The sequence below is a fragment of the Thermococcus camini genome, from assembly GCF_904067545.1.
GTDB lineage: Archaea > Methanobacteriota_B > Thermococci > Thermococcales > Thermococcaceae > Thermococcus > Thermococcus camini.
The window spans coordinates 1,803,952-1,857,984 of the sequence record NZ_LR881183.1 but is presented as its reverse complement, the minus strand read 5'-3'; the positions used below and the strand labels follow the sequence as shown (position 1 = coordinate 1,857,984).

The following is a 54,033-nucleotide window of genomic DNA, read 5'->3' as shown; positions in this document are numbered from 1 at the left end:
TCGCTATGGCGGTGGTAACGCTCTTGGGGGCTATGCTCAGGAGGACCTCTTCGCTACCGCCCAGAAACTGTGCGATATAGAAGGCGCTCAGGATTGCAACCGTTCCGCCGACGGCTATTCCAAGCGTTATCTCCTTCGCGTAGGCCCTTATAGTCCCCCTGCCTTTGTAGACCGGAACCGCGAGGCTCACCACCGCCGGCCCGAGCAGGAACTTGAGTATGCCTGCGCTATCCATGTAGCTCCCGTAGGGGATTCCGAACCACTTGAGAATGGCAGCTATCGTGATTATGGAGAGGAGAACCGGGTTGGTATAGAATGCCCTTTTCCTGGAGTGGAGCTCCGAGAACAGGTAGAAGACAACGAGGGTGAGCGTTATTCCGAGCGGGTTCATTCCTCACCCCTCCTGAGGAACTCGACCGTCTTCGCCGTCACGACGAGCGTAACCAGGAAGCTCAGAACCAGGGCGACGAATATCGGTACCGCCTGGCTCTTTATCAGACCGAGGTATGTGACTATCCCGACGCCGGGAGGGATGAACATGACGCTCATGTTCCTGACGAACAGCTCTGCCTCGCCCTCCACCCACTCGGGTTTGATGAGGCCTGTGAGCAGTGCGCCCAGGAGGAAGAGCATGCCGAGCACGCTCCCCGGAATCGTCAGGTTGAGGGCATAGGTTGTAAACTCACCCAGCGCGTAGAAGCCGAATATTATCGTCAGTCCTCGGTAGGGCCTCATGCTCCGGTCTAGGGTGCCTCCATATAAAAGCATCCCGGGTGATGCGAAAGACCAATAAGCCCCTGCCGCGTAACACCAATGGTGATATCATGCTCATGAGGAACTACCGTTTTCCTGGTCGCTACGGCCCCGAGTGGGGCAGCGGGGGAATATTCGGGTTGCGGTACCACAACGGGACGCTTTACTTTACGCTGGCCTTCGAGGCCGAGGCACACTTCATAGACGTGAAGAGTGGTGATGAAAAGGTTTACGATTTCACCCTCCTTGGCGATGCTCCGACGAGCGGCGGGGACACCTACAACGCGGTCGAGGCGGTTGATGAGTTCATATACTTTGGCGGCTGGGTTCATGCCCCGGCCGTTTACAGGGAAGACAGGAGAATACTCTTCCGCAACAAGTACTCCCACGTCCACGTCTACGACACGGAGAACGATTCAATAAGGCTCCTCTGGAGGGACTCCATCCATCACGAGACCGACTGGGCCGGTGAGGTAAGCGATATACTCTACGACCCCTATGGCGACAGGCTGCTTTTGGCGAGGGAAGACGGGCATGCGAACCTCGGCGTCTACGCCCTGGACCGGAGAACCGGAAAGGCCGAACCTTTGATTCACGAGCCGACCCCCAAGGGAACCACGGTTCACGACGCTGCCTTTTTCGGCGTTGGAAACAACTTCACCGGCGGTCTGAGGGAGTTCAGGACCCTCGACCTGGTGGAGGGGAGATGGGAGACCTTCAAGCCCGGCGGAAGCGCTGACGGGCGGCCGTACATAAGGCCCGAACTCGGGGCCATGGCCTCGGCGTACAACAGGGCCTTCGCCTTCGTCAGGGGAGGGGTTCTGGCGGGGAATCCCCTCATGGGGGAGGAGTTCACTTTTTTCCGTCTCTTCGACTTCTACACCTTCTACGCCCCATTCAGGGTGAACGCGATTAACGTCGGTGGAGGAATACTAACGGCCTTCAACGCACACCACGACGCGGTTTACAGGCCGGGTTTCCGTGATGCCGGAATCGAGTGGAACGCTACCAACACCGTCGTCGGGCCGAGCGTTCTTCTCTACATCGCCCCGCCGATGGTCCGGATAGTCGGGGCATTCGGTGCCAGGGTGACGAGCATCGAGAAAGTGGGTGGGAAGCTCCTCGTTGCCACCAACACCGCCCCCAACACGGGCGCGACTGAGGCGACGCCCTTTGATACGGGGAGCAGGGATGTGGTGGTTCTTGACGAGAGGATAATTCAGGAGAGGCCGCCGGCGGTGAGCTTCTCCCTCCCGCTCGCGCTTCCGAGCGCCGCAAAGGGCCTTGGGGCGGGGACCTTCGGTGGAATCCCGCTGGACGGCTACTGCGAGCCTAGGATGGTTCTCTATCTGAGCAGTGATAACCGCCTTACCGTCTACGAGTACAACCTCTCGCTTCCAGCGGGGGAGGCCGTTGCAGAAACCTTCGATGTCAAGGCGGGCAAGAACATCCTTGAGCTGGACTCCTTCAGCGGAATCGTGGGCTTTGAGCTGGAGAAAGAGGACATGAAAGGAAAAGCAAGAATAGAGCTCCGCTGAACTTTTCTTTTTACGGTTCCATACTTCCCAGTATGTTGTTCCACGAGTAGCTGGATTCTATGAGCTCCCCGAGGGTGAGCCGGCGTATGGCCGTTACCTCTGGCTCGAACTCCCTCAGTCTGGACAGGAGTTCGTCCTTCGGGAGGGCCTCCTCGTCGAAGACCACGTAGCCGTTCCCGGTGTAGCCGTTGAGGAATGCCCTCCAGATTCTCTCGTCCTTCAGGAGCTCGTACTGCTTCGTTCTTGCTTCATCCGGTGCTATCTTCCTGAACTTGAAGTCGATCCTCAGGAGTTGCTTTCCGCTTGCCCCCTCCATCGCCATCACCTCACTCCGCCAGGCCGAAGTAGTCCTCGATGTCGATGTAGGTCTTCCTGTAAAGCTCGCTCTTTTTCATCTCCTCGACAAACTCCTTCGTTCTGATGTACTTGTCCTTCCGGTACTCCCAGTCTGGGTGCATGGCCTTCCACTCCTCCCAGGTGTAGCTGAACTGGGCCTGGACCTTGTCGCGGTAGAGCTCTGGAATCACGTTGAAGGTGCAGAAGGGCACCGTCCTGCCGTCCGGCATGGCGTAGTGGATGACGCAGCGCTCGACGCGCTCGACGTCGTAGTTGTACTCGTCCATGAAGTGCATCATTCCGAGGAAGAGGGCATTGGTGTGGAACTTGCCGAGGGCGTCGTAGTTGCCGTACATGAAGGCGTTCTTTATAAGGTCGAGCACCTTCACGCCTTTGGGCGCGTACCTGTCGTCATAGAAGCTCTTGAACTTCACGAATATCTCCGCCCCGAGCTTGAGTTTCCTGAGTCTGCCCATGGTTTTCCACTGCTCTATCTCATCAGCCTTCTCTTCAAGGTACTCGACGAAGCCCTCGACGTCGAGGAACCTGCTTATCGGGATGACCTTCTTGTTCTCGCGGTCGAGGAAGACGTAGGTTGCCGCGCCACAGCAGTAGTGGCTCGTCATGTAGTAGCGCGAGCCGGTGAAGGCCTCGAAGAACCTGGCTATGTGTCCTGCTATCGGAATCGGGTACCAGTCGTCCATCGCTATTGCACCGTTGGTCTGTTCCTCTATGCGCTCTATGGCGCCGGGAATGGTTATTCTAAACCTCTGGCGCTCCTTCCTCGGGACCCTTCCGACGAGGGAGATGGGCTGGAAGTTCACACCCCTGACGATGTCCAGGTGGTTGAGGGCGAAGTTTATCATGGCTCCGAGTTCGTGGTCGTTCACGTTCCTTATGGTCGTTGGAACCAGGACTATTCCCGGCCCTCCGGCCTTCCTGACGTTCTCGAAGATGAGGGGAACCTCCCAGTGGTTCTTCCAGTTGGTCTGGGGCGTCATTCCGTCGTAGCTCATGTAGAGGGTATTAACGCCAGCCTCGCGGATCTTCTTTACCAGCTCCGGCTCGAAGGCGAGCTTTATTCCGTCGGTGTTGAGCTGGACGTGGTCGTAACCTTCTTCCTTCGCGACTTTGATTATCTCTATGAGGTCCTCGCGGAGGGTCGGCTCTCCGCCGGTCAGCTGGACGGCATTGGCCCCAACAGGATACTGCTTCTTGGCGTTGCGGAGCATCATGCGTATCTGCTCGAGGGTCGGCTCGTATATCGGCTGGCCCTCCTTGGCGTAGAAGAAGCAGTTGCTTATCAGAATTCCATCCCCGGCAACGAACGCGTGCTCCTCGCTGTCAACTTCAAGGTCGTAGACGTAGCCGCTGTACTCTTCCGTCTCGATCGCTTCAACGGCATCCAGGAAGAAGTCCCCAACGCGGTCTATTCTCGCGGGCTTTCTCTTCCCCACGTCGCCAAGCCTCTCCCTGTGCCCTTCTCTGAGCTCAAGCAGCTCAAGGAGTTTCACCATGTCGGTACCGGCTATGTAGAGCTTGTGAAGGTCGTGGTTTGCCCCGCTCATTTTCTCCTTCTCAACAGTGTAGACCCTCGCGAAGACTCCAAGAGAAGCCAGGAGATACAGCATGTCCCTTATCAGTGCCCTTGAAACGCTTGCGTAGCCAACGCTGAGATGCCTCTCTCCCCTTACCACGTAGCCGTCGCCGTTGAAGAGCCCGCTCAGGAGGGCGACCTTCGCATCGAGCGGGAACCTCAGGAAGTCCCTTGGAAGCCTCTTGTTCTCGGCTCCCTCGGGAATACCAAGTGCATATTTGAAGACCAGCCTTAGGAGCCTGCTGCCGATTACTATCTGCTTCGCCTTGCCCTTCCACTCAAGGAAGCTGAAAGGTAGTCCGAGCTTCTTCAACAGGGCTACAATTTCCCTCTCCACGTCCTCGTGGCCAACGGTTATCCTGAGGTCCTTGTCGGTGTAGTGCCCGTCGGAGATGAAGTAGCCAATGAGCTTGGCGAACTCTGGGGTTACCTTGAGTTTCGAGGGGAGCTCATGGTCGGTGGCGTCCCTTCCGAGGCGGAAGTTTCCGGAGACGTTGAGCTCGTAGAAAGCTTTCAACGGCATTGAGTCCCTGCTCTTCCACTGGTAGATTTTGTCTCCGTACTTCTCCTTCAGCGGGCTTAAGTCCAGTTCACCGATTCCGCGCACGTATGTTTTCTCCTTCTCGTCCTCCGGCAGGTCTCTGAACGCTTCAAGAAGGTCAATCTCAAATTCCTCGCCTTCAGAACCGTTCCCAAAGTTCCAGAGGAGAACGAGCTCATCACCGGCTTTCAGCTCATCAGCCCTCTTTTTAACGAACTCCCCGTTTGAATAAACCAGAAACTTATGCTCCGGAGTCGTTCTGAGGACCCTTCCAGTGTGGGTTCTTATCCTGTAGACCTTACCCTCGTGCCTCCTCCTGAGGAACTTGGTAACCCTCGCCCACTCGGCCTTTCCATTTCTGAAGGTTATTACCTCAAGCCAGTCCGGCGTGCCGTATTCTCCGGAGAAGCCGTCTATTTCAACCCTGTGTTTGAATTCCACCAGCCTGGCCACGTCCTCCATTCTGGCAATCACGGGTTTCCCGTTTATCCTGAAGGGGACTTCCTCGTCCCTTGGAAGACAGTACCAGCAGCTTAAATTACAGCGGTTGGTGAGCACGATGTTGAGCAGGTTAGTGTGGGAGCGGTGTCTGGCACACATTCCACAGTCAAAGGGGCAGTTAACGCCGGTGTTCTCAACGTTTGTGCTCATAAGCTTGAAATCGTACTTCCACTTCTGGAAGCGGTAGTACTGCTCAATGCTCTCGTAATAGACGTCGGTTATCATTCCTTCGGGACAGCGTTTGGTTATCCAGACCTTCCCATCGTTCTCCCATACGAGGGCCGGAACAACTCTCCTCGTTTCGGGACAGAGGGAGTACGTCCTGTGCGGCAGGGGCCCTCCATAGGCCCTGCTTGCAATCTTGAGCATGCGCTCAAACTCTTCCTCATTTATCTCGGGGAATTCGATGATGTCTCTTATCCTGCGGGTTGATTCGGCGAACTCTTTTTCGCCGCTTGGAACTTCACCAACACTTTCAGCCATGGGTTTCACCCCTGTGTTTGACTTCGCCCTGTCTGCTTATTCATCCAATCCATGGGTATAAAAGCTTTTGCGTAAATATGCAAATTTTCCTGCATAGGTATGGGGCAGATGTGAGTATCGGCGGAACCGTTCGCTCCGAGAAAACCATTAAAAGCCTGCTGTACTATCCTTGGAGAGGTGGTAAAATGCCGGCGAGAGAGATGAGGATGGAGATGTTCCTGAGGGCCCTGCTAAAGCGGGACTTTTCCAGGGCCAAGGGGCACCTGGAGAAACTCCAGAAGATGGCTGGGAGTGACGAGTGGGGCAGGGGCTACGGCAAGGCCATAAACGGCTTCATGAGCGCCATAAAGGACAATGACCCCAACGCCCTCATAGTCCAGCTCATCGGTGAGCACGAGAGGGAGAAGGCGGAGAAGCTCCTCGAGCACTTCCAGGGGATCCTCGAGCACGAGTTCAGGGACGAGTACGAGAAAGGCTACTACACTGCCTGGGTCGAGTTCCTCAAAGCTTACCTCTCCCAGAAGACGCTCTCATGAGGTGCTCCCATGGGGAAGGAAGAACTCATGAGGAAGCTTGAAGAGCGCATAAGGAACTGCCAGAAATGTCCCCTCGGGAGGCTCAGAACCAACGCAGTTCCCGGCTCGGGAAGCTACGACGCTAAGGTGATGTTCATCGGGGAAGCGCCGGGCTACTGGGAAGACCAGAAGGGCCTACCCTTCGTCGGAAGGGCGGGAAAGGTACTCGACGAGCTCCTGGCCGAGATAGGTCTCACCAGGGAGGAGGTTTACATAACCAACATCGTCAAGTGCCGCCCGCCCGAGAACCGCGACCCGCTGGAGGATGAGATAAAGGCCTGCTCCCCCTACCTCGACAGGCAGATAGACATCATCAGGCCCAGGGTTATAGTTCCGCTCGGCAGGCACTCCATGAGGTACATCCTGGAGAAGTTCGGCTTTGAGCCAGAGCCCATAAGCAAGATACACGGAAAAACCTTCGAGGCCCACACCCTCTTCGGAAAGATAATCATAATGCCAATGTATCACCCGGCCGCCGCACTCTATCGGCCGCCCATAAAGGAGGAGCTCAGAAAGGACTTTCTTAGGCTCGGGGAGCTCATCGGTTCCTCACTATGAACCTTCCTTCACCTTTCAATTACTATTCCGAGTGAACGGGAAACATCTGGCTTTTTTAAGGCCTTTCCGGATTTCTGTGAAGCTTTTTCTAAGAAAGGTTTTTATGGGGGTGGTGCGCATTAATGTACTTGAAAGTATCTAATAATGCAGGGCAACAGGAATGTTCACTGAAATGGCCATACAATATCATGGATCTGCATGGCAGTTCAGCAGTATTTTCGAGGGACTGACGATATGCCAAAAATATTCCAGGAAAATTTATATATTGCCGATATTTATGGGTTTGAAACCCGTTGGAGGTGAAACCGTGTCGGACTTTGGAATACTGTCTCTGCTGCCACCGCTGGTGGCTATTATCTTGGCGATATGGACTAAGAGGGTTGTACTTGCTCTGTTTGCCGGTGTCTGGATTGGGGGCGTTATGGTATCGGGGGGAAACCCGATAACGGGAACCACCCAGACCCTTGAATGGGTGGTTGGCAGTGTCACCGATGACTGGAACGCCAGGATACTCATCTTCGACTTCCTGATTGGAGCCGGTGTCGGTTTGATATACAAGTCCGGAGGAGTTCATGCACTCGCAAAGGCGCTCTCAAAGAGGGTAAAGACGAGCAGGGGTGCCTCTGTCTTGGGATGGATTATGGGTGTCCTGGTGTTCTTCGACGATTACACAAACACGATAATAGTCGGCAACACCATGAGGCCAATAACCGACAGGACCCGCGTTTCCCGTGAGATGCTGGCGTACATAGACGACTCAACGGCCGCTCCGGTGGCGGGTCTGGCTCTTATTTCAACGTGGATCGGCTACGAGCTGGCGATGATAGGAAAGGGCTTTGATGGGTTTGGGGTGACGTATAACTCCTACGATGCTTGGATTTCGAGCGTCCCCTTCAGGTTCTACTCGATACTCGCGATTCTCCTGGTTCTGATAGTGGCCTATACCCACAGGCACTACGGCCCGATGCTTCACGCCGAGTACCGTGCCAGGACCGAGGGCAAAGTTCTCCGCGATGGCGCCAAGCCGCTCATGACGACGGAGGTCGATCTCGGAATGCCCAAGGAAGGCGGCAACCTCTGGGATTTCGTGATACCCATCCTAGTGCTAGTCTTCGTCTCGATGATCGGCCTCTGGTACACTGGGGCGGCGAACCTTGAAGCCTACAGCCAGGACCTCGGGTGGTGGACTGAGCTGGATAACCCCTTTGGCGTGAACTTCCTCAACTACAGCTTTATCGAGTCCTTCCGTGAGGCCGACGCCGCAACGGCGCTCCTTTGGGGAAGCTTTACAATGGTTCTCGTCGCCAGCATAATGCTCCTCGGCAGGAAGAAGATGAGCATCGAGGAGTGGGAGGACACTGTCGTCAGGGGAATGAAGCAGATGCTCTTCGCCAACACCATCCTTGTCCTCGCATGGAGCCTCGGTAACGCCGCAGATGCAGTTGGGACGGGCACGTACATAATAGACCTCGCCACCGGTTCCGGCGCCAACCTCGGTCCCTGGATGCCGCTCATAATGTTCCTCGCGGCGATGTTCGTTGCATTCACGACCGGAACCAGCTGGGGAACCTTCGCCATAATGGTTCCGCTCGGCGTTCAGCTCAGCCTTGCCTTTACCAACGGGCATGTAAACGAGATAGTCTTCGCCACCATTGGAGCAACCTTCACCGGCTCGATATTCGGCGACCACTGCTCACCGATCAGCGATACAACAATCATGAGCTCGATGTTCTCCGGAAGTGATCACATAGACCACGTGACAACGCAGATACCCTACGCGGTGACTGTGGCATCGATAGGCGCAGTTCTCTACATCCTCTTTGGACTCGGCGTCAGGAGCTGGGTGGTACTCCTGCCCGCTGGAATAGTGCTCCTCGTTGGGGCATGGTACGTCCTTAGCGAGTGGTACGGCAAAAGGTACGGCATACCGCACGGCAAGGTGCCAATCTACGTGGTTGAAGAGTGAGCTTTCCCCTTTCCTTTTCTCGCCACTTTTAAAAGGCAAAGGTTTGACCCTCTTCTTGGAGGTGAGAGGTTGCTCGTTAGAACCTTCGTTCCAGCCCACATAACGGCATTCTTCGTTCCGGTCTTTCACGATGACCCGCTCAAGGCCGGCTCCCTCGGGGCCGGGATAAACCTCGATAAAGGAACCAACGTCTTCGCGAGCATAGAAACCGGCACGCTTGAGAGGCACATCCACATAGCCTTCAACGGCGAACCTGTTGGGAAGAAGAGGGCAATCATAAGCTACTCCGTCGCGGATGAGCTGGTTCCAAATGATTTCGTGGGTGAGGTTGAAATCTGGCAGTACTTCGACTTCCCGAACGGTTACGGCTTCGGCAACAGCGCGGGAGGAGCTTTGGGAACTGCCTTGGCGTTGAGCTACACCTTCGGGGGGACGTGGCTTAAGGCTGCTCAGACAGCGCACAGACACGAGGTACTCAACAGGGGCGGTCTCGGGGACGTTGTGGGCCAGCTGGCCGGCGGGATAGAGGTTCGCGTTAAACCCGGCGGTCCGGGAATAGGTGTGGTGGACAATCTCTTCTTTGAGGATTACCGCGTTCTCGTCGTTCCGCTCGGAAGGCTCTCCACTAGGGAGGTGCTCGATGGGGATGTCGTTAAAGCGATAGAGGTTGAAGGAAAGCTCGCCCTTGAGAAGCTCCTCAGGAGCCCAAGTCCGGAAAGGATGATGCTCTTGGCGAGGGAATTCGCCGAAAAGACGGGCCTCCTGAGCGGCGAGCTCCTTGAGCTGGCGGAGGAACTGGACAAAGTTATCTCCACTCCCAGCTCCATGATAATGCTCGGAAGGGGTCTCTTTGCTCTTCTACGCAAAGATGAAGTGGAGAATGCTATAGGTGTAGTTTCCGACCTCAACCTGCCCTACGACGTGGCCAAAATCCACGAAGGAAAGCCAAAGGTTGGAAGGTGGATTGGCTAAACCCTTTTATCTCCCTATCCCTAACTCCATTCAGGTGGTGGAGATGAAATACACCGAACTCGCTGACCTTTACAAGAGACTTGAAAAAACGACCCTCAAGACCTTAAAGACCAGGTTCGTCGCCGACTTCCTCAAGAGAACCCCAGATGATCTCCTGGAGATAGTCCCCTACCTCATTCTCGGAAAGGTCTTCCCCGACTGGGACGAGAGGGAACTCGGCGTCGGTGAGAAGCTTCTCATAAAGGCCGTCTCCATGGCTACCGGCGTTCCCGAGCGGGAGATAGAGAACTCGGTGAGGGACACCGGCGATTTGGGAGAGAGCGTTGCCTTAGCTTTGAAGAAGAAAAAACAGAAGAGCTTCTTCTCCCAGCCGCTGACGATTAAGAGGGTTTACGACACCTTTGTAAAGATTGCTGAAGCCCAGGGTCAGGGGAGCCAGGACAGGAAGCTGAAGTATCTCGCGAATCTCTTCATGGACGCCCAACCCGAGGAGGGCAAGTATCTGGCAAGAACGGTTCTTGGAACGATGAGAACCGGCGTTGCGGAAGGGCTCATGAGAGACGCTATATCCGAGGCGTTTAAGGTTAAGCCCGAGCTCGTTGAGCGGGCCTACATGCTCACGAGCGACTTCGGCTACGTCGCGAGGGTGGCCAGGCTCGAGGGCAACGAGGGCCTCTCAAAGGTCAGAATCCAGGTGGGCAAGCCCATAAGGCCGATGCTTGCCCAGAACGCGGCCAACGTGAAGGAGGCTTTGGTGGAGATGGGCGGAAAGGCCGCTTTTGAAATAAAGTACGATGGGGCACGCGTCCAGGTTCACAAGGACGGCGATAGGGTCGTTATCTATTCGAGAAGGCTGGAGAACGTGACGAAGTCCATTCCTGAAGTTGTGGACGCCATAAGAGAAAGCGTAAAGGCCGAAAAGGCCATCGTGGAGGGCGAGCTCGTTGCCGTGGGTGAGGGCGGGAAGCCCAGGCCCTTCCAGTACGTTCTTAGGCGCTTCAGGAGAAAGTACAACATCGAGGAGATGATAGAGAAAATCCCTCTGGAGCTGAACCTCTTTGATATACTCTACGTTGACGGTGATGGGCTGATAGATACACCCTTCTCCGAGCGCAGGAAGAAGCTGGAGGAGATAATTTCCCCGGGGGAGCGGATAAGGCTGGCTGAACAGCTGGTAACCACCAGCGCCGACGAGGCGGAGGAATTCTATAAGAAAGCCCTTGAGCTCGGCCACGAGGGTCTGATGGCGAAGCGCCTGGATTCGGTTTACGAGCCCGGGAACAGGGGCAAGAAGTGGCTGAAAATAAAACCCACGATGGAGGACCTTGATTTGGTCATCATAGGTGCCGAATGGGGTGAAGGCAGGCGCGCACACCTCCTCGGCTCCTTCCTGGTTGCTGCCTTTGATCCGCACAGCGGCGAGTTCGTCCCGGTCGGAAAGGTTGGGAGCGGCTTCACCGACGAGGACTTGGCAGAGTTCACCAAGATGCTCAAGCCCCTGATAGTCAGAGAAGAAGGAAAGCTCGTCGAGATAGAGCCAAAGGTCGTTATCCAGGTTACCTACCAGGAGATACAGAAGAGTCCGAAGTACGAGAGCGGCTTTGCCCTCCGCTTCCCGCGCTACGTGGCCTTGAGGGAAGACAAGAGTCCCGAGGAGGCTGACACTATCGAGCGCATAGCCCAGCTCTACGAGTTCCAGGAGAGATTTAAGGCGAAGCGCTGATTTCCTCGGTTTCTCCGGCGTCTTCCCGTATTTTTTCCGTCTCTTCATCCTTCCCTGGAACCAGTTTTCCGGCCAGTTCGGCGGCTTTATTTGCCATGAGCGGTGTCACGAGAAGGAAGCCCGTTGAGAGTCCAGCTAAATACGCCACAACGGTCCCGGAGTAGCCGTCCACCATGGCCAGGGAGGGAAGGTCGTAGAGGGCATGCCCTATCATCGAGAAGGCCAGCCCCGTGAAGCGCTTCCATCCCCTCTCGCCGAGCAGGAAGCCGACCGAGATGGCCGCCCATATGGTGTGCAGTCCCATAAGCACTATTCTAACGGCCACTAGGTATGGTTCTTGGTTCAGGGCGAAGATTCCCGCGGTGTACATTATCCCCTCTATAACCCCGAGAAAGAGGCCCGCACCTATGACGAGCTTCCACTTCTCCCATTCCGGCGAGCGCTCGAAGAACTTCAGGGGCAGGAGCTTCACAGACTCCTCAATTATTCCGGCAGCAAAGGCCAGCGCAACCCACGTCTTGAGGAACAGGAGGGGCGCCTCAAGGACGGAGGCTATGACGAGGCCAAGAATACCGAGGGCGAATCCCTGAACCTTCCAGCCGCTCTCCGGGAAAGAGCGCCACCTCTGGAGGGTGTACTTGACTGCCAGCAGAACGGAGAGACCGCCGACTACGGTTATGATACCAAAGTAGTATCCGATGACCTTCTCCGGCGTGAGCATGGTATTTTCTCCACCATTCTTCCTTATTAACGTTGGCCCCAACTTTTTTAAATTCGATGTGGATTTTTCTCTAGAACTGTCAAGAAATTTACACGAGGGTGTCCAAAATGGAGGATATGAAAGGCCAACTCATCGACATGTTCTTCTCCGAGGGAGCCATACTCTTCGGCCGCTTCGTTCTCACCTCCGGAAAAGAGAGCGACTACTACATCAACGTCAAGAAGCTCTCCACCAACCCGAGGGCACTGAGGATAATCGCGAGGCTGATGGCAGAGAGGACTAAAGCGTTTGGCATCGAGTTCGACAGGATTGCTGGCCCGGAGCTTGGAGCGGTGCCGATAGCGACGGCCCTGTCCCTGGAAACCGGAAAGCCCCTCGTCATAGTCCGCAAGAAGCCCAAGGAACACGGCACGGGAAGCCAGATCGAGGGAGAGGTGAAGTCCGGCGAGAGGATACTCCTCGTCGAGGATGTGACGACCACAGGGGGAAGCGTTCTGCGCGCGGCCAAGATTCTGGAGAAGGCTGGGGCGGAGATAGCAGCTATAAGCGTGGTGGTTGACAGGGAGGAAGGGGCCGGTGAGAGAATAGGGGAGGAGTACCGGTTTATGCCCCTGGTCACGGTTTCAGAGCTTTTTGCCCGCAGGGACTCTGCCGGAGTGAAGGAATGAAAGTATCGCCCCGTAGAGCCTGTGTAGCATACCCTCCTTTTTCTCCCTTCCGAATATCCACTCTTTCAGGATGTCGCCGCTCTCGGCTATCGCCCGCGATGCCTTGGTGTGGGGCGCGTAGTCTATAACCGGCCGACCCATGTTCGTTGCCTCCGGAACTCTGTGATCGAAAGGTATGACGCCGACCACGGGCACGTCCACACTGTACTCGAGGAAGTCGATTATATCGTCCACGCTCTGGGATGATTCCCGCACCTTGTTGAGTATCACGCCAACCTTGAGGCCGTACGCGTCCCCCAGCGATTTAAGCTTCACGACCTCGTTTTCGATCATCCTGTGGACGGAGTGTATCGGGCAGCGCTCTATCTCCACTATGATGAGCTGGTACTGGGCGAGCCGGAAGGTGGATATCGTATCGAAGGGTATGCCGACCGGGGAGTCTATTATCGTGATGTTATACTTGGACTGTATCTCCCTCACTATCTCCCTCAGTCTTTTCTGATCCAGGTTGATGACGTCGTAGAGCTTTGAACTGCCCGGGAGTATGTCAACGCCCGTTCTGGGGTCGTGGTACACCGCCTGAACAACCCTCATGTTCGGATTCTTCAGAAGGGTGTGGATGTTGTACTGGGGGTTGTATATCCCGAAGTGAAAGGCGAGCTTTGGAAGGTACAGGTCACCGTCCACGACGAGCGAGCGGTAGCCCCTCCGTGAGAAGTACGTACTCAGGTTTGCGCTCATCGTTGTTTTTCCCGCACCCCCCCTCCCTGTGATCACTATGGATACCATTGACCTGCCTCCTGTTGCATTAATTCTACAAAAGATAAATTATTGAAAGGGGCTCAGATGTAGTCCCCTATTGTTTTGGCGCGAACCATTATGGCGGCCTTGTCTTGGCCGTAGAAGACCTCAACGAGACCGTCGGATTCCAGCTCCTTCACGGCCCTGAAGACCGCGGGTGCGGGTGTCTCGAGTTCGGCGCTCAGGCTCTGGAGGGCGACCGCCCTCTTTTTTGTGGCGAGTATTCTATACACAGCATCCTTACGCCTGCCGAACATTCGGTGGCACCGTTACTAGTTACGTTAACGAACTAAATAAACCTTCCGTGAGCATGGTTGGCAGGTGTCCAAGGGCAGGTTTATAAAGCGTATCGGGGAGGGAGGAGTATGCGGGGAATCGTTGAGAGGCTCGATCATGATGGACTGGGCGTTGTACGTGTGGGGAAGAGGGAAATCCACGTTCCTTTCACAGCACCCGGCGACGTTGTTGAAGTGAGAAAATGGCGGAAGAAAAAGAGAACCCTGATTGCCACCGATTTTGAGGTCGTGGAACCTTCCGCCCATAGAGTGGAGCCGGTGTGTCCCAGCTTTGGGGTCTGCGGCGGGTGTCTTCTTCAGCACATCCCCTACGAGAGGCAGGTTGAGTTCAAGGCGGAGAAGCTCTCGGCCCTTCTTGGTATGGACGTCGAAGTTATTCCATCACCCATGATTTACGGTCACAGAAACCGCATCGATGTTGTCATTTCGACAAATGGGATTGGGTTCAGGAGGCGCGGTACCTGGTGGGACGCGGTTGACATCGGGTGGTGCCCCGTCTTCGGCGAATCCAGCGGAAGGGTTCTCAGATCCTTGAGGGAGTTTATAGAGGACTTTAAGCCGAGTCTGTACGAGATACGGAAGAACGAAGGCTTTTTGCGCTACATCGTCATCCGTGAGGGCAAGTTCACGGGTGAACTGATGGTGAACCTCGTTACCTCGGAGGGCAGTCTTCCTGAGTCCTTTCCCGACTATTTTGACTATGCGGACTCGGTGTACTGGAGTGTGAACAGGACCCCGAGCGACGTCTCCTATGGAGAGATAGAGCGCTTCTGGGGAAGCGAGTTCATACGGGAGCGTCTTGACGACGTTACCTATCTGATCCATCCAAACAGCTTCTTCCAGACGAACAGCTATGCCGCTGTAACGCTGGTTAGGAAGGTGGCCGAACTGGTCGACGGTGGGAAAGTCCTCGATCTCTACTCCGGTGTGGGAACCTTTGGCATCTATCTTGGCAAAAGGGGATTCTCCGTTGAGGGAATTGAGGTAAATCCCTTTGCGGTGGAGATGGCGAACAGAAACGCCGAGCTCAACGGCGTTGATGCCGCGTTCAGGGTTGGGCAGGATAAGGATGTCGAAAATCTTTCTGAATACGATACTGTAATAGTTGATCCGCCAAGGGCGGGATTGCATCCCAAACTGATAAGGAAAATCTTAAAAGACAAACCGCAAAGCATCGTCTACGTCTCCTGCAATCCAAAGACCCTTGTTCAGGACCTTGAGGCACTGGGAGAGCAGTACGCGGTCGAAAGCGCCACCGGCATTGACATGTTCCCGCACACGCCCCACGTGGAGACGGTTGTCAAACTTAAACTTGGGGTTTAATTTTAGAACCCCTGGGTTCAAAAACTTAATATACTTGGTCTGCATAGAGGTAAATAGAGGTGATGAAAATGCTTGACGAGAGAGATAACATCATAATCGAGATGCTCACCAAGGACGCCCGCACTCCGTTCACGGAGATAGCGAAGGTCCTGGGCATAAGTGAGACCGCCGTAAGGAAGCGTGTAAAGGCCCTGGAGGAGGCGGGGGTTATAAAGCAGTACACCGTCGTGGTGGATCCATCGAAGCTCGGCTACAACCTCGTCAGCCTCACGGGCGTTGACACGCTGCCGGAGAAGATATTCGACGTTGCGAGCAAGCTCAAGGAGTTCGATTTCGTGAGGGAGGTGTACCTGACCAGTGGTGACCACATGATAATGGCCGAGGTCTGGGCCAGGGATGGGGAGGACCTCTCCGACATAATCTCCAACAAGATAGGCAGGCTTGATGGCGTCACCAAGGTCTGCCCTGCGATAATCCTGGAGAAGCTGAAGTGAGGCACGCCACCGGCGTGCATTCCTCTGATTTTTGCGAGTTTTTGCCGGGATTCGGTCGAAAAAGTGAGAGTTCTTAATTAGAAACAACTCAGAAATGGCTTTGGGGAGAATCGCCAATTGGTCAAAAACTCTTTTGGGGCCGTCGTCCCTTAAAAACTGGCACTTCGAAAGGAATCACAAACTTTGATGAAACTTTTCGTCAGAAAAGTTTCAATGGTGGGGGCACGGGGATTTGAACCCCGGTCCGCGGGTTTCTCCGGGTCAGAGCTCCAAAGGCTCATCCCCAAATCAGCAAACCCGCAAGTCCTCATACCTCTGGAGCCCGCGATGATGGACCAGGCTACACCATGCCCCCGTCCAGCTTAAGCTTAGCGGGAAGAGGTTTATAAACTTTGCTCCCGGAAGTTTTATTAACTTTGGCTTACAAAAATATTCTGGTGATTACCGTGGAGGAGCCAGTGGTTATTGGAAAGGACAAGTTCAAGATAAGCGACGACGAGACCGCCAGGAGGGAGCTCCGCATAGTCAAGGTCAGTGACGACGTTATTCAGGTTCAGGAAGAGGTGCACGGCATCATAGCCCTCGTCGGGGCGAGCTCCAGTGTCAACATCAAGAAAGAGGAACTCAGGAACCTTATCAATGTAGCCAGGGAGGAGTTTGGCTGGACGGACATCTGCGAGTGAGGTCCCTCTCGTTCTTACTCCTGCACCCTTAGACTTCCCGAATTTTGACTCCTTTTTGTGTATCATCGACGGTGATATTAACGTTTTATAAGCATAAAAGTGGTTAAAGCTATCGGTGGTTGCCAATGGCAGTTGGAGAAAAGATAACCCTCAGCGTGATCAAGGCCGACATCGGCGGCTGGCCGGGGCACTCGAGGGTGCACCCTCAGCTCGTCGAGACGGCCGAGGAAGTTCTCTCAAAGGCCGTCGAGGACGGAACCATCATTGACTTCTACGTCGCCACCTGCGGAGATGACCTTCAGCTCATCATAACCCACAGGAAGGGTGTTGACAGCTCCGAGATACACGGCCTGGCCTGGAAGGCCTTCGAGGAGGCCACCAAGGTTGCCAAGGAGCTCGGCCTCTACGGTGCCGGCCAGGACCTCCTCAAGGACGCCTTCAGTGGCAACATAAGGGGCATGGGTCCCGGAATAGCCGAGATGGAGATAACCCTCAGGAAGAGCGAGCCCGTTGTCACGTTCCACATGGACAAGACCGAGCCGGGAGCATTCAACCTGCCGATATTCAGAATGTTCGCGGACCCGTTCAATACAGCTGGCCTCGTCATCGACCCGAACATGCACATGGGCTTCCGCTTTGAGGTCTGGGACATAAAGGAGCACAAGCGCGTGATCCTTAACACTCCTGAGGAGCTCTACGACCTCCTCGCCCTCATCGGCGCCAAGAGCAGGTACGTCATCAAGCGCGTTTTCCCGAAGGAGGGGCACAAGATACCCAAGGACGAGCCGGTCGCTGTTGTGAGCACCGAGAAGCTCTTTGAGATAGCCGGCGAGTACATAGGGAAGGACGACCCCGTCGCGATAGTCCGCGCCCAGAGCGGACTGCCGGCCCTTGGTGAGGTTCTCGAGCCCTTTGCCTTCCCGCACCTTGTCAGCGGATGGATGAGGGGTTCCCACAACGGCCCGGTCATGCCGGTCCCGATGCACCAGGCCAACCCGACGAGGTTCGACGGCCCGCCGCGCGTCGTCGCCCTCGGCTGGCAGATAAGCCCAGAAGGGAAGCTCGTCGGTCCGGTTGATCTCTTCGACGACCCGGCCTTCGACGGCGCCAGGCAGAAGGCTCTGGAGATAGCAGAGTACATGCGCAGGCACGGCCCGTTCGAGCCCCACAGGCTCCCGATGGAGGACATGGAGTACACCACCCTCCCGGGCGTCCTCAAGAGGCTCGAGGAGAGGTTCGAGAAGATCGAGTGATCCCTTCCTTTTTCTCCATTGGTCTCTGCAGCTGCCCTCAGCCGTCCCGATTGCTAAAGGTTTTTATAACCTCCCGCCCAACTTTTTTGATAGGCCCATCGGAAGCCTTAAATATTCTTCAGCCCAAAACTAACACTCGGAGTGATACACAGGGGTGGGAGTCATGAAGTTCACAGTTCTCAGGCTCAATCTGGACGAGAAGAAGGTGGAGAGTGAGGAGCTGGAGAGGGACGGGATATATGGGGTCATAGACTATGGCATAGAGGTTCACGAGAACCTCGAAACCTACGGGGTTGAGCCATACGACCCGAAGAACGTCGTGGTTATGGGGATGGGGCCCTTCTCGGGCTCGACCCTGCCCGGAGCACACAGGCTCATGTTCTTCTTCCGTTCCCCCCTCTACGGAACCCTGTTCCCCTCCGCCATGGGCGGAGCGGCTTACGCCTTCAAGAACGTGGGTATTGATTTCGTGACCTTCGAGGGCAAAGCCGAGAAGCCCGTCGTTGTTCTCCTCTACAACGATGGAGAGAGCGTGAGGGTTGAGCTCCACGAGATCGAGCTTGAGAAGGTCATCGAGATATGGAGGGGCTACAAGGATGAGGAAGGAGTCTATGCCCTCACTCAGTACCTCATCGATACCTTTGGCGATAAGTTCGACTTCGAGTACCGCATAGCCGTTGTAGGGCCCGCCGCTCTAAACACCAACTACGGCGCGATATTCTCCCAGGCGCTCAGGAAGGGAGAACGCTTGGTTGGCAGTGAGGACTGGGCCGCTCGCGGGGGCTCTGGAAGCGTTTTGCTTAGAGCCCACAACGTCGTCGGAATAATCTTCGGCGGGAAGCCGAGGAAGAGAACCTTCCCGGGAGAGGACATCGGCAACTTCAGAACGGCCAAGGGCATAGTTGAAGGCGTCCACAAGAAGCCCTACAACGAGATTATAAGTGAGAAGACCACCAAGTACCGCTTCAACCCCAAGCTCAACACTGGCGGAACCTTCGGCGGCAACTACCCGGCCGAAGGCGACTTCGTTCCGGTACTCAACTGGCAGATGCCATACATCGAAAAGGAAGAGCGCATAAAAATCCACGAGAACATAATGAAGCACTACTGGGGGCCCTTCAACGAAGAAGCCATAAAGCCGAAGAACTGGACGACGTGTGGCGAGCCGTGCCCGGTGGTCTGTAAGAAGTACCGCCGCGGCCACCACGTTGAGTACGAACCCTACGAGGCCAACGGTCCGCTCAGCGGAAGCATCTCCCTAAGGGCAAGCGACATAAGCGTCCACGCGGCAGATGCGATGGGCTTCGACGCCATAGAGTTCGGTGGAACTGCCGCATGGGTGTTGGAGTTAATCCACCGCGGTCTGCTCAAGCCGGAGGAGGTGGGCATAAGCGGAAAGCCGGAGTTCACCAAAGAGGCCCTTCTTGAGAGACCGGTGGAGGCGAGCGAGGTCAATGCCAAGCTCGTGGCTGAATTAGCCCACCGCGTTGCCTTCGCCGAGAACGAAATAGCAAAGATAATCGGCCTCGGAAAGAGGAAGGCCAGCGTTATCCTCGACGAGAGGTTCAAGGACAGGCTGAAGTACGGCGAGAGCTTCAAGGACTACGGCGTCTTCGTTCCGCTCGGCGAGAACGGAGAGATGACGCCGACGATGTACTGGGCGATAGGCAACTACATACCGCTCCCGATTCAGGGTCGCTACTGGACCTTCTACCAGTTCGGCGTCTTCCTTGAGCCGGAGGAGCTGGCGAGCAAGATAATAGCGAGCGCCCTCTGGGAGTTCTGGTACGACAACGTCGGCTGGTGCAGATTTCATAGAGGCTGGATGAAGCCAGTCCTTAAGGCCCTCTTCATGGACGCCTACGGCGAGAACGTTGACATGGAGGAACACGCCAAGAAGCAGATTAAGAGGCTCATAGAGTACGCCAAGAAAGCAGGCTACACCCCGGCGTTCTGGGACAGCATGCGCGTCATAGACCTTGTTTCAGCGGGAAGCGAGGAGTTCGGAAACGAGCGCTGGGCCGAGAAGTTCAGAATCGACAAGGTCGGCACCGCCAAGGAGTATCTTGAGAGGGTTCTTGACGCATACAGCGAGGCTCTCGGTGTGGACTGGAGGCTCTGAGTTTTCATTTTTCTATCTATTTGCGGGAAGAACGATTGTCGGTTTTCTACCCTATGACTGGCTCAAATCTAAAAATGTAAAAATGCGGCTGGCTAATGATAACCAAGAAACCTGAGTGTATCGAGCGCTAAAAACGTTGGTATCGACCCTCCCTGCTCGGGGTGCTCGCAGGGGGCGTAGGAGAAGAAGCCATAGGGACACTTCCTCAGCTCAAGCGCCTTTACTATCTCTTCTTTCCCGTCAATCTTGGCCCCCATTGAACTTAGAGCCAGCAAAGCGTACCTAGTTATTGGTAGGGACCACCACAATGCGCCGTTTCTGCTGGATTTGATGAACTCCACTGTCTTTTCGTCCCTGTATTCGTACCCAAGCTCATTGAGGATCAGGACAGAGTAAAGAGTTATTTCAAGCCGGTTAATTTTTATCTTTGATATTTTGCTACCAAATCCACCATCGCTATCCCTAAGTCCCAAAACGAAGGAGGTCACGTTTTCCTTCCATTGTTCATCGATCTCAATGCCCAGTTCCCTGCTCGTTACGAGGAGATAGTATATATCCTTCAGCAGGTGGTGGTTTTGATAAACCTCCGAGAGGTTCATGTTGGCGATGAAGCTTTTCAGACGGGGTTCTACTCTCGTTTTAAGATCACTGTTGGACACACCAAGCTTCTTTAGTGCCCTGTATTCAACCCATATCAGGCTCGGTTTACTCTCCCGTGAGATTTCGGTGAGCAGGTAGTTCCTGACTGCCGTCTCACTGGGCACCGTTGAATTCAAAAGCTTAAGGGTCATCACGGAGAAGGCAGTGCCCACGGGATTCGGCACAATGTAGTTCGGGATGCCTATGAAACCCCCCAGGGGCCCTTCAAGGGACCGCAGGTAGCTTACAGTGTCTTCTCCGACTTCTCCCCCCGCATAGGTTATCGTCTCCACCGCCCAGTGGGTGGTGTCGATGTATCCCTTTTTGGCACCCCTCGTGTCGGAGTATGAGCCATCAGGGCACTTGTATTTCTGAATACTCGTTAGTATTTTTCTCCTCAGCGTTTCGTTTTTGATGTGCTCCTCCCGCATGAATCTCGCCATGGTTTTGAGGTCGAAGAAACCAAGGTTCTCTATTCTACGGGATGCCTCATCAAACACGGCCCTCGCGGTGTCATACATCACGGTGTAGTTAGGTATTTCATAGGAGGAATATCCCGACTCCAGAAGAAGCCCCCTGAGCTGAAGGAAGTCCCACAGGAAGTCCAGTGAGTGCTCCGGCCTCAGCTCGAGCCAGAGGGACATGGAAACGTTCTTCGCCAGGGTGGAGTTAAGCAGAATGAGAGTTTTTGCATGCAGAAATGTGTAATTTGACCTCTCCATGTCCTCAATGATGAAGTTTTCGAAGGCCCCCCTGTTTCTGGGGCTTATATTGAACTCTTTAAAGAGTGCTAACAGGTAATAGGCGTCAAGAACCGAAGGATAATTCCGACCGCTGTAAAAATTCTCCTCTTCTTCTCTCAGGAACTCCATGGTTTTTTCGGGATGTGCTGGACTCAGGTTCAGAAGGGCCAGCGTCATCACGCCGTGATATGTATGGTACAGGCTTGGGAGTATTGTAAAAGAGACGTCACCGTTCCAGCCACCTGTAACCGGATCCTGGACGAGGTAAAGGCGCCTTACCGTCCAGTTTGTCCATGAGGGAGTTGTTATATTGAGTGCAGTGGCGTTTTCAGTGTGCGTTTTCGTTATTGAGATGACGGCCGTGATGCTCAATAAAATCAAAAGGGTAGCTAGGATTTTTTCCCTCATCGTCCCACCTCAAAACGCGGATGAATCAATTGCCACGTACGTGCTCGCGGAGAGGCTTTCGTTTTTGCGATATATAATTCACTGACCTTTATAAGCTTTTCATTTACTATGAGTAAACTTTCTTCGTTTTTTTCTGGTACAATTTTTTTCGGAGTTAAGGTTTTCCAGTAGGATCGACGAAAATACGCCTGAGTAAAGGACTTGCATAGCCATGCAATAGGTAAACCCTTATATTCTCCCCTTCCCTCAGGTTTTCAGGTGAGAGAAATGAGGGCAGTTGTAATAGGCTCCGGAATCGGCGGCCTTCTGACGGCCTCGTTCCTGGCCAAAAACGGCTACCAAGTTACCGTCATTGAAAAAGCCCCCTACACTGGCGGTCGCTTCACCAATCTAAACTACAGGGGCTTCGGCCTCTCTACTGGAGCGTTCCACATGCTTCCCCACGGTGAGGACGGGCCTTTAGCGCACCTCCTTAAGCTCCTTGAGGCAAACGTCCAAATAGTGAACTCGAATCCAAAGGGCATGATTTTCTACAACGGGAGAACCTTCCACTACCGCGATGGCTGGAAGTACCTGAGCTTCACCGAAAAAGCCAGGGCAATGAAGCTCCTGGCAGATATAAAGAGGAACAAACTGCCGAAGGGAGAAGAGGCCGAGATGAGCGGGAGAGAATGGATAAGGGAAAGGATAGGCGACAACGAGTTCGTTGACCTCTTCATCAAGAGCTTCCTCGGCTGGGCCGACAGCGTCCTGGACGTTCCTGCTGGTGAGCTGGCGAGGGAGATAAAGGCGGCCCTGAAGTGGGGTGGGCCGGGCTTGGTTAAGGGCGGCTGTAAGTCTATCCCCGACGCGTTGAGCTCAATAATCCTCAGTAACGGTGGAAGGATAATTACGAAGAAGAGGGCCGTCGAAATCGACCCTGAGGCAAGGAGGGTCATCACCTCCGACGGCGACGAGCTTCAGTACGACGTTCTCATCTCCAACATCGGAATAAAAGAAACCATCGAGCTGATCGGCCGGGACAACTTCGACCGCGAGTACCTCAAGCGCGTTGATTCACTGAAGCCGAGCGAGGGCATAAAGTACAACGTGGCACTGAAGGGTGGATCGAGGATTGGCAACACCGTCGTTTTCACCCTCGATACTGAGAGGGTAAACGGCTACAACGAGCCCTCCTCACTGAGCCCGGAGCTTGCTAAGGAAGGCTACACCCTGATAATGCTCCACCACGCTTTGCAGGGCAGGAACGTCAAGGCAGAGCAGAGGAAGGGCATCGAGGACATTTACAGAATCTTCCCGAACCTCGATGAAGAGGGCGAAATCCTTCTCATCCAGACCTACCTCGACGGGAACCCGGTGAACAGGGTCGCGAGCGGTCAAGTGATTGAGGACTTCCCAATCGAGGACGTCTACATCGTCGGCGATGCGTACAAGCCACCCGGAGGGATAGAGGTTGAAGGCATCGCCCTCGGCGTCATGAGGACGCTCGAGAGGCTTGGGCTGGGAAGCTTCTCCGAGTGGTATCTCTGAGGAGAGCCGCCCTTTTGGGGCCTGCTATTCTTTACCTTTGCCAACTTATTTCCCGGCCTTTCGAACCTTTTTCCAGTGAACAGGGCTGGCTCCTAACGAACGTTTTTATCCTCCCCCGCGTATCTATCCATCCCGGAGGTGAGGGTTATGAAGAGGGTTGTAATAGCTTTGGGCGGTAACGCAATCCTTCAGCGAGGTCAAAAGGGAACCTACGAGGAGCAGATGGCCAACGTCATGAAGACGGCCAGGCAGATAGTGGATATAATCCTAGACGGTGACTACGAGGTTGTAATCACCCACGGAAACGGCCCCCAGGTCGGTGCTTTACTCCTCCACATGGACGCCGGTCAGGCTACTCACGGCATTCCTGCCCAGCCGATGGACGTGGCTGGAGCAATGACTCAGGGCCAGATAGGTTACATGATCCAGCAGGCGATAAGGAACGAGCTGAAGAGACGCGGAATGGACAGGCCGGTGGCGACGATAGTCACCCAGACCATAGTTGACAAGGACGATCCGGCCTTCCAGCACCCCAGCAAGCCGGTTGGACCCTTCTACGACGAGGAGACGGCAAAAAAGCTCGCGAAGGAGAAGGGCTGGACCGTGATAGAGGACTCCGGCAGGGGTTGGAGGAGGGTCGTGCCGAGCCCCGATCCAAAGGGTCACGTTGAAGCTGAAATCATCCAGGACCTCGTTGAGAAGGGCTTCATCGTTATAGCCAGCGGGGGCGGTGGAGTCCCCGTTATCGAGGAGAACGGTCAGCTCAGGGGCGTCGAAGCGGTTATAGACAAGGATCTGGCCGGGGAGAGGCTGGCGGAGGAAGTAAACGCGGACATATTTATGATTCTGACCGATGTGAACGGCGCGGCGGTGAACTTCGGCAAACCCGATGAGCGCTGGTTAGGTAAGGTCACCGTCGAGGAGCTGAAGAAGTACTATGAGGAAGGGCACTTCAAGAAAGGAAGCATGGGACCGAAGGTTTTGGCGGTTATAAGGTTCGTCGAGTGGGGTGGGGAGAGAGCCGTAATAGCTTCCCTCGACAGGGCCGTCGAGGCCCTCGAAGGAAAGACCGGAACGCAGGTCATAAAGGGCTGAACCAAATTCTATAAATATCTCCTCTCCCTCCTTTCTTCGGTGATAACATGGGAGAGGCCGCTACCGGATTCTTCGGCTCACTGCTGTGGTGGCTGTTCTTCATGTACATCCTGCTGTGGCCCCAGATGCAGTACAGGAGCCTTCAGATGGCCAGGGCGAGACTTCTCAAGAGGCTCTCGGAGAAGAGGGGCTCAACCGTCATAACGATGATTCACAGGCAGGAGAGTATAGGCCTCTTTGGAATTCCCTTCTACAAGTTCATAAGCGTCGAGGACAGCGAGGAGGTCCTCCGGGCAATAAGAATGGCTCCCAAGGACAGGCCGATAGACCTGATAATCCACACCCCCGGAGGCCTCGTACTTGCCGCGACGCAGATAGCGAAGGCACTTCACGACCACCCTGCTGAAACGCGCGTCATAGTCCCCCACTACGCCATGAGCGGCGGAACACTGATAGCACTCGCGGCAGACAAGATAATAATGGACCCGCATGCGGTTTTGGGGCCGGTTGACCCGCAGCTCGGCCAGTATCCCGGGCCGAGCATAGTGAGAGCCGTCGAGAGGAAGGGAGTTGACAGGGTGGACGACCAGACCCTCATCCTGGCCGACGTTGCGGAGAAGGCCATAATGCAAGTCCGCGACTTCGTTTACACCCTGCTGAAGGACCGCTACGGCGAGGAGAAGGCCCGGGAGCTTGCCCGGGTGCTCACCGAGGGCAGATGGACGCACGACTACCCGATAACCTATGAGCAGGCCGGGGGGCTGGGCCTTCACGTCAGCACGGACGTTCCGGAGGAGGTTTACGCCCTGATGGAGCTCTACAAGCAGCCAATGAAGCAGAGGGGCACGGTGGAGTTCATGCCGTACACGCAGGGGGGCGAGGTCGGCAAGTGAGGTCTTTTCCCTTTTGTGTTTCCATTTTTCTCCGGTTGAGGGAATTTTGGCCAAAAAGTTTTTATTTGCTCATTCCTTTTTGAGTCCAGAAATGTTTGAGCAGGTCAGCTGTTCTAAAAAGGGAGAGGGGTAAGAGCGATGCAGACGAAAGTGGACCCAGAGGAGATTAAGAGGATCAAGAGGGAGATAGAGGCCCTTGAAAAGGAGAGAAACGAGATAAGGGCCAAACTGGATGAGCTTGAAAAGGAGCTTCAAATCTGGATCCAGAAGAGGGACGAGAAGAACAACGAGGTCAAGGGGCTCCGCCAGAAGGGCAGGGAGTACAAGGCCAAGCGCGATGAAATCAACGCGCAGATACAGGAGCTGAAGAAGAACCGTGAGGAGATAAACGCGAAGCTTGACCTCCTCTATCAGGAAATACTCGAGTACCGCACCAAGAGGGACGAGTACAACCAGCTCCGCAGGCTCAAGATGCCGCCGGCGAAGATCCAGGAGAGGATAGAGAAGCTCGAATGGGAGCTCCAGACCAACCCGAACATCACGCCCGACAGGGAGAAGCAGATCGTGGACCAGATACAGGTTCTCGCCACCGAACTTGAGATACTCCAGCAGGCCGAGCGCTTCCACAAGAAGCTTGTCGAGTCCAGGAAGAAGGTCGATCAGCTCAAGAAGGCCAGGAGGAACATCAGCCTCGAGATACAGAAGCTCGCCAACCAGAGCCAGCAGTTCCACGAGCAGATGATAGCGGCGTTCAACCAGGCGGACGAGGTCAAAAAGGAGGCAGACGAGTACCACGCCAAGGTCGTCGAGCTCCGCGACAGGATCAGGGAAGTCAGGAAGGAGCTCCGCAGCATCGAGAGGAAGATAAGGGAGTATGACGAGAAGCACAAGGAGCTCATCGCCTACAGGCTCGTTGCCAGGATGCACGCCAAGAAGGACGCCAGCTTCGAGAAGGCCGTCGAGGCCCTTGAGAAGTTCAAGAAGGGCGAGAAGCTCACCCTCGACGAGCTGCTCCTCCTCCAGAGGTACAACCTTGTCTGAGGCCTGGCTATGGAAGTCATCAGGCATGAGGGGCCAGGAAGGCTGGGTCTCGTCAGGACAGGGGAGCGCTCATTCAAGACCCCGGCACTGGCAGGGGTAGATTTCACGCTCTCCCCGTTTAACTCCTTCTTCCATCCCCAGGGGCCGGGGGAGTACGATTTCAACCTCGCCCCCGCGATACCCCTCGGCTTCTACACGCCGGACGAGGTTATAGAGAAAGCTTTGGGAAGGCTCTGGAGCGTGAACTACGAGGGCTTCAACGCCTTCTACCTGCCGGCTTTGAGAAGGACCTCCTACCTGGGCGAGTTCTTCAAGATAATCGAGCGCTACAGCTTCGATGCCGTCTATCTGGGCAACTCAAAGATTCTGGTGAGGGAGTACCGCTACTTCGTGAAGATAATCAGGGAGCTGCGCGAGAGGTTCCCCAACGTTATGATAATCGCCGATCTGGAACCGTTCTTCTATCCGCTGGCTGTTTACCTCGGCGTCGATGCCTTCGACACCCGTTCTCTCAAGCTCTACGACTTTGAGGGGAAGGGCTTCACCGGGTACAGTCCGTTCCTCTGGAAAGAAGGGCCGAACTCCATGGATTTCGCGGAGGAGACCGTGTTCCTGGTCAGAAAAGCCCTCAAGGAGGGTAAACTCCGCTACCTCGTCGAGAACTTCTTCAGCACCCAGTACCACGCGGGAATACTCCGCATAGCCGATTTGGAGCATCCCAACTACCTCGAGAAATACACGCCGATCCAGAGGGAGACGGTCTACTTCATCAGCGACGCCTCGATTAGAAGGCCGGAAGTTAGGAGATGGCATTCAAGAGTTGCCGAGCGCTTCGTTCCGCCGAAGAACACCGAACTGGTTCTCCTCTTCCCCTGCTCTGCCAAGAAACCCTACTCCTTCTCCCGCTCGCACACACTCTACCGGAGGGCCGTCAAAGAAGCTTTAGGCTCTGGAATAGCCAAGGTTCACGAACTGATTCTGACTTCTCCCTTCGGTGTCGTTCCGCGGGAATGGGAATGGCTGGCAAAGTACGACATAGTCGTCACCGGTCACTGGAACGAGGAGGAGATTAAACCGGCGGCCGAACTTCTGGCGAAAACCCTTGAAAAGTACCCGAAGGACGTTCCGATAATAGCGCACCTGGATGAAGCCTACGTGGAGATAGCCAAGATGGCCGCTGAAATGACAGGCAGGGAGATAATCTTCACCCGTGTTGAGAACGGGACCACGAGCAAGGAGAGTCTCAGGTCACTAACTGAAACCCTCGGGGAGTTCGAGCTTGAGGGAACCAAGGAAGACAGGACGTACCGCTACTTCGAGGGCATAAGGAAGGTCTTCGACTTCTACTTCGGCGTTGGTGCCGGAGAGGCGGTTCTGCCGGACGGCGGGAATGTCAAGGGCTCCAAGATGCTCCGCCTCTTCATTGACAACCAGCAGACCGGAACCTTCAAGGACGGCGTGATAAGCGTCACACCCTATGGAATGCAGAGGATATACGATGCCCTCGAGGCCTACTGGGTGAAGGTGGACTTCGAGCTCCGCGGCGACGTCTTCGCGGTCGGCGTTGACGAGGCCGATCCGGCAATAAGGCCGGACGACATAGTGGGCATAGTAAGGGACGGAAAGGTAACGGGCGTCGGAAAGGCGGTTTTGGCTGGAGAGGAGATGGTTAGAGCCAGGAAGGGTGTTGCGGTTAAGGTCAGGAAGAGGGCCTAAGTATGAGGAGGGTTCTTGGCCTTCTCCTGTTTCTCCACGTTCTTCTCCTTTCTCTGCCGCCGGGCTCTGCGGACTACCTTGGGGCGGAAAGCCTGGACTTTTACGTCGTCGCTACCTACGGGGACGCGGCGGTGCTGTCGCTTGAATACACCACCTACTCGCCCTCAATGAGCGGCGCACTCGTGCCATCTGCCTGCTGCGTTCACTACAACTTCTACATAAACTCCAGCGGGGCGTATTTCATTGGCAAATCCTGGGAGGTTCCGATGGTTTACCAGTACCGGGGGTTCTACTACCTGTTCGTGGCCTCGATGGACGGCTCGGTCAGGGTTTACCGCATGGGGCTGGACTGCTTTGAGCCGGTCACCGCGGTGAAGTCGAACACCGGTGGGGAGCCTAACTTCGCCGTTGCGGTCCCTTACCTCGTGGTCCAGACCGGGGAGAACGAGCTGGTCGCGGTCAACGTCGCCAGGAACGTTACCGCCGGGGTTCTCGACCTGGGGGAGGCCGAGAGCGGCACCTACTTCAAGGGGGTAACCGTTGTTAAGGGGGAGCACGGCGTTATGCTGACAGGGGATTCCCCCGAAGGGACACCCCGGGCGGTGAACGTTAGCGTGTCCGGGGATGGGCTTGTGATTCCGGGGACGGACATCGAACTGCCCATGAACGCTGTGGCTGCGCACCTGTGGGCCGCAGAGGAGGCGGGATATCTCCAGGCGTACGAACTCGAGAACGCGGTTCTCCTGGTGCCCCCCCAGCATCATGCACTACTTTGCCCCGGACTCCAACTCAAGCGGGGAGCTTCTGGAGTTTGGAAACGAGAGCGTTGGGATCCGGGGGATTTCCAGCCTCTTCGTCCTCTGCTACGACGGTGGTCTGAAGGCCTTTCCCCTGGGGGAGCCCGTGGGGAGCGAATTCAGGGTAACCTCTGAAAACGTGACCCCCACTGGATGCAGCGTACCGCGGGCATACGCCCTCGAATTCTGGGCGGCGGTCGTTCTCCTGGCTCTCATAGGGTTCACCTGGTTCTTCATGGTTCGGCGGTGAGAAAACGCTAAAAAGCGACACCTCCCTTCTTAGACCATGCCGAAGCACTTCCGCAAAGGCGTCAAGAGAGAGCACCACTTCCTGAAGGGCCTTGAGAAGCCCTTGGAGATGATAGCCGCGATACCTGGGGTCAAAAAGGTAATCCCCGGAAGGATATACGCGAGCGATTCAAGGGGCTTCGAGATAAAGGTCTCAAGGGAAACCAAGACTGGCCTTAAGCTCGTTGCCAAGAGCGACGGGAGCGTTCAGGACGTCTTTCTGGTGGTGGACAAAGAGGACAGGAAGAGGGTTTGGGAAGAGATAGAAAAGAAGATGAGGGGTGGGAAAGGCTAAATCTCCTCAATTTTCGGAACCACCTCTTCTGGGGTTCCCGTCATCACAACCTTTCCTGCGGCTATCACGACGATTCTGTCAGCGAACTCAACCAGCGGGCGCCAGATGTGGGAAACCACTACCATGTTGGTTCCCTTTTGGGCCTGCTCTCCGATTACCTTTGCCACTTCCATTATTCCCTCCAGGTCAAGGTTTGCCAGGGGTTCGTCAAGGAGCACCAGCTCCGGCTTTCCGAGGAATGCCTGGGTCAGGCTGATCCTCTTGAGCATTCCAGCAGAGTACTCTCCCATCTTTCTGTCGAGGTAATTCATAGCCGAGAAAAGCTCCGCCGCCTTGAGGACTTCGTCTTTATCCAATCTCTTGACCTCCGCTATGTAACCGAGCCATTCCCTGGCCGTCCTGTGCCTCGGAAGAGCCGGCGGGTCGAAGGAGACGCCTATCCTTTTCCTCAGCCCGTCGTTGCTCCATGGGTTTTCCCCGAGAACCTTGATTTCCCCTTTGCTTGGCCTGTAGAGGCCGGCGCAGAGGTTCAGGAAGGTGCTCTTTCCTCCGCCGTTGGGACCGAGTATAAGCGTTAGTCCTCCGTCTATTTCAAGATTCACCGAATCCAGAGCCACGAGCTTTCCAAACCTCTTCGTGAGGTTTCTCGCGGTTATCATTTCTTCCTCCCCTCCACCAGCAGGATTGCCGCCAGAAGCAGGGCGCTTACTCCACCCAGGCCGTACCTGATGTTGAGCACCGTTACCGAGGGATACCTGTTTATGACCCTGACCGCCATCGTCACCGGTGTCATGGTCTGAACCGAGAAGTAGTAGGGGCCGGAATGCTCCAGCATAACCCTGCCCCTGAAGCTTCCGCTCACGTTCCTCTCAAGGACTGCCCTTCCGCTTTCCGGATCGAAGACCCTGACGGCGTATTCGGTTCCCTCGTCGGCGCTGGAGCTCAGCATGACCATTCCAGAGGAGGGCACGATGATTCCCTGCCCCATGAGAACGACCTCGGAAATCGGCTGGGTCAGCGCGTTCTTCTCTATCGGGAACACCAGGATCGTCATGATGACCATCGACAGCAGTACCGCCTTTAGGAGCCTCATGAGACGTCCCTCCACTCGCTGACTATGAGGGCTACGCCAAGCATTACCACGGGAAGGAGAAGTCCTATATAGAACGAACTGTCAATGAACGCCGCTATCCGATCGAGAGGATAAAACTGGGTGGTGTATGCCTTGAAGAACGCGTCATCAATAGCGGAGGGTGGAAGGCTCCTCAGTTTGAGCACGAGGGGGACGTAGAGGAGTGTGATGCTCCCGAGGAGGGAAGCGAAGGTGTTTGGTGAGAGCATCGCCACCAGGGCTGAGAGGGATACCACGTAGAGCACCATCATCGCCCAGTAGAGGAGATAGCCCGCTAAAAAGCCCTCTCCAAAGAGTGCCCTACTCATCAGCCCGGGAACGTCCCCGTGGATGTAGATGAAGGCAAGGAACGCCGGCAGGATTGAGGCGAGGAAGAGCAGCATCATGGCGGAGAGTGCCTTAGAGAGTACCACCGAGTGGTTCCTTACGGGCAGGCTGTAGACGCTCTTGGCAACCCTGGTGTCCCTGTCATATCTTAGCATCAGCGAGACCAGCAACGCTCCGGTGAGGGCGAATATCGTGTACTCCTCGATCCCCAGCCTTGGCAGGGTGAGGCCAATGTTCTTGGCCGATTCAGAGACTATTACGCTGTCAGGCCCGGCTATCATGAACACAGTATCGTTTCTCGTCAGGCCGGAGAAGAAGGTGATGCCGAGCATGATGAAGCCAAAGATGAAGACGATGAGGTTGTATGGGTCTTCAAGCTCCCACTTTATCTGTGCCCGCATTGCCTCACCTCCTCACTTTCAGGATCAGATAGACGACCGCAACAACTCCGGCCAGGGTAGCCAGCTTGATCCACAGGGGATGGTTTTCCTTCTCTTCACGGCTTGGAACGTTATCGGTGGAGGGCAACGAGTGGGTTTGGTTTTTACCGAGAACGTCGTTCTCGTCGGTCTCTGTCATCTCCCCAGATTTTATGTCGTCCGGTCCACTCGAAGGCGGCGAGATGACGATTTTCGGATCCTCATCTGCTGGCTTTTTCTCCAGGCTTATCTCAACGGTCTTTGACTCGTTCGGGGCCAGGATTACCTCCATGCTCTTAGTGAGGTATCCGGGAGCCTTCACGGTGAGATTGTAGCGCCCGGGGCTGAGGGTGAGGTTTCTTGCCACGACCTCCTTACTGTTCAAGAGCACCGTCGCGTTGCCTGGATAGGTCACGACCGTGAGGGTTGCGCTGGCCGGGGAGAGCTTCAGGAAGACGCTTGAGCTCTCGACCAGAACCACGGATTCTTTAGCCGAGAGGTTGTCCTTCGAGGCTATGACCGTGTAGTTCCCGGGTGGAAGGAACAGCGTGGCGGGAGTGACGGCGAAGGCCCTTAGAACCCCATCGGTAACCACTATGGAAGCGTTGCCCGGCTCTGAATCTACCTCGAGGGGAATTGCTCCCACAACCTTCCTTTCCACCGTCAGCGCGGACTTCACCTTTTCCATGTCCACGTTGATGTGGTGAGTCTCATTGGGAACAACCCTGACGACGCTTTCGATGAGATAGTGGTTCTCCGCTATCCCAACGACGTGGGTGTCGAGCCTGTGAATTACCGGAATCCGTATCGTTCCGTAGTAACCGATGGCGGTGGCGTTGTGGACATCGTGGGGGATTGCGGGAACGTAGAGGCCCAGAGGGGTGTAGAAGATGTACCTATTGTGGCCCCCGGTGATGTAGAACGTTAGGCCTTCCGGAACCGAGGTTATCTCCAGCCGCGCCCAGGGGACGATGTAGGTGGCGTTTCTAACGCTTTCCTGATGCTCACTTCCCCCGGGGTACACTTCAACATGGAAAATACAGGGTTTCCCGTCATCGTCTCCGATGTGCATGAAGGTTCCATTGAGGGTTATGTACACCCCGTCCTTTCCCCGTACTGCGAGGCCCATTGGGTAGGGGTTCGATATGTCGAGATACCCGAAGCTGCTTCCGCATCCCCCGGGAAATGCAAAGGGGTCAAAAGGCGGGTTGAGCTTCTCCCGGCTGTAGTTGGCGCTCTCGTTGAAGATTGCCCTTATCGACACGATTCCCTCCCCTGAAACGGCATCTTCAATCTCCTCGGGGTTCACACGAATGATGGTGGCGGTTTCAGCTACCACCGAAACCTGGGCAACCACCGTGACGTTTCCGGTTATCCTGACGGTGTAGTTTCCTGGAGGGAGCGCCAGACCTACGGGAGTAGCGTAAGAGCCTACCCCTACTATCTCAGCCACCAGGCCACTGGGTGCCTCAACGAACAGATAGCCTGGCCTTTCAGTGGGCCCTCCTGCCGAATGCGCAGGGGGAACGAGCAGACCGGCCACCAAAAATGCCAGAAAAATGACCTTCCATCTCACCGCTTCCACCTCCTTTCCGTCCACAAAGCTGTCATAGCGAGAACAACGAGCGAGAGGACGAAGAAGTACTTAACCGGCGTCGAAGGTGAACGTCCGCTTCCATAGTCTGGGAGTTTGACGTTGGTGTCGTAGAGGTTGAACCCCTGAGCATACCACTCCTTATCTGCCTTTCCCTCATCGATGAGCTTGTACAATTTCCTGGAGTTCACCCTGTCAAGGGCAATTACTTTAACGATGCCCAGACTAACAAGCTCAGGAGTGATATCACAGAGTCCGGTCGTTATTAAAATGCCGGTATCTATGTCATAAACTAACTGAGTTACAATATCAAAGCTTCCTCCTGTTTGTCGATTGTACACAAGATACAGTCCCCTGCCCTCAACGTAGAGGTACGGTGGCATGAAATCTTTGTAGTGTGTGTGGAGTACCCTGTTCTCCATCCATGTATATGAGACGTTCTTTATCGTTATCCTGTCCGAGATGAGGCCATACTTCTTTAGAAAGGCTGGAACAACGATATAGTCATCCTCTTTTGGCAAATGGAGTGGATTCACAAAAAACATGGGGCTGCCAATTGGTGTACCATCTTCTTCATAGTAAAGCATCTCTGTTAGGTTAAGAAGGAGTGTTTTCTTCAAGCTTAATCTGGGAATGATAATTCCCTGTTTAGCACTCACATTATTTAACTCAAGCTCGATCTGAACATACGCAGTATCGCTGGTCGTATTCACGATCTTAATGGTTAGATACATGTCCCCAGAAACCAGGAGGGTCACGGTTGAACTATTGTCCAAATCCTCGATAATGCTCTTGGGGATACCCTGAGGGGGAAGTAACCTAGGCCATACCTCAATAACATTTACCTCTCCTTTTTTTGGATTCGTTGGCATCATCATTGTGTACACCAAATACGTTCCATCTCTGAACCACGAGGGCGTCTTTGGCTTTTCGATGCTTTGTGCTCCTGAGAAGGGTGAAACAACCAGAAAAAGAATTAGAAAAAACAAAACTGCTCTTCTCACGCTGTTTCCCTCCGAAATCATCCGAAATAATTAGGAATGTCTGCAAAGGCAGTTTCTATCGAGCCATATCGGGTGTATGTAACGTAGGCATACGATCTTTTTGAGTCTATCTTAAGCCCCTTGCTTATCACTTCGACTCCCTTTGCTGTGGCTGTTCCGTAAACTGTGTCGGTGAGAACCATCTTGAACTGGCCGTTGCATACGAGGACTTGCCCGTGTATGCCGGCCCAGACCCATTCATTGTCGCTCCACTGCCTAACGTCGCTGTTGTGGTCCCATGGCGTCCAACAGCTTTGGGTGGAAACGCTACCTGCCGCATTCACGAGGCTTACAAGCAGTCCTCCAACCAGGAGAACTCCGAGCAGTATCCTACGCTTCATGGTAGCACCTCCATAGGGAGCATTAGTAATGACGCATCGGGCCTTATAAGTCTTACTGTGTTGGAGAGTTTTTAATATTTCATAGAGCATTCAAATTTATCTGTTGTTTTGCAATAGTAACTTGGCTCTCTGTATTGTTTGAGTTATGATGAGGAATGTTAAGGATAACAGGAAGAAGTACCTCATTCCCGTTCTTGGGGCGGCTGTGGAGGAAGTTTCAGGGAACTCGATGTTAGTATCGTAAAGATTGAAGCCGGGTTCCCACCACTCCCTATCCGCTTTGCCCTCATTGAAAAGTTCCTTCATTCTTCTGCAGGCAAGGTAGTCGTAACTGTCTCCGTTTATAATTCCAATTGTAAGCAACTCTGGAGAAAGCCCCATCAGTGGAGTCGTAAGCATAACTCCCGTATCTGAATCATAAACCCTACTTGAAGCAACTGAGACCCATATCCCACCTTCCCCTCGTGACCATATCAGAGGCACTTCGTTGCTCCCGACAAGGATGTATGGCGGATTAAAATCCCCATAGTGCGTGTGGAGAATCTTTTTGTCCATCCAGGTGAACGATAGGTTGTTCACTTTTAAGTCAGAGGTCGTGAAGTTGAACCTCCTAAGGGTACTCAAACGAACGAGCAGAGTTCCTTTGTCCGGCAATTTGGCAGGATCCACAAAGAAAGCAGGCGTTCCCAAAGCCATGCCGTTTTGGTGGTACATCATGTCAGTCAGGTTGAGGTGTATCGTCCTTGAAAGGACTAGCCTGTTGAGGGGTTTGTGGAAGTTGACCAGCACTTTGTTCATCTCTAAAGTAACTCTGATTGAGGCAGTATCGTTGGACATATCAACGATTTCAAAGGTTAAGAAGACGTCCCCTTTCACCACAAGGGTTATGAAGGAGTCAGTATCTATTTCCTCCACAGCGGACATGCTCTCATAAGCGTCTTTCGGGAGAAGTTCCGGCCATACTTGAAACGCATTCCATTCACGCTCGTCGTGATTTTCCGGCATCAGAAGGGCGTATTTAACGTAGGTTCCCTCCTTGAACCAATAAGGGAGAGAGTAAGCTGGAGGCATTGTCATTGAGAGTGTCAAGAGTGTCAGGACAATGGCGGCGGTTTTCCTCATCTCCTTCTCCACCTCCAGTTAAGGAAAGCGGTGAGGACTAGGAGTGCAAGTGAAGTCGCGAAGAAATGCCTCATTCCCGTGCTCGGAGTTTTTGATGACGATGTTTCCGGGAATTTAACGTTAGTATCATAGAGGTTGAAGCCCTGTGCCCACCACTCCCTGTCGTCCTTACCTTTCTCTATGAGCCTCTCCAGCTTCCGTGAGTTCACTCGATCCAGGGGAGACGAGTCGATAACCCCCAAGCTGACGAGTTCCGGAGCGGCATCGCAGAACAGCGTCGTTATTAAAATTCCCGTGTCGATATCGTAGATCATTTGGGTTATGGTTTCCACTCTGCTTCCGGTATTCAGGTCGTAGACTAGGTACTTGCTTCTTCCCTCGATGTAGATGTAAGGCGGCAGAAAGTCCCTGTAATGAGTGTGAAGGGTTTTGTCCTCCATCCAGGCGAATGAAACATTTGTTACAACAATATTATCTCCCCGGAGGTGGTATTTTTTCATAAATGCCTGTGAGAGAAGGTGTTCCCCTTTCATTGGAGGATTGGTAAGGTCTATGAAGAACATGGGTGATCCGATTGGGGTGCCGTCTTCTTCATAGTAAGTCGTGTCGCTCAGATTAAGGATAAGGATTTTTGACAGAATCAGACGGGGAAGGATTTCTTCGGGGCTCGCGCTCACGTTGTTCATCTCCAGGGTAACCTTCACGAGGGCGGTTTTATTGGTGACGTCAAGAATCTCAAAAGTCAGGTACGAGTCGCCCCGCACTAACAGGGGCACTATGGAGTTGTTATCCATTTTAACCAAGCCTGAAGTTCCCTCGTATGCCTCTTTTATTTTAGCGTACGCATCTTTCGGGAGAAGTGGTGGCCATACTGGAAATACGTTCACTTCGTGCTTACCTGGGTGTTCCGGCATTTTTACAGCGTATTTGATGTAGGTTCCCTCCTTGAACCAGTATGGCACCCTTGAAGCCTGTGACAACTGGGTGAATGGTGTAGACACCAAGAAAAAAACAATAAAAAAGGTGAGGTATTTTTTCAAGTCTTCTCCCTCCAGCTTTTGCTGCATTTATCCAAAGTAATTAGGAATGTCTGCAAATGCTTCGTCGATCATTCCGTTCCTTATGTACTTCACTCTAGCATAGGAAATGCGCGGGTCTCTAATGACTTCCCTTTTAATTACTTCCACACCTTTTGCTGTGGCTGTTCCGTAAACTGTGTCTGTGAGGACCTTCTGGAACTTTCCATCACACACGAGTACTTGTCCGTGAATGCCGGCCCAGACCCATTCATTGTCGCTCCACTGCCTAACGTCGCTGTTGTGGTCCCATGGCGTCCAACAGCTTTGGGTGGAAACGCTACCTGCCGCATTCACGAGGCCGATCAACAGTCCTCCAACGAGGAGGACTCCGAGCAGTATCCTACGCTTCATGGTAGCACCTCCATGGGAGGCATTAGTAATGACGCGTCGGGCCTTATAAGTCTTACTGTGTTGGAGAGTTTTTAATATCCTGTGGCTTATTTGAATTTATCTGTTGTTTTGCAATAGTAACTTGGCCTGCGTCATTGAGTAGGTTATAATGAGGCACGTTAAGGATAACAGGAAGAAGTACCTCATTCCCGTTCTTGGGGCGGCTGTGGAGGAAGTTTCAGGGAACTCGATGTTAGTATCGTAAAGATTAAATCCAGGATTCCATAGCTCGTACTTTGTACCCTTTTTTTCCAGTTTGTCCATATTTTCTGCGGCTAGGTAATCGTAGCTGTCCCCATTTATGACCCCTAGGGCTAGTAGCTCTGGGCTTACGTCGGAATATGCCGTTATTAGCACGCCTGTATCAAAATCATAAACGTAGTACGTTCCTATGGTAGCCGAGTAATATCCTCCGTCTATCTCCCAGTTGAAGGGTACCACAGAGCTTGAAACATAGATATACGGTGGTTGGAACACACGATAATACGTGTGGAGCCTGGAGTTTTCTCCCCACTGATACGAGATGTTCCCAACGACGAGGTTCTTTGTTATTGCTCCCAGTTCCTTGACGGGCTTCATATTGACCATCAGAGAGCCCTTCTTGGGAGGGTGTATAGGGTCAATGAAGAAGATAGGTCTTCCCAGTGTTATATTGTTCTTTGTCTTGTATTCCATTGTCATTGTATCGAGAACAAGAGTCCGGGAAATGTTTAACTGAGGGATATGATGCCTGTTATTTACCCATACGTCGTTAAGCTGAAGCGTAATGTTTACAAGCGCAATGTTGTTCCTCACGTCTGATATATTAAGCGTTATGAAAACATCCCCCCTCACGAATAAAGATATAAGCTTTTCCCTGTTTGTCTCTTCCAGGTGTTCATTAATGGCCTCGCGCGCGTCCTTAGGTAGCCATGGGAGATAAACCTCGAATATATTGATCTCATTTTTTTCTCTGCCTGTTGGTGCCAGTAGAGCATATTTAACATAAGTACCATTTTGGACAATGTTTAGTGATAGCACCACTTGAGGAGATTCTAAAAAAATAAGGAAGATAATAACAAAGAAAAATCTGCGTCTCATTTTGTTACCTCCAATAGTTCGGAATGGACGCAATGGCGGTCTTGCTTTGGCTCTCGGAATATCTTTTGTAAGTCACCTTTGCGTATGCAACACTGGGTGTGGCTTTAATTTCCCTGTGGTACCATTCCATTCCTTTTGCTGTGGCTGTTCCGTAAACTGTGTCTGTGAGAACCATCTTGAACTGGCCGTTGCATACGAGTACTTGTCCGTGAATGCTGGCCCAGACCCACTCGTCCTGACTCCATTCTCTAACGTCGCTGTTGTGGTCCCATGGCGTCCAACAGCTTTGGGTTGAAATACTACCTGCGGCATTCACGAGGCCGATCAACAGTCCTCCAAGGAGGAGGACTCCGAGCAGTATCCTACGCTTCATGGTAGCACCTCCATGGGAGGTGTTAGTAATGACGCGTCGGGTCTTATAAGTCTTACGTTTTAAGGTTGTGTTTTAACACACTGGATTTGATAGGTCTAAAAACAGTTAACGCCTGTCGTATGAAGATAAACCTCTAGCTGGGTAATGTGCCGTCCCGGGGTGTCCCTGTAGAAACCCAACGGATCCGAAAGGATTTGGGGGATTCGACTTAAAGCTCCCCCTTCCCCTCAAAAAACTCTATTAGCTCCTCGTCGCTTATCTCATCGTCAGCCTCGGTGTATCCAAGCTCCCTCTTCTGGAGTTCTATGAGCCCCGGCGTGAGGAGGAGCTTTCCGTTCAGCTTTGGCACCGCGTAGTGGAGCGTTATCTCGCTGAACTCGTCGAGCTTTATCGTCGGGTTCAGCTCGTACTCTATCTCCTCAAGTCTCTTCCCCTCCGTTATCAGCTTCGCAACTATCGCCGAGCCGTCTATGGAGAACTGCACGCTCCCGATGTGCCTGGCCTTGGCCCCCTCGATTTTGGACGTGATGAACTTCTTGGTCTTGCCCGTGAACTCGAAGTCGCCGAGGATTCCCCCGACGACGATTATGCTGTCCTCCTCAATGTCCTCAGGTTTAAGCTCCTCCTCAGCGAAGGGGTCGAGGATTATGAGCTTCGACCTGTCGAAGGGGAACTCGGTAACGCTCTGGCTCAAAACGCTCCCCAGCTTCGCGAGTTCTTCCCTCTCGTGCGGCTCCACATTGGTGAATATCAGCTTTTCTCCCCACCACTCGCTCGTGTGTCTGTACTCGAGCAGAACCCAATCGCGCAGTTCCTCCAGGTGTTCTATGAGCAGGTACGGCATGAGCATCACCACGCCAGCTTTTGGCGAGAACCTTAAAAGCCTGCCGACCCACGAAACCGGTCAGTTAGAGTTTTAACAGGAAAGGTCAACCTTGGAGTATGGGCTTCAGGGAGAAGTACGCGAGGCTCGGAGAGCGCTACAACGCCCTGGAAAAACCGCTGGACAGGTTTTTCTGTCCGCTCAGAAAAAAGGCGGCAAGCTTTGCCCGCGGAAGGGTCCTCGAAATCGGCGTTGGCGTTGGAAAGATGCTTCCCTACTATCCCAAGGACATCGAACTCCACGCGGTGGATGCAGTCCCGGAGATGGTAGAGATAGCCAGAAGGAGGGCCGATGAACTGGGTCTAAACGCAAGGTTCTACGTCATGGACGCCGAGAGGCTCGAATTTCCAGGTAAAAGCTTCGATACAGTGGTGAGTTCCTTCGTCTTCTGTACGGTTTCAAATCCTGAGAAGGCCATGAGAGAAATCCACCGCGTCCTAAAGCCCGGCAGGAGGGCGATTTTCCTTGAGCACACGAGGAGCGACTGCCGGCTCTTGAACTGGCTGTTTCTCAAGCCCCTCGACGTTCTCCTCGGCCTTTTGCTGGATGACAACACGCTGAGGGAAACGCACCTTTTGGCCAGAAACTACTTCAAAATCGAGCACGAGGAGAGCCACTACCGGGGAATAATCAGACTCCTGGTGGGCAGAAAGGTGTGAGCAACGTCTGCGAGAAGAAGATGGTGCGGTGGCCGGGATTTGAACCCGGGTTACCGGCTTGGGAGGCCGGTGTCCTGGACCAGGCTAGACTACCACCGCCCTGGCCCGCTATAATTAAGCCGTTCTCCATTTAAAAGCTTTATTGTTCCCTTCCGAGGATTATGCCGCCCACTATCATCGCCAGCCCCGTCACCGTTGCGGGGGCTATGCTCTCCCCAACGAAGAGGGAGATGAAGAACAGGCTGAGAAACGGCACCAGGTAGGCAAGATTGGATGCGAATGCCATATCCCCCTCAACGGCCCGGTACCAGAGGAGGAAGGTAACTCCCATCTCGAACAGGCCGACGTAGACTGCTCCGGCGAGCCCTTCCAGGGGAGGCACTGAGAAGTTGCCGGTTGCAGCCACAACGATGGAGATGTAAAGGAATCCAAAAAGGAAGTTCCAGAACATCTTTTCGATGAGTGGCCTATCATCGCGCAGGTTGAGGAGCCAGTAGCTCGCCCAGACCACCGCGCTTCCAAGGCCGAGGGCCACTCCCAGAGAGTCTGTGAAGTTCAGGTCGGCAACGTTTCCTTTCGTGGCCACCGCCAAAGCCCCGAGGAATCCGAGGAACAGGCCGAGCACAGTTCTCGCACCGGGTCTTTTTCCGAGGAGTGGAATCGAGAGAAGGAGGAGCATCAGCGGCCAGGTGTAGTTGAGCGCCTGCGCCTCCTGGGCGGGTAAGCGGTCGTAGGCCGAGAAGAGCACGGTGTAGTAAATGAGGGGGTTTATCAGCCCGAGGTAGGCCGAGCGGAGGTTTTCCCTTCTGGGGGCGAATTCCCTCGCGTAGATGACTCCAAAGAGGAGAAGCGATGTCAGGGACGCGTAGAACAGGAGCTGGAGAGGACTCATGTAGCGGAGTGAGAGCTTGAAGGCACTTGCGACGGTTGACCAGAGGAGAACGGCTCCGATAGCATGCCTGCGGGACATGACCCAAACTCATTTTTTGGTAATATAAATTCAGCGATTTTGGCTCTCCGAATAAAATTTGGTTCTGCCCCCGTTACCAGGTAACGGTACCGTTACCTAAAAGGTTTTTGGAAAAAGAAGGGGAAAATCACTCCTCCCTGAAGGCCCCGTATTTTTTCGGGTCGTAGAAGGGCGGAGCAACCGCCATGGCCTTCTTGGGCTTGCCCCTTATCTCTATCTCCAGCTCAACGCCCGGCCTGGCGTACTCCTCCTTAACGAAGGCTATTCCGATGCCGATTCCGAGGAGCGGGGAGCTGGTTCCGCTGGTGACTTCGCCTATAACCTCGCCGTTGGCCAGAACCTTGTAGCCCTCCCTTGGGATGCCCTTTTCAAGCATCTTGAAGTGCACCATCTTCCTGCCGAGGCCGCGCTCCCTCTGCTTGAGGAGGGCATCTTTGCCAATGAACTCCTTGTCCCAGAAGATAGCGAAGTCGAGGTTGGCCTGGAGGGGAGTAACCTCGTCGATGTCCGTGCTGAGGAGTTGCAGTTCTTTCGTCTCGTTGCCGTAGAGGGTGTAACCTGCCTCAAGCCTGAGGGTGTCCCTCGCCCCGAGTCCAGCGGGCTTTATGCCGTACTTCTCGCCGGCCTCAAGGATGGTCTTCCAGACGTGTAAAGCTTTCTCCGGCTCTCCGCGCTTGCTCTCGTCCGGGTGGTAGGGGTTGGCGTCCTCAAAGTAGACCTCAAAGCCGTTCTCGCCGGTGTAGCCGCTCCTTGAGAGGAGCATCTTGATTCCGTCGAGTTCCACCTCCTTGGCCTGGAACCACCAGAGCTCGTTGATGTCGATGCCGAAGAGGTCCTTTGCGAGATCCCTTGCCTTCGGGCCCTGTATCGAGAACATGACCATGTCGTAGGTCTTGTTCTCGATTTCGAGGTCGAGGTTACCGAACTTTTCTATGCCCTTCTTTATCGCGTTGAACCAGGCCTCGAGCTTCTCGAAGGCATCCGAATCGCAGACCATCATGTAGGTGTCGTTCCCCATGTTGAAGACAAGGGTCTCGTCCTTAACCGCTCCGCGCTCGTTGAGGACGAGGGTGTAGGTTCCGCTTATGGCGGGGGGCTTTGAGATGTCGTTGGTTGTCACGTACTGGAGGAACTCCAAAGCATCTTTACCTCGGAAAATGAACTCGCCCATGTGGGAGACGTCGAAGATTGCGACGCCGTTTCTAACGGCGAGGTGTTCGTCCTTTATGCTGGAGTACCAGATGGGCATCTCCCAGCCGGCAAAAACTTCAACCTTTTTGGCGTGCTCCTTATGCCAGTCGAATATGTGGACCCTCTTTACCATAGCTATCACCGTTGAGAGTTGGCTCTGAGCGTTATAACCCTTTCCAATTGCATGGATAACGGTAATAAGCATCAGCGTCCAAATTAATACTGAGGTGTTCGAGATGTTTGAGAAGGTACTGTACCCGACCGACTTTTCGGACGTTTCCCTGCACGCCCTTCGCACATGCATTCCCAAACTCGTCTCTATGGGTGTTAGGGAGCTCTACCTCATCCACGTCGTCGATATCACCATAGCCGAGTTCGAGGCATTTGAACTTGAGGAGATATATCGCGAGAGGCTGGAGGGGCTGGCTGAGGGGCTCAGGAAGGATGGTGTGAAGGTTGAGGCGATCGTGAGGATAGGAATCCCCTCGATAGAGATAGCCGAGGCCGCCGAGGAGAAGGGCGTGGACCTGGTTGTTATCCCCAGCATGGGAGAGAACATATGGCGGACGATGTTCGTAGGAAGCACCGCCTCGAACCTTGCGAGGGCCACGAAGCGCCCGGTCCTGCTCCTCAAGTACATCAACAGGGACGGTAAATTTGAGCTGTCCGGAGACTGTTCAGGGGTCTTTAGACGTCCGCTGGTGACTTTGGACTTCTCAAACTGCTCTATAAAGGTCCTCAAGACCGTCCGGAAGTTTGAGGAGCTGGTGGAGAGCGGGCTCCTTCTGCACTCGGTTGACTACGGCAGCATGGACGAGCTGGAGCACAACATAGAGCTTGCGAAGAAAAACCTCGAGAAGTCCGTGAGGGGACTGAGGGCGGGGTTCGAGACAGAGGTGATGGTGGGCTCGGCGAGCCAGGCGATAATAGGAACGTCGCTCGCCAGGAACTCTACCCTTATAGTCATCGGCAAGAAGGGGAGGAGCTTCATCAAAGACCTGCTCATCGGCAGCACTGCGGAGCGGGTCATAAGGGACTCAAAAGTTCCTGTGCTGCTGGTTCCGTGCGAATGACCTCAGTCTGGAACGGCTTCCACATCAGGATTCGGTAGCTACCCTGTTGCCATCATCGGTCGTTCTTTTCTCCATTTTTCGCCTTATAAACCTACTCCCTCTTGCTCTCGCCCGTTATCACCGCGGAGGCTATCATGTGCGCCAGCCTGAGGGGTTCGGGGGTTAGGCCGGTTCTCGTGGTGGCCCGGATTATCTCGACCGCGGTCTTCTCGTCCACACCTGCGGCCTGGAAATAGAGCTTTTCGGGTATCATCTCAACCAGTGGGGGCGCCTTTTTAAGAAGCCTGAGCCTCTCCTCCGCATCGGGGAAGTGCTTCCTGAGCGCGGCCTCCATCGCCCCGATGTCCGGTCTCTTCCGGACGACTACTATAGCCGGCAGTCCCGTTTCCCTGTGGAGCCTCTCCAGGTCAACGACGTTGAAACCGGCGTAGGTTATTCCTTTCAGCATTATCACGCGCAGGTCTTTGAATCTGGATGAGGTGATGGCGTCTATCATGGCCTCCGTGGCGTCCTTTCCGTCGACGGTTATCCAGCGCGAGAGAACGCCAGCAACCTCCTGGGAGCCCTTCATGACGACGCCTATCAGAATCGTTTTCTCCCGCCGGAGTTTAGAAGAGAAAGAGAACGTCCCATCGTCAAACCCAACGACGCGTATCTGGGGCTTGACCTTCCTTATCATGACAGCACCTTCTCGAGCCACTCCGTGTATTCATCGTTTACCTTGTCCACCTCTATCCTGGCTATCAAGGGGACCTCGTAAGGGTGCATCTCCTTGATGGCGTCCCTCAGCTCCCTCCACTTCTCGACCTCTGTCTTGAGTATGGCGCCGACTTCTTTGCCCTCCTCGATCTTCCCCTGCCACCAGTAGAACGCCCTGTGCTCCCTGAGGTTTGCGCAGGCGATGAGCTTTCTCTCAAGGAGTGCCTTCACCACCTTCTCGGCGCTCTCCCAGTCGGGGAAGGTTGTGTAAACCAGTATTATCTCCATCCTCTCACCCGTCCTGAGCTCAACGGATAAGCTTAAATCGGTTGCGGGAGTATTGGGGACGGGATGTGGTATGGAACGGGTGAGGGCGCACCTTAGAATCCACGGGCGCGTTCAGGGGGTTGGTTTTCGCTGGAGCATGCAGAGGGAGGCGAGGAAGCTCGGCGTCAGCGGGTGGGTAAGGAACCTGCCCGACGGCACCGTTGAGGCCGTTGTGGAGGGGGACGAGGAGAGGGTCGAGGCACTAATAGGATGGGCACACCAGGGGCCGGCCCTCGCGAGGGTAACCCGTGTGGAGGTAAAATGGGAAGAACCGGAGGGGCTTGAGGGGTTCAGGGTCATGGGGTAGAGGCGAGGCGCTCCATCAGGATCCTCTTGGGGCAGTACTTGACCTCGCAGTAGTTGCAGACGTACTTCTCCTTATCCTTCTCGGGCGTGTGGAGTATGAGTTTCCTGAAGCCCTCCATCTCCTTGATCCTCACGAAGACCTCGACGGGGAGTGTTCCGTCAATGACTATGTAGAGCTTCGTCGGCTCCTCGCGCAGGTTCCTGCTGAAGACCTCCATGACGGGAACCCCGTTCTGGTGTAGGAGCCCGAGCACCTGTGAGAAACCCTGGAGGTACTTCTCCTTGTCCAGCTCTATCTCGAGGACTTCCCATCCCATCAGCGGGGCAACGTCGATGAGGCTCGGCAGCGGGTTGAGCTTCTCGAAGATCAGCTTGAGCGGGTAGGTCTTCTCGATGTATTCGATGGTGTGGTAGACTATCTTCCTGTTCACGCCGATTATCCTTGCCAGCTCGCTTATTGGAACCTCGACGTTCCGGAGGTATATCTTACCATTCTTTACGCTGAGGCCGTTCTCGAACAGGAACTCGGCCACCTTTCTCCTGGCGGGGTAGTTCTTGAAGTAGGCCTCGAGTATGAGCATCATTTTTGTTCACCTCTTACCCATATATGAGTAGGAATGGATATTTAAATCTTTCCCCCGCGGCGCAAGGTTATTAACGGATGCCCCGTAGCTTCCACCGCAGGGGTGAGAGGATGGCGGAGTTCGATGTGGTGGGGATTGGAAACCTCAACTATGACATCATAATGCTCATCGAGCGTTTTCCGGAATTTCACGAGAAGGTCAACGCGGAGGAGGCTTTCTTTGGCCTCGGTGGAGCGGCCGCGAACACCATAAGCTGGCTCGCGCACTTCGGTCTGAGAACCGGGTACATAGGCGCCGTCGGGAGAGACGAGATAGGCCAGGCCCACCTCTCGTACTTTAGAAGGATAGGCGTTGATACGGGAGGAATAAGGGTCGTCGATGTCCCATCGGGTGTGGCCATAGCGATGATACGTGGGGAGGACAAGAGAATAGTGAAGTACCCCGGTGCGAACCTTTTCAAGGACATCGATTTCGACTATCTCTCCAGGGCGAGGCACGTTCACCTCTCCTCCAATCCGCCGGAGACGATAGTGGATGTTGTCAATTTTGCCAACTCGCGGGGCATCACGGTCTCCCTCGACATAGGCGAGGCGGAGCTTCCTCCAGAGGTTGAGAGAAAGGTGGATTACCTGATGATGAACGAGGATGAGTACCGGAGAAAGTTCGGTTCCCTCGACCTCTCCCTCTCGGGGGCCAAAAATCTCGTGGTTACCCTGAACGGGGGAGGGGCGCTGGTCAGGGACGCCTCCGGAAACGTTCATGAAATCAGGGGGCTCAGCGCGGAGGTCGTTGATTCCACCGGTGCCGGGGACTCATTTGACGCGGGCGTTGTATATGGTGTTCTCAACGGATGGGGGCTGGACGACGCCGCGAGGCTCGGGATGCTTCTGGCGTACCTCACCGTTCAGAAGGTTGGAGCCAGAAGCGCGGTGATGTCCCTTGAGGACGTCATAGCTGCTGCAGGGAAGGTTGGTCTCAACCTGCCCTTCGGCAGGAACTGAGCGGGCTCGTTTTCCCTCCGGGAGGGGCCCTTTTCATAACGTTTAAATACCTGCCGATGTACTCCTTTTAAGCTTCCCCTTAAGAAATCCTTAAAAATCCGTGCCCTAAAAGTCTTAGAGGGGCCAAAAGTCCTTGGAGTGGAGGTGGCGCGCTTGGAAATCATAATCGACAACTTCAAGCCCAAGATCACCCGTCCGTTCAAGAGAAAGAACGAGTACTGGGTCAAGCTCATTCTCTCGGAGGGTGAGGAGTACATAATGAAGTTCAAGACCCCCCTTGAGGCTGAGGATGCCATATACGGTATGCTTGATGACCTTCAGGTTTACGGCGGGAAGGTCAGGCTCCAGCTCCGCGAGGGAAACGTTATAGAGCACATAGAGGTTATAGAGCTCTACAAGCCCTCGGCGAAGGAGCTCCTCAACGAGTACTTCACCGAGTAAACTTTCATTTGATGTTCTTTTCTGTTCATTGTGGTTGGAAATATGACAAAAACCTATATATAGTCCAGCCCACATAGTTTAATATTGGACAGCTTTGTGGGCGTGAAGTCAGGGGGTCGAATATTCTCTGGAGGTCGTTACTGTGGCAAGGCGGAAGAACAAGGAGCTCCTCGAACTTGCAATGGATATGGGCGGCGAGGAGGCCGTTGAGGTAATTAAGGCTCTCGAGAAGAAGAAGGAAGCCACGGACGAGGAACTTGCGGAGATAACGGAGATACGCGTTAATACGGTGAGAAAGGTTCTCTACATGCTCTACGACCAGGGCCTGGCTGAGTTCAAGCGCATCCGCGACAAGGAGACCGGCTGGTATTACTACTACTGGCGCCTTGAGATCAAGCGCCTCCCAGAGATAATCCGCTCCAGAAAGATGGCTGAGCTCAAGAAGCTCAGGGAGATGCTGGAGGAGGAGACCAGCGAGATATACTACCACTGCGGTACACCGGGTCATCCAAAGCTTACCTTCGACGAGGCCATGGAGTACGAGTTCCAGTGCCCGATATGTGGTGCGATGCTCATGCAGTACGACAACACCGAGGTCGTGGAGGAGCTCAAGAGACGCATCGAGGAGCTTGAGATAGAACTTGGCCTCAGGAAGAAGCCCAGAAAGAAGTCCAACTGAATGGCTTTCCTTTAATGAACTTCGGGGATGGTGGGAATGGAAGAAGTGGTTATTCTGGAGAAAGTTTACGGTGACAGGAGCGGTTTTCTTAAACTCGACAGGAAGCTAAGGTCCCTTCTGGGCGATCTGGAAGTTAAGTGGAAGCTTTCCGCGGTTAAGAAGAACTGGGTGAAGGTCTCCCTTGCCGGGGAGGACGAGGAGATAAGCGCGAACCTGGTGCGCGATGAGTTCGGCGAGGTTCCGTACAGGCTGAGCGCGGTTAAAGAGGGAGAGACCTACCGCGGCCGCTTCATAGACCTCGGGAAGGTTGGCTACGGCGCCTACGTTGACATTGGAATCTTCAGTCCGAGGCCGAAGGACGCCCTCCTGCCCCTCTACTACCTGAAGGAGACCTTCGGTGAGATCCCGGTCAGGGGGATGATAGGCAGGTTCGGCTGGGTTGACAACCTCCCCATCGAGGTAACCGTCAGGGAGGTAGAGTTCGGTGCCAGGGAGGTTGAGCTGGCCTTCAGCGACTCCCAGCTGAAGAGGATAAACTCCTGGCTCAACGACGGTCACGACAAGCTCTTCATAACCGGGACGGTTAGCGAGAACGTTGAGAAGGCCCTCATCCAGACCGGCCACGGCAGGGACGTCAGGCGCATAGAGGAGCTGGGCCTCATGGAGACGCTCCTCATACTCAAGAAGGGCACCCAGGCACCGGGCATAATCAAGGAGATAGGGCCACACCTGAAGGGAACCCTCATCGGCGCCATCAAGTTCGGGGAGTGAGCCCGTGGATCAGGCGGACCGCGAGGGCCGCCAGCAGGACGAAGCAGTAGGGGAACATGGCAGGCACGAAGAGCGCCGCCGGGATGTAGACCAGGGTCATCAGGAGCAGAAATGCCGTTTGTCCCTTCATTCTTATGCCTTTTTCTCTTCCCGCGATCGCGTAAACTGCAGTTGCGATCGTGAGGGAGCCGTTCAGCAGGAAGTCCCTGACGTGTGCGGGTGCCCTGGGGTCCATGTTTGATGGTATGTCCAGAGGCAGTCCAAAGGCCTCGTAGAGCAGGAAGACGCCGATTCCCGTTATGAGCAGGTACGCGTAGTTTCTGAGGTGCCTTTTGGGGAACGCTATCACGAATATCAGCGGCATAAGGACGAGGTAGGGATTTATCGCCACCGCCAGGAGGGTGAACAGGGACAGCACACCCGTCTGAATGAGCGCCTTCCACCTCTCGGGCGAGAACGTCACGTTGCTCACTATCGCGAGGGCTATCATGAAACCCGCGAGGCCCAGGGCACCGCCGCTTACCTCACGGAAGCTCTCCCTGAACATCGGGGCGACGAAGGTCAGCCCGAAGACCAGAAAGCCCAGCTCGCGGGACCTCTTCGGCGCCAGGTAGAACGCGAAAGACATTATTATGAGTATAAGGAGCCAGTGGACGAAGATTATGTTCTCCTCGATGGGGGGCACCGTTCTGAAGACTGCTCCCATGATGGCGCTCAGGGGGGAATCCGGGGAGCCGCCGGCCGCGAATTTTAGGGCGGACGAGAGGTATGCCAGAAATTCGTCAGTGAGCCTGGGTCTCTCCGCCGTGAGGTACCAGACCAGGAAGAGGGAAGCCGCCAGCGCGTAGAACCTTCCCGCGTGGCTGTCGTCGCCGCTGAGGAGAACCAGGAACACGATGATTATGGTGAAGGCCAGCGTCAGAAATGTGGCCACCGAGCCTCTGGGGGGATTCCACAGTCCCTCAAATGCCCTCTCCGTGAGGTGGATGCTGTCCTCCGAGCCCGTTATGAGAACCGTGCCGTTGAGGACGACGATGGATGGGAGAAGGGAGGCGTTCGCGGGGAGTCCCGTCCGGTTCCAGACGGACGCCATGAGCTCGTTGTTGTAAACGTTACCGACGAGAACCAGGGTGTCGTTTCCATGACGCTTGACTGTGTAGAGCTTTTCGTCCACGTAGTATGCCCAGCCCATCGCCCAGCTCTCGTTGCCCGGGACGACGGTGTAGGTGGAATTTGAGCTCAGAAACGCCTGGAACTCTTCGGGGTTTGGATAATATGCCAGCTCGCCGGCAGAAACGAATGGAACCGCCAGCAGGAGGATGAGCGCGATTAGAACGGGAACCCTCTTCATGCTCTCCCTCCCGATGAGATACCCGGAGGTGGTTAAAAAGTTAATGCAGGGGACCTATAAAGAAGGAGGGAATAATGGGGGATTACTCCGCTTTAGATTCGTCCGCCTTCATCTCTTCGAGCTTCTCGATGAGCTTGTCAACTATCTCCATGAAGGCCTTGGCGGCAACCGTGTCCTCGTAGAGGACTATGGGGATGCCGGCATCGCTGGCCTCCCTGGCCTTGAGGTCTATGGGTATGCCGCCGAGGAAGTCAACGCCTTCCTTCTCGGCGAGCTTCTTCCCGCCGCCCTTGCCGAAGATGTCTATCTCGCCGCCGCAGTGCGGGCAGATGAGGTAGCTCATGTTCTCGACGACAGCGACGTAGGGCACCTCCATCTTCTTCATCATGTTAACCGCCTTGCCGGTGTCGAGCAAAGCGACCTCCTGAGGAGTGGTGACTATTACCGCGGCGTCGAGCTTGAGGGTCTGGGTAACGGTGAGTATCTCGTCGCCGGTTCCAGGTGGGAAGTCGATTATCATGAAGTCCAGCGAACCCCACTTGACGTCGCCGAGGAGCTGCTTGATGGCTTTGGTGACGAGCGAACCGCGCCAGATTATCGGCTGGTCGTCCGGGACGAGGAAGCCCATGCTCATGACCTTTATCGGAGTCGTCTGGCCGAGGAAGTCGTTCATCGGGGGTATCATCTCAAACCTGCCGTCTTCCATCTTCTCGGCCAGAACCTCGGCCCTGTCAACGCCGAGCATCTTGGCGACGTTCGGTCCGTGTATGTCCGCGTCGAGTATTCCGACGAAGTAGCCCTTCTTTGCCAGAGCGGCGGCGAGGTTGACAGCAACGGTGCTCTTGCCAACGCCGCCCTTGCCGCTCAGGACGGCTATCTTGTACGTCCACTTCTCCTGCTTCTCGTTTATCCTCTGGGTGAGGGGGTCAGCGCCCAGTCCGCCTATGTTGAGTGTGGGAGCTTTGATCGTCATCTCATTCACCTCCGGCTTTGGTTGGCCTAAGGTGCTTAAAAGTTTTGTCCAAAAATCTGACAATATTGCCCATATTTGGGTACTTCAAATCGGGACGACGGCGGGTATGCCCCGTATCTCCCCGATCTCAACGTCCACGCCGTAAACCTCTCTGAAGAGCCCCCCGTCGAGAATCTCAAGACCTCCATCTGCCACAATCATTCCCTTCTTCATGAAGATGAACCTCTTCGCGAAGCGCAGCGCCAGATTGACGTCGTGCATCACCACTATCGCGGTTCCTCCCTCACTGGAGAACGTCCTGGCGAGTCTCATAACCTCCAGCTGGCTCCTTATGTCCAGGTTGTTCGTTGGCTCGTCCATGATGAGTATTCTGGGCTCCTGGGCGAGGGCCCGGGCTATTCCAACCTTCTGAAGCTCACCGCCGCTCAGCCTGTTCGTAGTTTTGGCCGCCAGGTTCTCTATCCCGAGCGTCCTCAGGGCTGCCCTGACAGCCTCGATGTCCCTCTTTGAGGGCCTCAGCCCCATGTGGGGCCTCCTCCCGAGGAGCACCGTGTCGAAGACCGTCATGAACCCCGGCTCTGTTCTCTGAGGGACGTAGGCGATGAGGCGCGCCAGTTCGTCCCTTGAGTATTCACGGAGGGGCCGTCCAGAGGCTTCCACTCCGCCGCAGTTCAGTATCCCCGCCAGGCACTTCACGAGGGTGCTCTTACCAGCACCGTTGGGCCCGAGCACAGCCACGAATTCGCCTTCCTTAACGTCCAGGCTGATCCCCCCGAGCACCTCGGAGCCGTTGTACGAGAACCGCAGGTTTCTGGCGCTCAGGACGGTCTTTTTGGATGACGGCTTCATCTCCTTCCCTCCATCCTCACCAGCAGGTAGATGAACGTCGGCGCGCCGAGGAAGGACGTTACTATACCCACCGGGAGTATCATCGGCGACAGGATGAGTCTCGCGATGGTGTCGGCAGTTACAAGGAGGAGCGCCCCCGCCAGCGCCGACAGGGGAATCAGGAAGCGGTGATCTCCGCCTGCCACCAGCCTCACCGCGTGAGGGGCTATCAGGCCGACGAAGCCGATGACCCCCACGAAGGCAACGCTGACCGCGGTTATCAGGGCCGCGAGGAACGTGGAGATCAGCCTCACCCGCTCAACATCAACGCCAACGCTCTTCGCCACCTCGTCGCCCATGGCTGCGGCGTTCAGGTCCCAGCGCTTGACGATGAAGTACCCGAGGACCGGGATGAAGAGGGCGGCCATTATGGCATCTTCCCTCCATGTGGCCCTGCCGAGGTCCCCGAAGCTCCAGTAAACCATAGCGGCGAGCTGAAGCTCGTCGGCGAAGTACTGGGCGAGGGTGGTCAGGGCCACGAACAGGGAGCTCATCGCTACTCCCGCCAGGATTATCGCCTCCGGGCTCAGTCCCCTCAGCTTCGCGAGGAGCAGTATTACCGCCGTGGCGCTTATGGCTCCCAGGAAGGCGAAGAGGACGACGGCGTAGGGGTTGTCAAGGGATATCCTGCCGGAGCTCTCGGCGTAGCCTGCCCCAAGGAGTATCGCGAGGGAGGCCCCGAACATCGCGCCGTGGGAAACCCCCATCGTGAATGGCGTGGCCAGCGGGTTCCTGAGGAAGCCCTGCATGACGGCACCTGCTATGGCCAGGGTGGCCCCCACGAGGAGGCCCGCGGCTATGCGGGGAAGCCTGACTTTCCAGACGACGAGGCTCGCGCCCCCCTCTCCCCCGAGGAGCGCCTCCAGAACCTCGCGGGGTGTGAGTTCATACGAGCCGTGGGAGAGGGAGTACAGGCTAACCAGGGCCGTGAGGAGAAAGAGGAAAATGCCAATGGAGAGCTTTTTGGCGGTGTACCTCTCGTAGTCCATTTTCATCACGGTGACGTCGGTAGTGAGTGCTTCACGGTCCCGTTGGAGAGGTCTATGCTCCCGAAGCCTCCGAACTGGTCCGCCATGACGGTGTAAACGGGCTTTCCGAGGAGGAACCTGTATATATCGTCCGCCTTCTCAGCCGGGTCTACATCTTTAAAGCGCTCGGGATAGAGGACTTTTCCTATGAAGTAGGCATCCGCCAGGGCCGTGCCTATGTTGGTGGTGTAGAAGTTGTACGGCAGTATGCCGTAAACGTTGCCCTCTTTCACTGCGCTGAGGGAGTTGTAGAAGTCTGGGTTCTTTCTGTAGTCGTCGAGGATAAGCTTAAGCCCTCCCTCGTCTATGAAGATGTACTCCGGCTGCCATTCGAGGAGCTTTTCCACGTCGATGGATTTGTGGCCGCTCCCCAGCTCATCGGCGACGTTCTTTGCATGAACCGCCGCAAACGGCGGGTACCCTGCCTCCGTGCTCTCTATCCCGTGGGCGCCCTTGTAGCCGATGCCACCCACGTATGCGCTCTTCGGCTCGACGCCTTCCGTGCGCTTCAGGAGGTCCTCCTGCGCGGATTTTAGGAAGGCTATGACTTCCCTGGCGCGCTCCTCCCTGTTGAGAATCCTCCCGGCCAGCTCGAGCGATTTGAACAGCTCCTCGTTATCGAAGGTCGCCAGCTCCCCGTAGCTGAGCACGACGACAGGAATACCCGTCTTCTCCCCTATCTCGTCTGCGGTCTTGACATCGACGTAGGTGATGAATATCACGTCAGGCTTAAGCTTTATCAGGGCCTCGAAATCCGGCAGCTTTCCGGGGCCGCCGGGGCCTATGCTGGGAAGCTCTTTAAGCTCCGGATGGGCTATGATGTACGGCCTCCCGAATGAGTACCTCTTCTCGAAGTCCTCAACGCCAACCACCATGTCGCTCGCGTTGAGGTAAACGACCAGCCTGAGCGCACCCGGCCCCGCCGCAACGACCCTTTCAACGTGGGCAGGAACCTCTACGGTCCTTCCCAGCGCATCGGTGACGGTTATGGTTCCGGTCGTGGTCTCTGACCCGCTTTTCCCGGCGGTACTTCCGATGCACCCGCTCAGGGAGACGGTCAGCAGTATGAGGAAAACCGCGAGCAGCCGTTTCATAACTTTTCCCATGTCAGCACCCCCTTGGAGCGGTTTGGTTGATCTCCACTATGCCCCTGCCGACGACCCCTAGGTATGCCTCGCCGGCGCATCGGAGGCAGAAGGGTTCGCCGTTTATGTAAACCGCCTTCGGTTCCATGAACAGCTCGCCGCACTTTGAGCAGCGGGCGCTCTCAACTATCGGTGCCTGTTCTATTGGGGGAACCTTTACGCTCTCGATTTTGAATTCTTCCTTGGGGAGGTGGAGCATGGTTCTCGCTACCCTCTCCCACAGTTCCCACAGGCGCTTCCTCTCCTCTTCGGTTCCCCTCCGCTCCCTGACGACCTTGTTGAACAGCTCGAGAGCTTCGGGGGGATAGTGCCTCCTCAGCTTTTCCCCGTCGACGTAAACCCTGACGCCCTCCCACGTGGAGCGCTTTACGAGCGTCAGGGCGGTTTTTCCGAGGTCGAGGTACACCAGCGAATTGTTGCCGAGGGTGCAGCCCGTGGTGACCTGGACGCCGTCGGTGAAGCAGCTGTTTACTTCGACTATCGCGAGTACCGACTCATCGACGCTGCCGGAGTAGTCGAGCCTCCCAACCCCGAGCTCCTCCATCGCTATCAGCGACGCCCGTATTCCCAGGGCGAGGTAGGGGCAAACGTGGCCGTGGAACTCTCTCGCGTATTCCAGTATTCCATCAGCGTTTCTCTCCGCCACCAACCGGTTGAGCTCAAGCATTGTATCACCAATTTCAGATCAAGTAGCACGATTTTTAACACTTTTTTGATATTGGTGTTATAAACAAAAGGTTGGATAGTCGGGTCTTTGGCCCGGGACAACTCCCGGGAGGGCACCGGGGGATCTAAACGTTTCTTCCCATCAGCTT

At 54.8% G+C, this 54,033-nt stretch carries 58 protein-coding genes and 2 tRNA genes (2 of these 60 cut by a window edge); 26 read left to right on the top strand and 34 right to left on the bottom strand.

The window, feature by feature from the left end:
* Together TIRI35C_RS10185 and TIRI35C_RS10180 are read right to left on the bottom strand one after the other, a co-directional pair.
* Nucleotides 1–391 carry the 5' portion of a CidB/LrgB family autolysis modulator gene (locus TIRI35C_RS10185; protein ID WP_188202744.1) on the bottom strand. The gene continues 284 nt to the left of window position 1, outside the view, so 391 of the gene's 675 nt are visible here — the first part of the coding sequence; the start codon lies at nt 389–391; the stop codon falls past the left edge of the window.
* Nucleotides 388–735, bottom strand: coding sequence for a CidA/LrgA family protein (locus TIRI35C_RS10180; protein WP_188202743.1), 348 nt, complete (start codon nt 733–735; stop codon nt 388–390). The genes TIRI35C_RS10185 and TIRI35C_RS10180 overlap by 4 nt, the downstream gene beginning before the upstream one ends.
* 89 nt (nt 736–824) lie before the next feature.
* On the opposite strand from TIRI35C_RS10180, the gene TIRI35C_RS10175 reads away from it, so the two are divergent.
* Nucleotides 825–2,291 (top strand): DUF2139 domain-containing protein, encoded by a 1,467-nt coding sequence (locus TIRI35C_RS10175; RefSeq protein WP_188202742.1) that lies wholly within the window; start codon nt 825–827, stop codon nt 2,289–2,291.
* 10 nt (nt 2,292–2,301) lie between these two features.
* On the opposite strand, the gene TIRI35C_RS10170 is transcribed toward TIRI35C_RS10175, so the two are convergent.
* Entirely contained in the window at nt 2,302–2,613 is a 312-nt protein-coding gene (locus tag TIRI35C_RS10170; protein WP_246454766.1) for a DUF3213 domain-containing protein, read from the bottom strand.
* Nucleotides 2,614–2,617: 4 nt separating this feature from the next.
* The gene (gene tes-int, locus TIRI35C_RS10165; protein ID WP_188202741.1) at nt 2,618–5,749 is read right to left on the bottom strand and encodes a tetraether lipid synthase Tes, intein-containing; all 3,132 of its coding nucleotides are present in this window, start codon (nt 5,747–5,749) and stop codon (nt 2,618–2,620) included.
* A gap of 185 nt (nt 5,750–5,934) precedes the next feature.
* Here tes-int and TIRI35C_RS10160 point away from each other — a divergent pair, with 185 nt between their 5' ends.
* From TIRI35C_RS10160 to TIRI35C_RS10140, 5 genes are all read left to right on the top strand, one after another.
* Nucleotides 5,935–6,285, top strand: a complete 351-nt coding sequence (locus TIRI35C_RS10160) for a hypothetical protein (RefSeq protein WP_188202740.1) — start codon at nt 5,935–5,937, stop codon at nt 6,283–6,285.
* Between the two features lie 9 nt (nt 6,286–6,294).
* A complete protein-coding gene (udg, locus tag TIRI35C_RS10155; RefSeq protein WP_188202739.1) occupies nt 6,295–6,882 on the top strand; it encodes a type-4 uracil-DNA glycosylase in 588 nt (195 codons plus the stop codon).
* Nucleotides 6,883–7,189: 307 nt separating this feature from the next.
* Entirely contained in the window at nt 7,190–8,848 is a 1,659-nt protein-coding gene (locus tag TIRI35C_RS10150) for a Na+/H+ antiporter NhaC family protein (RefSeq protein ID WP_188202738.1), read from the top strand.
* A gap of 69 nt (nt 8,849–8,917) precedes the next feature.
* Nucleotides 8,918–9,820, top strand: a complete 903-nt coding sequence (locus tag TIRI35C_RS10145) for a pantoate kinase (RefSeq protein WP_188202737.1) — start codon at nt 8,918–8,920, stop codon at nt 9,818–9,820.
* A 43-nt stretch (nt 9,821–9,863) separates the two neighbouring features.
* On the top strand, nt 9,864–11,543 hold the full coding sequence (locus TIRI35C_RS10140) for an ATP-dependent DNA ligase (protein WP_188203228.1): 1,680 nt from the start codon (nt 9,864–9,866) through the stop codon (nt 11,541–11,543).
* Here the strand turns inward: TIRI35C_RS10140 and TIRI35C_RS10135 are convergent.
* Nucleotides 11,527–12,264 carry a PrsW family glutamic-type intramembrane protease gene (locus TIRI35C_RS10135; protein WP_188202736.1) on the bottom strand — a complete coding sequence of 246 codons (738 nt, stop codon included), beginning with the start codon at nt 12,262–12,264 and terminating at the stop codon, nt 11,527–11,529. The genes TIRI35C_RS10140 and TIRI35C_RS10135 overlap by 17 nt on opposite strands.
* A 116-nt stretch (nt 12,265–12,380) precedes the next feature.
* Between TIRI35C_RS10135 and pyrE the strand changes: the two genes are divergently transcribed.
* A complete protein-coding gene (pyrE, locus tag TIRI35C_RS10130; RefSeq protein WP_188203227.1) occupies nt 12,381–12,932 on the top strand; it encodes an orotate phosphoribosyltransferase in 552 nt (183 codons plus the stop codon).
* Here pyrE and TIRI35C_RS10125 read toward each other — a convergent pair.
* Both TIRI35C_RS10125 and TIRI35C_RS10120 read right to left on the bottom strand, forming a co-directional pair.
* Nucleotides 12,888–13,721, bottom strand: coding sequence for a MinD/ParA family ATP-binding protein (locus TIRI35C_RS10125; RefSeq protein ID WP_188202735.1), 834 nt, complete (start codon nt 13,719–13,721; stop codon nt 12,888–12,890). The two genes, pyrE and TIRI35C_RS10125, sit on opposite strands and share 45 nt — an antisense overlap.
* Nucleotides 13,722–13,774: 53 nt before the next feature.
* A complete protein-coding gene (locus TIRI35C_RS10120; protein WP_188202734.1) occupies nt 13,775–13,990 on the bottom strand; it encodes a helix-turn-helix domain-containing protein in 216 nt (71 codons plus the stop codon).
* Nucleotides 13,991–14,098: 108 nt separating this feature from the next.
* Here TIRI35C_RS10120 and rlmD point away from each other — a divergent pair, with 108 nt between their 5' ends.
* Both rlmD and lrpA read left to right on the top strand, forming a co-directional pair.
* Nucleotides 14,099–15,352 (top strand): 23S rRNA (uracil(1939)-C(5))-methyltransferase RlmD, encoded by a 1,254-nt coding sequence (gene rlmD, locus TIRI35C_RS10115; RefSeq protein ID WP_188202733.1) that lies wholly within the window; start codon nt 14,099–14,101, stop codon nt 15,350–15,352.
* A gap of 68 nt (nt 15,353–15,420) precedes the next feature.
* Nucleotides 15,421–15,846, top strand: coding sequence for an HTH-type transcriptional regulator LrpA (gene lrpA / locus TIRI35C_RS10110; RefSeq protein WP_188203226.1), 426 nt, complete (start codon nt 15,421–15,423; stop codon nt 15,844–15,846).
* Between the two features lie 214 nt (nt 15,847–16,060).
* Here the strand turns inward: lrpA and TIRI35C_RS10105 are convergent.
* Nucleotides 16,061–16,201 (bottom strand) — tRNA-Trp (locus TIRI35C_RS10105).
* Nucleotides 16,202–16,292: 91 nt separating this feature from the next.
* Between TIRI35C_RS10105 and TIRI35C_RS10100 the strand changes: the two genes are divergently transcribed.
* From TIRI35C_RS10100 to gor, 3 genes are all read left to right on the top strand, one after another.
* On the top strand, nt 16,293–16,529 hold the full coding sequence (locus TIRI35C_RS10100) for a hypothetical protein (protein WP_188203225.1): 237 nt from the start codon (nt 16,293–16,295) through the stop codon (nt 16,527–16,529).
* A 125-nt stretch (nt 16,530–16,654) separates the two neighbouring features.
* Entirely contained in the window at nt 16,655–17,782 is a 1,128-nt protein-coding gene (gene fbp, locus TIRI35C_RS10095; protein WP_188202732.1) for a fructose-1,6-bisphosphate aldolase/phosphatase, read from the top strand.
* A 163-nt stretch (nt 17,783–17,945) separates the two neighbouring features.
* On the top strand, nt 17,946–19,904 hold the full coding sequence (gene gor, locus TIRI35C_RS10090) for a glyceraldehyde-3-phosphate:ferredoxin oxidoreductase (RefSeq protein WP_188202731.1): 1,959 nt from the start codon (nt 17,946–17,948) through the stop codon (nt 19,902–19,904).
* A gap of 92 nt (nt 19,905–19,996) precedes the next feature.
* Here the strand turns inward: gor and TIRI35C_RS10085 are convergent, their stop codons facing one another.
* Complete coding sequence (locus tag TIRI35C_RS10085; RefSeq protein WP_188202730.1) at nt 19,997–21,694, bottom strand: prenyltransferase/squalene oxidase repeat-containing protein; 1,698 nt, start codon at nt 21,692–21,694, stop codon at nt 19,997–19,999.
* 267 nt (nt 21,695–21,961) lie between these two features.
* Between TIRI35C_RS10085 and TIRI35C_RS10080 the strand changes: the two genes are divergently transcribed.
* The 7 genes from TIRI35C_RS10080 (at nt 21,962) to TIRI35C_RS10050 (ending at nt 29,349) form a co-directional block, all read left to right on the top strand.
* Nucleotides 21,962–23,224: a phytoene desaturase family protein gene (locus TIRI35C_RS10080; protein WP_188203224.1), complete on the top strand. Its 1,263-nt coding sequence runs from the start codon at nt 21,962–21,964 to the stop codon at nt 23,222–23,224.
* A 147-nt stretch (nt 23,225–23,371) separates the two neighbouring features.
* Complete coding sequence (arcC, locus tag TIRI35C_RS10075; RefSeq protein ID WP_188203223.1) at nt 23,372–24,319, top strand: carbamate kinase; 948 nt, start codon at nt 23,372–23,374, stop codon at nt 24,317–24,319.
* Between the two features lie 47 nt (nt 24,320–24,366).
* The gene (locus tag TIRI35C_RS10070; protein ID WP_188202729.1) at nt 24,367–25,212 is read left to right on the top strand and encodes an SDH family Clp fold serine proteinase; all 846 of its coding nucleotides are present in this window, start codon (nt 24,367–24,369) and stop codon (nt 25,210–25,212) included.
* 138 nt (nt 25,213–25,350) lie between these two features.
* Complete coding sequence (locus TIRI35C_RS10065) at nt 25,351–26,253, top strand: coiled-coil protein (RefSeq protein ID WP_188202728.1); 903 nt, start codon at nt 25,351–25,353, stop codon at nt 26,251–26,253.
* 9 nt (nt 26,254–26,262) lie between these two features.
* Nucleotides 26,263–27,969 (top strand): archaeosine synthase subunit alpha, encoded by a 1,707-nt coding sequence (gene arcS, locus TIRI35C_RS10060; RefSeq protein ID WP_188202727.1) that lies wholly within the window; start codon nt 26,263–26,265, stop codon nt 27,967–27,969.
* 2 nt (nt 27,970–27,971) lie between these two features.
* The gene (locus TIRI35C_RS10055; protein ID WP_246454765.1) at nt 27,972–28,901 is read left to right on the top strand and encodes a hypothetical protein; all 930 of its coding nucleotides are present in this window, start codon (nt 27,972–27,974) and stop codon (nt 28,899–28,901) included.
* 151 nt (nt 28,902–29,052) lie between these two features.
* Nucleotides 29,053–29,349 carry a DUF2103 domain-containing protein gene (locus tag TIRI35C_RS10050; protein ID WP_188202726.1) on the top strand — a complete coding sequence of 99 codons (297 nt, stop codon included), beginning with the start codon at nt 29,053–29,055 and terminating at the stop codon, nt 29,347–29,349.
* Here the strand turns inward: TIRI35C_RS10050 and TIRI35C_RS10045 are convergent.
* The 12 genes from TIRI35C_RS10045 to TIRI35C_RS09990 form a co-directional block, all read right to left on the bottom strand.
* Nucleotides 29,346–30,008, bottom strand: a complete 663-nt coding sequence (locus TIRI35C_RS10045; protein ID WP_188202725.1) for an ABC transporter ATP-binding protein — start codon at nt 30,006–30,008, stop codon at nt 29,346–29,348. The two genes, TIRI35C_RS10050 and TIRI35C_RS10045, sit on opposite strands and share 4 nt — an antisense overlap.
* A complete protein-coding gene (locus tag TIRI35C_RS10040; protein WP_188202724.1) occupies nt 30,005–30,442 on the bottom strand; it encodes a hypothetical protein in 438 nt (145 codons plus the stop codon). The genes TIRI35C_RS10045 and TIRI35C_RS10040 overlap by 4 nt, the downstream gene beginning before the upstream one ends.
* Complete coding sequence (locus TIRI35C_RS10035) at nt 30,439–31,209, bottom strand: ABC transporter permease (RefSeq protein ID WP_188202723.1); 771 nt, start codon at nt 31,207–31,209, stop codon at nt 30,439–30,441. Before TIRI35C_RS10035 ends, TIRI35C_RS10040 begins: the two co-directional genes overlap by 4 nt.
* A 4-nt stretch (nt 31,210–31,213) precedes the next feature.
* Nucleotides 31,214–32,803, bottom strand: coding sequence for a PEGA domain-containing protein (locus TIRI35C_RS10030; RefSeq protein WP_188202722.1), 1,590 nt, complete (start codon nt 32,801–32,803; stop codon nt 31,214–31,216).
* Nucleotides 32,800–33,825: a hypothetical protein gene (locus tag TIRI35C_RS10025; RefSeq protein WP_188202721.1), complete on the bottom strand. Its 1,026-nt coding sequence runs from the start codon at nt 33,823–33,825 to the stop codon at nt 32,800–32,802. The genes TIRI35C_RS10030 and TIRI35C_RS10025 overlap by 4 nt, the downstream gene beginning before the upstream one ends.
* Before the next feature lie 17 nt (nt 33,826–33,842).
* Nucleotides 33,843–34,205: a hypothetical protein gene (locus TIRI35C_RS10020; protein ID WP_188202720.1), complete on the bottom strand. Its 363-nt coding sequence runs from the start codon at nt 34,203–34,205 to the stop codon at nt 33,843–33,845.
* A 96-nt stretch (nt 34,206–34,301) separates the two neighbouring features.
* Nucleotides 34,302–35,339 carry a hypothetical protein gene (locus TIRI35C_RS10015; protein ID WP_246454764.1) on the bottom strand — a complete coding sequence of 346 codons (1,038 nt, stop codon included), beginning with the start codon at nt 35,337–35,339 and terminating at the stop codon, nt 34,302–34,304.
* Nucleotides 35,324–36,394, bottom strand: a complete 1,071-nt coding sequence (locus TIRI35C_RS10010; RefSeq protein WP_188202719.1) for a hypothetical protein — start codon at nt 36,392–36,394, stop codon at nt 35,324–35,326. Before TIRI35C_RS10010 ends, TIRI35C_RS10015 begins: the two co-directional genes overlap by 16 nt.
* Nucleotides 36,395–36,757 carry a hypothetical protein gene (locus TIRI35C_RS10005; RefSeq protein WP_188202718.1) on the bottom strand — a complete coding sequence of 121 codons (363 nt, stop codon included), beginning with the start codon at nt 36,755–36,757 and terminating at the stop codon, nt 36,395–36,397.
* Nucleotides 36,758–36,853: 96 nt separating this feature from the next.
* Complete coding sequence (locus TIRI35C_RS10000; protein ID WP_188202717.1) at nt 36,854–37,876, bottom strand: hypothetical protein; 1,023 nt, start codon at nt 37,874–37,876, stop codon at nt 36,854–36,856.
* A 4-nt stretch (nt 37,877–37,880) separates the two neighbouring features.
* Nucleotides 37,881–38,249 carry a hypothetical protein gene (locus TIRI35C_RS09995; RefSeq protein ID WP_188202716.1) on the bottom strand — a complete coding sequence of 123 codons (369 nt, stop codon included), beginning with the start codon at nt 38,247–38,249 and terminating at the stop codon, nt 37,881–37,883.
* Nucleotides 38,250–38,457: 208 nt separating this feature from the next.
* Nucleotides 38,458–39,093: a hypothetical protein gene (locus tag TIRI35C_RS09990; RefSeq protein ID WP_188203221.1), complete on the bottom strand. Its 636-nt coding sequence runs from the start codon at nt 39,091–39,093 to the stop codon at nt 38,458–38,460.
* A gap of 98 nt (nt 39,094–39,191) precedes the next feature.
* Between TIRI35C_RS09990 and TIRI35C_RS09985 the strand changes: the two genes are divergently transcribed.
* The gene (locus TIRI35C_RS09985; RefSeq protein ID WP_188202715.1) at nt 39,192–39,791 is read left to right on the top strand and encodes a class I SAM-dependent methyltransferase; all 600 of its coding nucleotides are present in this window, start codon (nt 39,192–39,194) and stop codon (nt 39,789–39,791) included.
* Nucleotides 39,792–39,812: 21 nt separating this feature from the next.
* Here TIRI35C_RS09985 and TIRI35C_RS09980 read toward each other — a convergent pair.
* The 3 genes from TIRI35C_RS09980 to gcvT form a co-directional block, all read right to left on the bottom strand.
* Nucleotides 39,813–39,890 (bottom strand) — tRNA-Gly (locus TIRI35C_RS09980).
* A gap of 40 nt (nt 39,891–39,930) precedes the next feature.
* Nucleotides 39,931–40,761, bottom strand: coding sequence for a DMT family transporter (locus TIRI35C_RS09975; protein WP_188202714.1), 831 nt, complete (start codon nt 40,759–40,761; stop codon nt 39,931–39,933).
* Between the two features lie 127 nt (nt 40,762–40,888).
* Nucleotides 40,889–42,085 carry a glycine cleavage system aminomethyltransferase GcvT gene (gcvT, locus tag TIRI35C_RS09970; protein WP_188203220.1) on the bottom strand — a complete coding sequence of 399 codons (1,197 nt, stop codon included), beginning with the start codon at nt 42,083–42,085 and terminating at the stop codon, nt 40,889–40,891.
* A gap of 103 nt (nt 42,086–42,188) precedes the next feature.
* Between gcvT and TIRI35C_RS09965 the strand changes: the two genes are divergently transcribed.
* A complete protein-coding gene (locus TIRI35C_RS09965) occupies nt 42,189–43,025 on the top strand; it encodes a universal stress protein (RefSeq protein ID WP_188202713.1) in 837 nt (278 codons plus the stop codon).
* A 91-nt stretch (nt 43,026–43,116) separates the two neighbouring features.
* Here TIRI35C_RS09965 and TIRI35C_RS09960 read toward each other — a convergent pair whose 3' ends face one another.
* Together TIRI35C_RS09960 and cutA are read right to left on the bottom strand one after the other, a co-directional pair.
* A complete protein-coding gene (locus tag TIRI35C_RS09960) occupies nt 43,117–43,704 on the bottom strand; it encodes an endonuclease dU (RefSeq protein ID WP_188202712.1) in 588 nt (195 codons plus the stop codon).
* Entirely contained in the window at nt 43,701–44,012 is a 312-nt protein-coding gene (gene cutA / locus TIRI35C_RS09955) for a divalent-cation tolerance protein CutA (protein WP_188202711.1), read from the bottom strand. The genes TIRI35C_RS09960 and cutA overlap by 4 nt, the downstream gene beginning before the upstream one ends.
* Before the next feature lie 70 nt (nt 44,013–44,082).
* Between cutA and TIRI35C_RS09950 the strand changes: the two genes are divergently transcribed.
* Nucleotides 44,083–44,358 carry an acylphosphatase gene (locus tag TIRI35C_RS09950; protein ID WP_188202710.1) on the top strand — a complete coding sequence of 92 codons (276 nt, stop codon included), beginning with the start codon at nt 44,083–44,085 and terminating at the stop codon, nt 44,356–44,358.
* On the opposite strand, the gene TIRI35C_RS09945 is transcribed toward TIRI35C_RS09950, so the two are convergent.
* Nucleotides 44,348–44,941: a regulator of amino acid metabolism, contains ACT domain protein gene (locus TIRI35C_RS09945; RefSeq protein ID WP_188202709.1), complete on the bottom strand. Its 594-nt coding sequence runs from the start codon at nt 44,939–44,941 to the stop codon at nt 44,348–44,350. The two genes, TIRI35C_RS09950 and TIRI35C_RS09945, sit on opposite strands and share 11 nt — an antisense overlap.
* 77 nt (nt 44,942–45,018) lie before the next feature.
* Here TIRI35C_RS09945 and TIRI35C_RS09940 point away from each other — a divergent pair, with 77 nt between their 5' ends.
* From TIRI35C_RS09940 to TIRI35C_RS09925, 4 genes are all read left to right on the top strand, one after another.
* The gene (locus TIRI35C_RS09940; RefSeq protein WP_246454763.1) at nt 45,019–45,942 is read left to right on the top strand and encodes an ADP-dependent ribose-1-phosphate kinase; all 924 of its coding nucleotides are present in this window, start codon (nt 45,019–45,021) and stop codon (nt 45,940–45,942) included.
* 153 nt (nt 45,943–46,095) lie between these two features.
* Complete coding sequence (locus tag TIRI35C_RS09935) at nt 46,096–46,383, top strand: hypothetical protein (protein WP_014013190.1); 288 nt, start codon at nt 46,096–46,098, stop codon at nt 46,381–46,383.
* 142 nt (nt 46,384–46,525) lie between these two features.
* Entirely contained in the window at nt 46,526–47,062 is a 537-nt protein-coding gene (tfe, locus tag TIRI35C_RS09930; protein ID WP_188202708.1) for a transcription factor E, read from the top strand.
* Between the two features lie 36 nt (nt 47,063–47,098).
* Nucleotides 47,099–47,833 carry a DUF2110 family protein gene (locus tag TIRI35C_RS09925; RefSeq protein ID WP_188202707.1) on the top strand — a complete coding sequence of 245 codons (735 nt, stop codon included), beginning with the start codon at nt 47,099–47,101 and terminating at the stop codon, nt 47,831–47,833.
* Here the strand turns inward: TIRI35C_RS09925 and TIRI35C_RS09920 are convergent.
* The 7 genes from TIRI35C_RS09920 to mobA all read right to left on the bottom strand — a co-directional run.
* On the bottom strand, nt 47,817–49,184 hold the full coding sequence (locus tag TIRI35C_RS09920) for a hypothetical protein (protein ID WP_188202706.1): 1,368 nt from the start codon (nt 49,182–49,184) through the stop codon (nt 47,817–47,819). The two genes, TIRI35C_RS09925 and TIRI35C_RS09920, sit on opposite strands and share 17 nt — an antisense overlap.
* An 82-nt stretch (nt 49,185–49,266) precedes the next feature.
* Complete coding sequence (locus TIRI35C_RS09915) at nt 49,267–50,157, bottom strand: Mrp/NBP35 family ATP-binding protein (RefSeq protein ID WP_188202705.1); 891 nt, start codon at nt 50,155–50,157, stop codon at nt 49,267–49,269.
* A gap of 84 nt (nt 50,158–50,241) precedes the next feature.
* Complete coding sequence (locus TIRI35C_RS09910) at nt 50,242–51,006, bottom strand: ABC transporter ATP-binding protein (RefSeq protein WP_188202704.1); 765 nt, start codon at nt 51,004–51,006, stop codon at nt 50,242–50,244.
* A complete protein-coding gene (locus TIRI35C_RS09905) occupies nt 51,003–52,034 on the bottom strand; it encodes a FecCD family ABC transporter permease (RefSeq protein ID WP_188203218.1) in 1,032 nt (343 codons plus the stop codon). Before TIRI35C_RS09905 ends, TIRI35C_RS09910 begins: the two co-directional genes overlap by 4 nt.
* 5 nt (nt 52,035–52,039) lie before the next feature.
* Nucleotides 52,040–53,167, bottom strand: a complete 1,128-nt coding sequence (locus TIRI35C_RS09900) for an iron ABC transporter substrate-binding protein (protein WP_188203217.1) — start codon at nt 53,165–53,167, stop codon at nt 52,040–52,042.
* A gap of 13 nt (nt 53,168–53,180) precedes the next feature.
* Nucleotides 53,181–53,885, bottom strand: coding sequence for an FmdE family protein (locus TIRI35C_RS09895; protein WP_188202703.1), 705 nt, complete (start codon nt 53,883–53,885; stop codon nt 53,181–53,183).
* Nucleotides 53,886–54,009: 124 nt separating this feature from the next.
* Nucleotides 54,010–54,033 carry the 3' end of a molybdenum cofactor guanylyltransferase MobA gene (gene mobA / locus TIRI35C_RS09890; protein ID WP_188202702.1) on the bottom strand. The gene runs 558 nt beyond the window's last position, so the window shows 24 of its 582 coding nt (coding positions 559–582); the start codon falls outside the window, past its right edge — the gene reads right to left on this strand; it ends in the stop codon at nt 54,010–54,012.

What these genes read in the sequence shown, in the direction of transcription:
- TIRI35C_RS10040 (WP_188202724.1), bottom strand. Translation starts at nt 30,442, where the DNA reads ATGAGGCTCCTAAAGGCGGTACTGCTGTCGATGGTCATCATGACGATC.
- tes-int (WP_188202741.1), bottom strand. Translation starts at nt 5,749, where the DNA reads ATGGCTGAAAGTGTTGGTGAAGTTCCAAGCGGCGAAAAAGAGTTCGCC.
- TIRI35C_RS09945 (WP_188202709.1), bottom strand. Translation starts at nt 44,941, where the DNA reads ATGATGCTCATACTCGAGGCCTACTTCAAGAACTACCCCGCCAGGAGA.
- udg (WP_188202739.1), top strand. Translation starts at nt 6,295, where the DNA reads ATGGGGAAGGAAGAACTCATGAGGAAGCTTGAAGAGCGCATAAGGAAC.
- TIRI35C_RS10000 (WP_188202717.1), bottom strand. Translation starts at nt 37,876, where the DNA reads ATGAGACGCAGATTTTTCTTTGTTATTATCTTCCTTATTTTTTTAGAA.
- TIRI35C_RS10050 (WP_188202726.1), top strand. Translation starts at nt 29,053, where the DNA reads ATGCCGAAGCACTTCCGCAAAGGCGTCAAGAGAGAGCACCACTTCCTG.
- TIRI35C_RS09915 (WP_188202705.1), bottom strand. Translation starts at nt 50,157, where the DNA reads ATGACGATCAAAGCTCCCACACTCAACATAGGCGGACTGGGCGCTGAC.
- TIRI35C_RS10035 (WP_188202723.1), bottom strand. Translation starts at nt 31,209, where the DNA reads ATGCGGGCACAGATAAAGTGGGAGCTTGAAGACCCATACAACCTCATC.
- arcS (WP_188202727.1), top strand. Translation starts at nt 26,263, where the DNA reads ATGGAAGTCATCAGGCATGAGGGGCCAGGAAGGCTGGGTCTCGTCAGG.
- TIRI35C_RS10170 (WP_246454766.1), bottom strand. Translation starts at nt 2,613, where the DNA reads ATGGCGATGGAGGGGGCAAGCGGAAAGCAACTCCTGAGGATCGACTTC.
- TIRI35C_RS10080 (WP_188203224.1), top strand. Translation starts at nt 21,962, where the DNA reads ATGAGGGCAGTTGTAATAGGCTCCGGAATCGGCGGCCTTCTGACGGCC.
- TIRI35C_RS10010 (WP_188202719.1), bottom strand. Translation starts at nt 36,394, where the DNA reads ATGCAGCAAAAGCTGGAGGGAGAAGACTTGAAAAAATACCTCACCTTT.
- TIRI35C_RS09975 (WP_188202714.1), bottom strand. Translation starts at nt 40,761, where the DNA reads ATGTCCCGCAGGCATGCTATCGGAGCCGTTCTCCTCTGGTCAACCGTC.
- TIRI35C_RS09910 (WP_188202704.1), bottom strand. Translation starts at nt 51,006, where the DNA reads ATGAAGCCGTCATCCAAAAAGACCGTCCTGAGCGCCAGAAACCTGCGG.
- pyrE (WP_188203227.1), top strand. Translation starts at nt 12,381, where the DNA reads ATGAAAGGCCAACTCATCGACATGTTCTTCTCCGAGGGAGCCATACTC.
- TIRI35C_RS10070 (WP_188202729.1), top strand. Translation starts at nt 24,367, where the DNA reads ATGGGAGAGGCCGCTACCGGATTCTTCGGCTCACTGCTGTGGTGGCTG.
- TIRI35C_RS10160 (WP_188202740.1), top strand. Translation starts at nt 5,935, where the DNA reads ATGCCGGCGAGAGAGATGAGGATGGAGATGTTCCTGAGGGCCCTGCTA.
- TIRI35C_RS09895 (WP_188202703.1), bottom strand. Translation starts at nt 53,885, where the DNA reads ATGCTTGAGCTCAACCGGTTGGTGGCGGAGAGAAACGCTGATGGAATA.
- TIRI35C_RS09920 (WP_188202706.1), bottom strand. Translation starts at nt 49,184, where the DNA reads ATGAAGAGGGTTCCCGTTCTAATCGCGCTCATCCTCCTGCTGGCGGTT.
- TIRI35C_RS10135 (WP_188202736.1), bottom strand. Translation starts at nt 12,264, where the DNA reads ATGCTCACGCCGGAGAAGGTCATCGGATACTACTTTGGTATCATAACC.
- TIRI35C_RS10175 (WP_188202742.1), top strand. Translation starts at nt 825, where the DNA reads ATGCTCATGAGGAACTACCGTTTTCCTGGTCGCTACGGCCCCGAGTGG.
- TIRI35C_RS10020 (WP_188202720.1), bottom strand. Translation starts at nt 34,205, where the DNA reads ATGAAGCGTAGGATACTGCTCGGAGTTCTCCTGGTTGGAGGACTGCTT.
- fbp (WP_188202732.1), top strand. Translation starts at nt 16,655, where the DNA reads ATGGCAGTTGGAGAAAAGATAACCCTCAGCGTGATCAAGGCCGACATC.
- TIRI35C_RS10055 (WP_246454765.1), top strand. Translation starts at nt 27,972, where the DNA reads ATGAGGAGGGTTCTTGGCCTTCTCCTGTTTCTCCACGTTCTTCTCCTT.
- lrpA (WP_188203226.1), top strand. Translation starts at nt 15,421, where the DNA reads ATGCTTGACGAGAGAGATAACATCATAATCGAGATGCTCACCAAGGAC.
- TIRI35C_RS09905 (WP_188203218.1), bottom strand. Translation starts at nt 52,034, where the DNA reads ATGGACTACGAGAGGTACACCGCCAAAAAGCTCTCCATTGGCATTTTC.
- TIRI35C_RS09900 (WP_188203217.1), bottom strand. Translation starts at nt 53,167, where the DNA reads ATGAAACGGCTGCTCGCGGTTTTCCTCATACTGCTGACCGTCTCCCTG.
- TIRI35C_RS09940 (WP_246454763.1), top strand. Translation starts at nt 45,019, where the DNA reads ATGCCCCGTAGCTTCCACCGCAGGGGTGAGAGGATGGCGGAGTTCGAT.
- TIRI35C_RS10125 (WP_188202735.1), bottom strand. Translation starts at nt 13,721, where the DNA reads ATGGTATCCATAGTGATCACAGGGAGGGGGGGTGCGGGAAAAACAACG.
- TIRI35C_RS10140 (WP_188203228.1), top strand. Translation starts at nt 9,864, where the DNA reads ATGAAATACACCGAACTCGCTGACCTTTACAAGAGACTTGAAAAAACG.
- TIRI35C_RS10045 (WP_188202725.1), bottom strand. Translation starts at nt 30,008, where the DNA reads ATGATAACCGCGAGAAACCTCACGAAGAGGTTTGGAAAGCTCGTGGCT.
- rlmD (WP_188202733.1), top strand. Translation starts at nt 14,099, where the DNA reads ATGCGGGGAATCGTTGAGAGGCTCGATCATGATGGACTGGGCGTTGTA.
- TIRI35C_RS09990 (WP_188203221.1), bottom strand. Translation starts at nt 39,093, where the DNA reads ATGCCGTACCTGCTCATAGAACACCTGGAGGAACTGCGCGATTGGGTT.
- TIRI35C_RS09995 (WP_188202716.1), bottom strand. Translation starts at nt 38,249, where the DNA reads ATGAAGCGTAGGATACTGCTCGGAGTCCTCCTCCTTGGAGGACTGTTG.
- TIRI35C_RS09925 (WP_188202707.1), top strand. Translation starts at nt 47,099, where the DNA reads ATGGAAGAAGTGGTTATTCTGGAGAAAGTTTACGGTGACAGGAGCGGT.
- TIRI35C_RS09950 (WP_188202710.1), top strand. Translation starts at nt 44,083, where the DNA reads ATGGAACGGGTGAGGGCGCACCTTAGAATCCACGGGCGCGTTCAGGGG.
- gor (WP_188202731.1), top strand. Translation starts at nt 17,946, where the DNA reads ATGAAGTTCACAGTTCTCAGGCTCAATCTGGACGAGAAGAAGGTGGAG.
- TIRI35C_RS09965 (WP_188202713.1), top strand. Translation starts at nt 42,189, where the DNA reads ATGTTTGAGAAGGTACTGTACCCGACCGACTTTTCGGACGTTTCCCTG.
- TIRI35C_RS10005 (WP_188202718.1), bottom strand. Translation starts at nt 36,757, where the DNA reads ATGAAGCGTAGGATACTGCTCGGAGTCCTCCTCGTTGGAGGACTGTTG.
- TIRI35C_RS09985 (WP_188202715.1), top strand. Translation starts at nt 39,192, where the DNA reads ATGGGCTTCAGGGAGAAGTACGCGAGGCTCGGAGAGCGCTACAACGCC.
- TIRI35C_RS09960 (WP_188202712.1), bottom strand. Translation starts at nt 43,704, where the DNA reads ATGATAAGGAAGGTCAAGCCCCAGATACGCGTCGTTGGGTTTGACGAT.
- gcvT (WP_188203220.1), bottom strand. Translation starts at nt 42,085, where the DNA reads ATGGTAAAGAGGGTCCACATATTCGACTGGCATAAGGAGCACGCCAAA.
- TIRI35C_RS10065 (WP_188202728.1), top strand. Translation starts at nt 25,351, where the DNA reads ATGCAGACGAAAGTGGACCCAGAGGAGATTAAGAGGATCAAGAGGGAG.
- arcC (WP_188203223.1), top strand. Translation starts at nt 23,372, where the DNA reads ATGAAGAGGGTTGTAATAGCTTTGGGCGGTAACGCAATCCTTCAGCGA.
- TIRI35C_RS10085 (WP_188202730.1), bottom strand. Translation starts at nt 21,694, where the DNA reads ATGAGGGAAAAAATCCTAGCTACCCTTTTGATTTTATTGAGCATCACG.
- TIRI35C_RS10180 (WP_188202743.1), bottom strand. Translation starts at nt 735, where the DNA reads ATGAGGCCCTACCGAGGACTGACGATAATATTCGGCTTCTACGCGCTG.
- TIRI35C_RS10120 (WP_188202734.1), bottom strand. Translation starts at nt 13,990, where the DNA reads ATGTTCGGCAGGCGTAAGGATGCTGTGTATAGAATACTCGCCACAAAA.
- cutA (WP_188202711.1), bottom strand. Translation starts at nt 44,012, where the DNA reads ATGGAGATAATACTGGTTTACACAACCTTCCCCGACTGGGAGAGCGCC.